Below are 57,024 nucleotides of genomic sequence, written 5' to 3'. Positions count from 1 at the left end.
GTGAGGGTGTGCGGGATTCCGGGCACCTCGATGATGTCGTCGGGGATGTGGCGCGGTGAGAGCTGCTCTCGGATGGTCTGCTTGATGCGGTTCACGAGGGTTTCGTCGAGGGTGGCTCCGGGGGCAAGGTGCACGAACAGGGGCATCCAGTAGCCGCCGTCGGGCTGTTCGATGCCGATGACGAGGGATTCCTTGATCTCGGGGAGGCGTTCCACGGCTTCGTAGATGTCGGCTGAGCCCATGCGCACGCCCTGCCGGTTGAGGGTGGAGTCGGAGCGGCCGTGGATGACCACGGAGCCTCGGGAGGTGACGGTGATCCAGTCGCCGTGGCGCCACACGCCGGGGTAGGTGTCGAAGTAGCTGTCGTGGTAGCGGCTGCCGTCCGGGTCGTTCCAGAAGCAGATCGGCATGGACGGCATGGGGTTGGTGACCACTAGCTCGCCGACCTCGTCGATCAGGGGTGTGCCGCTCGGGTCCCAGGACTGCAGGTCGGTGCCCAGGCCGGGTGCCTGGAGTTCACCGATGTACACGGGCAGGGTCGGTACGGCTCCTGCGAAGCAGGAGCACACATCCGTGCCGCCGCTGACGGAAGCGATCCACAGGTCGTCGCGGACCTCGTCGTGGAGCCAGCGGAATCCGTCGGGGGGCAGGGGCGATCCGGTGGTGGCGACACACTGTACTGCGGAGAGGTCGTAGTCCCGCGCGGGGTGCAGGTCTGCTTTGCGGCAGGCCATGACATACGCGGCCGAGGTGCCGTAGAGGGTGGCTGCCGTGCGTTCGGCGACGCGCCATTGGGCGCCTGTGTCGGGGTAGCCGGGGCTGCCGTCGTAGAGGACGATCGTGGTGCCGGTCAGGAGGCCGGAGACGAGGAAATTCCACATCATCCAGCCGGTCGACGTGTACCAGAAGAAGCGGTCCTCGGGGCCGAGGTCGCAGTGCAGGCCGAGCTGCTTGAGGTGTTCGACGAGGATGCCGCCCTGGGACTGGACGATGGCCTTGGGGAGGCCGGTCGTGCCGGAGGAATACAGCACCCACAGGGGGTGGTCGAAGGGGACCTGCTCGAAGTGCGGGTCGGTGTCCGCGCTCGTCAGGGTGGACCATTCCAGCGCTCCGTCGGGTGCTTCCGTGCCGAGGAGGGGGATGTGCACGACGGCGCGCAGGGTGGGCAGCTCGCGGCGCAGCTCGGCAACGGTGTCCCGGCGGTCGTGCTGCTTGCCGCCGTAGCGGTAGCCGTCGACGGTGAACAGGACCACCGGTTCGACCTGCTGGAAGCGGTCGAGGACGCTGCGGGCGCCGAAGTCGGGGGCGCAGGACGTCCAGACGCCGCCGACAGTGGCCGTGGCGAGGAGGGCGACGACGGCCTGCGGGATGTTCGGAAGGTAGCCGCTGACGCGGTCTCCTGGGCGGACGCCGAGGGCGCGCAGTTCAGCGGCCAGGGAGCCGACCTGGCGGCGCAGCTCGGACCACGTGACCGGGCGCGGCTCGTGGGTCTCGTCGACGCACAGGAGGGCCGGTTCGTCCGGCCGGGTCGTGGCTGCGCGCAGGGCGTGCTCGGCGTAGTTCAGGGTCGCGTCGGGGAACCACTGCGCGCCGGGCATCGATCGATCACCGAGCACGCGCGCGTAGGGGGTCGAGAACCGGACGTCGAACCATTCGGTGACGGCTTCCCAGAACGTCTCGAGTTCGTCGACGGACCAGCGGTGCAGCGCGGCGTAGCCGCCCTCGGACGGGGCACCGTGGTGCTCGGCTGCCCAGGCCTGGAACTTGGTGATCTGTGCCTGGGTGATGCGTTCCGGGTCTGGCTGCCAGAGCGGCTGGGGGTTCACGATCGACATGAGGCGGCTCCCGGGCTGTGCGCGTCGTGTGGCGTCGCTCGCGCACGGGCTGGGATGCGCGCGTGACGCGGCTGTCACGGACGATGCCATGTGATCGACTTGTACACCAGGGTGCCACCCACATAGTCCGCGTCGTGAAGATGTGGTCGTGGCACGGGTGAACGGCAGTTGAACGGCACCCGCGTATGGGCCGGTCAATGGCAGGCTGAGCAGCATGGACGGTCGTGACCTGGTGCGTTCGGTGAAGGCGGTGGGTTCCGTGCGGGCGGCCCAGGGATTGCGTACCGTTCGGGCGGCATGGCGCAGAAGGCGCGCCGACGCCGCTGGGCTGCCGCCGCGGGGTGCCGAGCGCGCGAGAGTGCCCGGACAGGTGCGAGATGTGGAACCGGGGCCGGGTGGTGGCACTCTGCGGTTCGACAGGTCCCGGCTGCGGATCGTCGTCGCGGTGAACGGGGCCGTCTTCTGGGGCTGGGACGGTGTGGGGCCGGAGCCCTCGTACGCGCTCGCCGGGCGCTGCCCGGAGCCCGACCCCCGCGCGGTGCTGGAGCCGGACAAGGACGGCGGCTGGCGCGTCGTGGCCGAGCGGGTGACCGTCGTGGTGTCGCGGAACGGTGCTGTCGAGGTGCGCACCCCAGGGGGCGTGACCCTGCGTCGCGCTCTGCCGCCGCGGTGGTGGGAGCCGGTCGGAGGAGGCCGGGCGCGTTGGTTGCAGCGGTCGGAGGTGCCGGCGGACGCGCGTTTCTTCGGGCTCGGCGGGCGCGCATCCGGGCCGCGGTTGCGGGACGGTACGTACCGGCTGTGGAACACCGATCCGGGCCGCGCGTTCGCGCCTGGGGACGATCCGCTGTACATCACGATGCCCGTGCAGTTCGTGGTGGCCGATGCGGGCTCGCATCTGGTGTTCCATGACAGCACGTGGGACGGCACCGTCACGCTGCGGGAGGGCGAGGAGGGGGCCGGTTCCGGACACGACCGGGCAGGGATGAGCGAACTGCGCATGGACGGCGGTCCGCTGCGGTGCTGGGTGATCGTGGGCACTCCCGCGCGCGTGCTGCTTGCCTGGGCCTCGCTCACCGGGGCGCCCGCGCTGCCGCCGGCATGGGCGCTGGGCCACCATCACGCGCGGTGGGGCTTCGGCAGTGAGCAGGAGGTACGGCGGATCGTCGCGGGGTATCGGGAGCACGGTCTGCCGCTCGACGCGGTCCATCTGGACATCGACCACTACGACGCCCACCAGGTGTTCACCGTGGACCACGAGCACTTTCCGAAGTTGCCGGAGCTTGCCGAGGAGCTGCGGCGGGACGGGATCCGGCTGGTGTCCATCGTCGATCCGGCGGTGAAGGCCGAGCCCGGCAACGACGTGTACGACAGCGGGTCGGCGGAGGACGCGTTTGTGCGGGACGGCTCGGGGGAGCTGGTGCGGGGCGTGGTGTGGCCGGGCGAGGTGGTGTACCCGGACTTCACGCACGCGCGCGTACGTGAGTGGTGGGGTGGCCTCTATGAGGAGCGGCTCGCTCAGGGGTTCTCCGGGTTCTGGCACGACATGAACGAGCCGACGTCGTTCGCGGCCTTCGGCGAACCGACCCTGCCGAGATCGTCCCGGCATGCCCTGGAGGGGCGGGGCGGCGACCATCGCGAGGCACACAACGTGTACGCGCTGTGTATGGCGATGGCGGGATACGAGGGGCTGCGCGAACTGGCGCCACAGCAGCGGCCGTTTGTGTTCTCGCGCTCTGGCTGGGTCGGCATGCAGCGCTACGGGGGCACCTGGTCCGGTGACGTGGCGACGGGCTGGCCGGGGCTGCGGGCGTCACTGTCGCTGGTCATGGGGCTGGGCCTGTGCGGAGTGCCGTATTCGGGGCCGGACGTGGGCGGCTTCGACGGAAGTCCGTCGCCCGAGCTGTATCTGCGCTGGTTCCAGTTCGGAGCGTACCTGCCGCTGTTCCGCACGCATGCGAGTCTGCGAGCGGGGCGCAGGGAGCCGTGGGAGTTCGGTGCCGAGGTGCTGGAGCATGCTCGCGTGGCGCTCGTCGAACGCCGGCGGCTCCTGCCGTACTTCATGACGCTGTCGCACCTGGCCCGCCGTACAGGGGCGCCCTATGTGCGGCCGCTGTGGTGGGGCGCGCCCGAGGACCGGGCTCTGCGGGACTGCGAGGACGCCTTCCTGCTGGGCGACTGCCTACTGGTGGCGCCCATGCTCGATCCCGGCGCGGACCGGCGTGCCGTGCAGCTGCCGCGGGGGCTCTGGTACGACACGGCCACGGAGCAGACGTACGAGGGGCCCGCGCAGGTTCTCGTCGAAGCCCCTTTGTCGCGGATTCCGGTGCTCGCGCGCGCGGGTTCCGTCCTCCCTGTGCGCGGGGATGACGGCGCACTGGAGCTGGAGGTGTGGGCTCCCGCTCCGGGAGGCGGTGGAGGCGGGCTGGTCGTCCCGGACGTCGGTGACGGGTGGGAGGAATCGGAGATCGAGCGGTATGCCGTGCGTTGGGAGGGCTCGCGGGTGGTCGTCGAGCGGGAGGATGCCGACCGCGTGGGCGAGCCGCCCCATCCGGTGCGTGTACGCGGGCTCGGGGACCGCTGACGTCAGACGTACCTGCCCTCGAACCAGGCTCGGACGGCGAGCGTGTGCAGGGGGAAGGCGAGTTCCTCGGGCCTGCGCAGGAGATGCCAGCCCTCCGTCTCGTCAGTGGCAGCCGGCTCCGGAAGGCTGTCGGCGGGACGTTCCGGAAGGACACCGAACAGCAGCAGATGGCCGTCGGGCGAGCTCATCGCGTCGACAAGCCGTACCTCGCGGCTCGCCGCCTCGATGCCCGTCTCCTCCTTGAGCTCTCGGACGACGGCGTGCCGCCAGTCCTCACGGTCGTCGATGTAACCGCCGGGCAATGCGATGCCCCCGCGCGCGGGGGCCACGGTTCGGGTGACGACGACCAGAGCGGTGCCCTTGGTGTCGTAGACCGGCTGGAGGGCGACCGCCACCGGGAGTGGATTGCGGTACGCGACGGTGCCGCAGGCCGGGCAGGTGCGGGGCCAGCCGGAGATGCCCTCTCCGTAGGGCGCTCCGCAGCTCGAACAGTGGGAGTTCGGCGCGGGGTTGGGGATGAGGTGTTGAGTCTCGGACACGCGGCGGACTGTAGCCGATCTTGGAGAGGGCGTCTTCCCCAGGCCGCTCAGTGGTCGTGGGCGAGCGACTTCGCCGACACGGGGAAGTCGAAGTAGGTGTCCGGGTAAGGCTCGGGCTTGTACGTGTAGTGCCACCATTCCTCGGCCAGGTTCACGAATCCGAGGTCTTCCAGGACGTTCTTGAGCAGGAGCCGGTTGGCCCGCTGCTCGCCCTGGATGCGTGGGTCGAGGGTGTGGGAGAGGGTGTCGAAGCAGTCGAATCCGGTGCCCATGTCGACGGTGTTGTCGGGGAAACGCTCGCTCTGGGGTGCGTAACAGGGCACGAGGGGTTCTCCGGGGGCGTAGGGCCGGGTCGGCCTGGCCGGGAGCTTCACGATCGTGAGATCCACGGTGGAGCCGCGGCTGTGGCCGGACTTCTCGGCGATGTAGCCGTCCGCGAACAGGCGGGTCTTGTCGACATTCGGATAGAACTCGTTCTTCATGGCCTGGTCGTCGAGATCCTGGGCCCAGCGGACGAAGTGGTTCACGGCTCGCTGTGGCCGGTAGCAGTCGTAGACCTTCAGTGTGTAGCCCTGGCGCAACAAGGTCTCCTGGGCCTCGTGGAGCGCCTCGGCGGCGGGGCGGGTGAGAATGCAGAGGGGCTGCCGGTAGCCGTCGATGCGCTCACCCACGAAATTGTGCGGGGTGAAGTAGCGCATCTCCTGAATGATCGTCCGGTCCACGGTGCGCAGTGCGACGAAGCCGTCGGGCGCCTTGGGCTCGGTCTTCGCCTGGGCGGTGGCGGAGGCGGTGGTCAGAGCCAGCGCGGCGGCGAATGAGGTGATCAGGCCGCGGACCACCAGGGAAAGTCGTGTCATGTCTCCTACATGTTGCCGGAGGGATCGGCATCCGGGAAGCGGTAGGGGCAGTGCGCGTCCGATCGGGTGACGGAACGAGCTTGCCGTGACAGACTCCTGACGGACCGTCAGTTCTGTTTGCCGTGCGGGAGGACCATTGCGTACACGCACACCCGTGGTGGCCGGATGGTTCACCGGTGACGGGGACGGCTTCCGTCTCCTGGGCACGCGCTGCTCGGCCTGCGCCGCAGTCTTCTTTCCGCGTGAGGACGCCCATTGCCGCAACCCCGGGTGTTCCGGCGGGGCTCTGCAGGAAGTGCCCCTCTCCCGCCGGGGCCGCATCTGGTCGTACACGGACAGCCGGTACCGGCCCCCGTCACCGTATGTGACCGATCCGGAACTTCCGTGGGAGCCGTACACGTTGATCGCTGTGGAGCTGGAGTCCGAGCGGATCGTGGTCCTGGGGCAGGCAGTTCCCGGAGTGACCGTCGCCGACCTGGCGGTGGGCATGGAGGTGGAGGTCGTTCCCGGCGTGCTGCACGAGGACGCGGAGACGATCTGGACGACATGGAACTGGCGGCCTACGGGGGTGACGAAGTGATGGGAGACGTGGCGGTGCTCGGGGCCGGCATGCACCCGTGGGGCAAGTGGGGGCGCAGCTTCGTCGAGTACGGAGCGACGGCGGCCCGCGCGGCGCTCGCCGACGCCGGGCTGGACTGGCGGCAGGTCGGCTCGATCGTCGGCGCGGACACCGTGCGCGGCGGCTATCCGGGGTATGTGGCCGGGGCGACGTTCGCCAGGGCGCTGGGCTGGCAGGGGGCGCGGGTGACCAGCGTGTACGCGGCGTGCGCATCAGGGGCACAGGCCGTGTACAGCGCGCGGGCCCAGATCCTCGCGGGGCTCGCGGACGTGGTGCTCGTGGTGGGCGCCGATGCCGCGCCCAAAGGGTTCTTCCGGCCGGCCGGCGGTGACCGGCCCGACGACCCCGACTGGCTTCGGTTCAGAGTGCTCGGAGCGACCAATCCGACGTACTTCGGGCTCTACGCGCGGCGAAGGATGGCCGTCCACGGGGACACCTTGGACGACTTCGCGCAGGTCAAGGTGAAGAACGCGGCGCTGGGTGCGCTGAATCCGAACGCGCGCTACCGCAAGAGGGTCACCGCGGAGGACGTTGCCGCCTCTCCGGTGGTCGCCGATCCGCTGCGGCTGCTCGACATCTGCGCGACCTCGGACGGCGGGGCGGCGCTGGTGCTGTCCAGCATGGAGTTCGCGCGGCGGCACGGGGTGGATCGGCCGGTGCGGATACGGGCGGTGTCCACGGTGACGCCGCGCTACCCCAACACGGTGCTGGACCTGCCGGACATCGCAACGGACCCCGCTGCGGCAGCGGCGAGCGCCACCGAGCCGTTCCGGGCGTCCATCGCGCGTGCGGCCTACGAGGAAGCAGGCACAGGCCCGGAGGACCTGTCCGTAGCCGAGGTGTACGACCTGTCCACGGCCCTGGAGTTGCAGTGGTACGAGGATCTGGGGCTGTGCGGCACGGGCGAGGGCGCGAAACTGTTGCGGGACGGCGCGACGGCACCGGGCGGGCGAATACCGGTGAACGTGAGCGGTGGGCTGGCCTCGTTCGGAGAGGCGGTTCCGGCCCAGGCGATCGCCCAGGTCTGTGAGGTCACCTGGCAGTTGAGGGGGCATGCCGGTGGCCGACAGGTCTCCGGGGCGCGCGTGGGGATCACGGCCAACCAGGGCCTGTTCGGGCACGGATCTGCGGTGATCGCGGTTCGGTGAGCAGCAGGCGTGCCCACGGTGCGACCGACCGCAGTACACACACCGACGGCTTGGCGCACGGAGGTCACCGAGTCGAACGTATGCGTGCGGCTTCAGCGGCTCGGCAAGGCTGGTGGCAGGTTTTTCGTACGCTGCGTGATCGGCCCGGAATCCTGCGTGAACGTCTCATGAACTGGGCCTCTGCCCGCTCCGGCAGCGCCATCATGCTCCCGTGCACTCCTGGTCGGATACGCTCCGCTTCGCTTTCCAACCGGTGGTCAACCTGTCCACCGGCGGGATCGCGGCCCTGGAGATCCTCGCCCGTCCGGAGACCGGCGATGTCCTGGCCGAGGCCCGTCGGGACCCCGAACTCGACGGTCAGTTGGCCGTGTTGGGGCTCCATGCGGCGGTTCGCAAGGAGACGCTGCTGCCGCTGCATGTGAACGTGTTCGCCGGCACCCTGGCCGACCTGGGCGGCCTCGCCTCGCTGCACGATGCCGTGCGCGCGGTGGGCCGGATGCCGTGGGAGGTGACGATCGACGTCTGCCCGCCGTACACGCATGTGCCACAACAGGCCCTGCTGGAGGCGGTCACCGCGCTGCGCGAGCAGGGCTTCCGGATCAGCGCGGACGGTGTCGGAGACGGCGACGTACCGCTGCGGCTGCTCACGGACATCGCCCCCGACCTGGTGAAGCTCGACGCGTCCCTGCTGGCGCGGGCGGCAGCGGTGAGGGCGATGCGGACGCTGTGCGACGAGATGGGGGCGCTGCTGTCCGTGGAGGGGGTGGAGACCGAATTCCAGTGCGCGGCGGCGCTGTCGGCCGGGGCGCAACTGGCCCAGGGTGAGCTGTTCGCACCGCCGGCCAGACTGCCCACAGTGGATGTATACGTTCCGCTCCGCTCCGCCGGGGTCGAGGCACCGGCGCGTTCGGGCCCCCTGGTGCGCGAGTTCGTCCGGCCTGCCGCGCTGCTGCCCGCGCACGCGTCCGCGGCCCAGGTGCGGGCACTGCTGACCGGCTCGCCGGAGGTGTCCGGCGTGTTGCTCGTGGACGGGAAGGGGGCGCCGGTGCGGTCCGTGCACCGTTCGCGCTTCCTGCTGTCGATGTCGGGCCGCTACGGACACGCCTTGTACGCCGACCGGCCCGCGGCGAAGCTGGGCGATCCGCCGCGGACGGTGGGGGTCGACGCCACCGCGTGGGAGGTGCTGGACGTGGTGGCAGACGGTGGCAGGGACCGCACCTCGGACGACGTGGCCGTCGTCGACGCGTACGGCCGGTGCGTGGGCGTCGTACGACTGGCGGACCTCGTGCGGGCGCTGGCCGAGACCCGCGTCGAGGAGGCGGCCGGGCTCAATCCGCTGACCCGGCTGCCCGGTTCGGATGCGATCACCGGTGAGGTGGACCGGCGGATCGCGGACGGGCGGACGTTCGCTCTCAGCTGGCTGGATGTCGACCACTTCAAGCAGGTGAACGACGGAGCAGGGTTCGCGGCCGGTGACGAGCTGATCCGGTCGGTGGGGCGGGCGCTGCAGCTCGCGGCGTCCGGCAGCACCCGCGTGGGACACATCGGCGGGGACGACTTCCTGGTGCTGGCCGACCCGGAAGGGCTGGATCCGCTCGCCGCCTCGGTCCTGGACACGCCCTGGTCGGCGGGCGGGCGCCCGGTGACGTTGTCCCTCGCCACGGTGCTGTGCGCGCCCGGAAGCGTGACGGATCACCGGCAGGCGGCCGCCTGGCTGGCGCCGCTCAAGAAGGCCGCGAAGTCGCTGAGCGGCGCGAGTTGGGTGCTGGGCCGCGCAGGGGCAGCCGGGCACGAGATCCGGCGCGGTTCGGAGTCGGCGGCGAGCCAGGCGGGGTGTGCGGTGGGGGACCCGGGGCGGGGGTGAGCGGTCGGCCCGGCGCGGGGCAGTTGCGGCACCGGTCCCGGGGTTCGCGCCGGTCGGTGCCGAGCCCTGCTGCACAGCGAGTCAGCGCGGACGGTGGGCCGGCGCGCGTACGCGGGCTCTGAACCGTTGCTGTCGGCGACCTTGACGCCCCTTGGGCGCCGGTGAACACTTCCCGGTGTCAGTCGACATCGCCGTACATTCTCGGCGTATTACGGCAATGCGCCGCATGGGCCCTCCGAGCCAAGGCCCGCTCCCCCACGGGTGATTCGGCTGCCACGGCACGCTCGTCACGGACGCCGGGCGGGGCGCGGAACCCTCCCTGCCTTCGGCTGACGTCGGCACGTGAGCAACGGGACACGCACCCTGCACGGAGGACCGGGGTCGATCACTCCGGGCCAGCGCCTAGGAGCCGCCATGAGCAACGGAGACATCTTCGTCGGCGAGATCATCGGTACCGCGATCCTCATCCTGTTCGGGGCCGGTGTCTGCGCCGCCGTCACCCTCAGATACTCCAAGGCACGGGCCTCGGGGTGGATCGTGATCGCCTTCGGCTGGGGTTTCGGCGTCCTGGCGGGCGCCTACACCGCCGCTCCCCTGTCGGGCGGGCATCTCAATCCGGCCGTCACCCTCGGCATCGCCGTCGACACCGGCGAGTGGGGCACGGTCTGGGTCTATCTGCTGGGCCAGATCATCGGTGCCATGCTCGGCGCCGTCCTCGCCTACCTGGTGTATCTCGCCCAGTTCCAGGCCAATGTCCGTGCGTCCGGCACGACCGAGGGCACGGCTGACGAACCGACTCCGACCCTCGGCATCTTCTCCACCATCCCGGAGATCCGGAATCCGCTCGCGAACCTGATCACAGAGATCATCGCGACGATTGCACTGGTCCTGCCGATCCTCGCCTTCGGCCTGACCGAGGGTCTCGGTGAATCCGGAACCACTGTGCTGATCGTCTCGCTGCTGGTCGTCGGCATAGGTCTCTCCCTCGGCGGGCCCACCGGCTATGCGATCAACCCCGCGCGCGATCTCGGCCCGCGCATCATGCACACCTTCCTGCCGATCCCGAACAAGGGCACCTCCGACTGGGGTTACGCCTGGATCCCGGTCGCCGGCCCGCTCGTCGGAGGAGCACTCGCGGGCCTCATCTACAACGCAGCCTTCTGAACCGAGCCCAAGGGGTAGCCATGACGGACAACGCCGAGAAGTACGTCGCCGCGATCGACCAGGGCACCACGTCGAGCCGCTGCATCATCTTCGACCGGAATGGCGCGATCGTCGCCGTCGACCAGCGCGAGCACCGGCAGATCTTCCCCAAACCGGGGTGGGTGGAGCACGACGCCACCGAGATCTGGTCCAAAGTGCAGGCCGTGGTCGCCGGGGCGATCGCCAAGGCCGGGCTGCGCGCCGACCAGCTCAGCGCGCTCGGGATCACCAACCAGCGCGAGACGACGGTGCTGTGGGACCGCGCCACGGGCAAGCCTGTGCACAACGCCATCGTGTGGCAGGACACCCGCACCGCCGCACTCTGCAACCAACTCGGCGGCCCGGACGGCCAGGACCGGTTCCGCGAGCAGACCGGCCTGCCGCTGGCCAGCTACTTCTCCGGCCCCAAGGCAGCCTGGCTGCTCGACAACGTGCCCGGCCTCAGGGCACGCGCCGAGCGGGGCGAGATCGCCTTCGGCACCATCGACTCCTGGCTCATCTGGAACCTCACCGGCGGCATCGACGGCGGCCGGCACGTCACCGATGTGACCAACGCCGGACGCACCATGCTCATGAACTTGGAGACACTCCAATGGGACCGGTCCATCCTCTCCGCGATGAACGTGCCCGAGTCCGTCCTGCCTGAGATCAGGTCATCGGCCGAGGTGTACGGGAAGGCCGTTGGCCAACTCGCCGGCGTCCCGGTCGCGTCGGCGCTCGGGGACCAGCAGGCGGCCGTGTTCGGGCAGGCCTGCTACGACGTGGGATCGGCGAAGAACACATACGGCACGGGCAGTTTCCTCCTGCTCAACACCGGCAACCGGCCGGTGCCGTCGAAGAGCGGGCTGTTGACGACGATGGGCTACAAGATCGGCAGTGAGGCTCCCGTCTACTGCCTGGAAGGCTCGATAGCCATAACGGGTGCGCTGGTGCAGTGGTTCCGCGACCAGCTCGGCATCATCCGTACCGCCGACGAGATCGAGACGCTGGCGGCAAGCGTCGAGGACAACGGCGGCGCTTACATCGTGCCCGCGTTCTCGGGCCTGTTCGCCCCGTACTGGCGCTCCGACGCGCGTGGCGTCGTCACCGGACTCACCCGGTACGTCACGAAGGCGCACCTCGCGCGCGCGGTGCTGGAGGCGACGAGCTGGCAGACGCGCGAGGTCGTGGATGCCATGTACCAGGACTCCGGGGTGCACATCACCACGCTGAAGGTGGATGGCGGCATGACGAAGAACAACCTCCTGATGCAGCACCAGGCGGACGTGCTCGGCGTGCCGGTGATCCGGCCCCGGGTGTCCGAGACGACCTGTCTGGGCGCCGCGTATGCGGCCGGACTCGCCACCGGCGTGTGGAACGACCTCGACGAGCTCAAGGCGCACTGGCAGCGGGACGTCGAGTGGACGCCGACCATGGAGGCGTCCGTGCGGGACCGCGAATACCACAACTGGCGCAAGGCCGTGGAGAAGAGCTTCGGCTGGGTGGAGGACGGCGAGGACTGAACCACGCGCGCGTGGCGCCGTTTTCGGACTGCGGCCCGTACCCCGGTCGGCGGGGGTACGGGCCGTACTCGTGCGTCAGGTGGTGACGGTCTGGCGGCGGTCCGCCGCCAGCGCCATCGCGTGCTGGACGACGCCGATGAGGACCTCCTTGACCAACTGGCGGTCGCGCGCATCGCACATCAGGAGGGGTACGTCGGCGTCGAGGTCGAGGGCCCGGCGGACGTCTTCGACCGGGTGACGGGCGGCTCCCTCGAAGCAGTTGACGCCGACCAGGAACGGCAGGGAACGCCGCTCGAAGTAGTCGACGGCGGCGAAGCAGTCCTGAAGGCGGCGGGTGTCGGCGAGTACGACAGCGCCGAGCGCGCCCTCGGAGAGCTCGTCCCACATGAACCAGAACCGCTCCTGGCCGGGCGTCCCGAAGAGGTACAGCACGAGGTCCTCGCGCAGCGTGATGCGGCCGAAGTCCATGGCCACTGTGGTGGTGTGCTTGCCTTCCACGCCGCTGGTGTCGTCGACCGGGCGCCCGGCTTCGGTGAGCAGTTCCTCGGTGCGCAGCGGCCTGATCTCGCTGACCGCGCCGACGAGGGTGGTCTTGCCGACACCGAAGCCGCCGGCCACCAGGATCTTGAGCGTGACGGGCTCGACCGGGGGCTTGCCGCGCTCAGAACGCCCGAAGATCATCGATCTCTTCTCCTGCTTGATGGGGGTCGGGCGGCGGTGGCCCGTAGCCTCCGCCGCCGGGGGTTTCGACAACGAGTACGTCACCGGGGCCGACGTCCGTCGCATCGCTTCCGCCGAGTGTGGTGACCGTGCCGTCCGCACGCTCGACGCGGTTGGCGCCGAGGGCGCCGGGCTCGCCGCCCGCCATGCCGTACGGGGGAACCCTGCGATGCTGGGAGAGCGTCGAGACGGTCATCGGCTCGTGGAACCGGATGCGGCGTACCGCACCGTCGCCGCCGCGCCACCGTCCCGCGCCTCCGCTGCCGCGCCGGACCGAGAACTCCTCGAGCTGGACGGGCAGGCGCCACTCCAGGACCTCGGGGTCGGTCAGCCTCGAGTTGGTCATATGGGTCTGGACGACGCTCGCGCCGTGGAAGCCGTCACCCGCGCCGGAGCCGGAGGCGACGGTCTCGTAGTACTGGTGGCGGGCGTTGCCGAAGGTGACGTTGTTCATGGTCCCCGAGCCCTCCGCCTGGACCCCGAGCGCGGCATACAGGGCGCCGGTGATGGCCTGGGAGGTCTCCACGTTGCCCGCGACGACGGCGGCGGGCGGCTCGGGCGCCAGCATGGAGCCGTGCGGTACGACGATGTCGATCGGGCGCAGGCAGCCGTCGTTGAGGGGGATGTCGTCGGCGACCAGGGTGCGGAAGACGTAGAGGACAGCCGCGTTGACGACGGAGTAGGGCGCGTTGAAGTTGGTGGTCAGCTGGGGTGACGTACCGGTGAAGTCGACCGTGGCGGAGCGGTTCTCGCGGTCCACGCGCACACGTACCCGGATGACGGCGCCCGAGTCCGTCTCATAGGCGTACTCGCCGTCGTCCAAGGCGTCGATGACGCGGCGCACGGCTTCCTCGGCATTGTCCTGGACATGCCGCATGTACGCCTGGACGACGTCGAGGCCGAAGTCCCGGATCATGCGGGCGACTTCGTCGACGCCCTTCTGGTTGGCGGCGATCTGGGCGCGCAGGTCGGCGAGGTTGGTCTTCGGGTTGCGGGACGGGTGGGGTGCCTCGGTGAGCAGGCGGTGGGTCTCCTCCTCGCGGAACCGGCCGTTCTCGGCGAGCAGCCAGTTGTCGAAGAGGACGCCTTCCTCCTCGATGGTGCGGCTGCCTGCGGGCATGGAGCCGGGGGCGATACCGCCGATCTCGGCGTGGTGGCCGCGCGAGGCGACGTAGAAGAGGATTCGGTCACTCTGCGTGTCCTCGGCGCTGTCGGTGTCGAAGACCGGGGTGATCACGGTGACGTCGGGGAGATGGGTGCCGCCGTGGTACGGGTCGTTCACCGCGTAGGTGTCCCCGGGCCGCATACTGCTGCCGCGGCGCCGGATGACCTCCTTCACGCTCGTGCCCATCGAGCCCAGGTGGACAGGGATGTGGGGGGCGTTGGCCACCAGGTTTCCGTCCGGGTCGAACAGGGCGCACGAGAAGTCCAGACGCTCCTTGATGTTGACGGACTGCGCCGTGGACTCGAGTCGGGCACCCATCTGTTCGGCGATGGACATGAAGAGGTTGTTGAAGACCTCAAGGAGAACCGGGTCGGCTTTCGTGTCGAGTTCGGAACTCTGTGTAACCGCCGCGCGTTCCATGACCAGATGCCCGTCGTCGGTCGCCGCGGCCTGCCAGCCGTCGTCGACGACGGTCGTCGCACTGGCCTCCGTGATGATCGCGGGGCCTGTGACGGTGTCGCCCGGGGGCAGGTCCTCGCGGCGATGGAGGGGTACGTCGCGCCAGGCGCCGCCGGTGTGGAGGCGGACGGCCTGCGGGGCGGTGGGGCGGCCCTCGTAGGGGGCGAGAACGGAGAGATCGGGGGGTTCGGTGATGCCGGTGGCTTCCACGGAGAGGGCTTCGACGACGATCGGGCGGTCGAGGGTGAAGGAGTACGTGGCGCGATGACGTTCTTCGAAAGCGTGCTGCATCGTGGCGGGATCGGTCAGCTCGACGGTGAGGGTGGTGTCGGTGCCGTCGTAGCGGAGCTGGGCGCGGCGGGTGACCTCGATACGGTCTTCGGGAACGTCCTCGGCGAGGAGCTCGGCGCGGGCGGCTGTCTCCAGGTCGTCCGCCGTCTTGAGGACGCCGGGCATGGCGGCGGGCTCCAGGGGGGCCTCGACGGACTGCTCGCGCATGGCGGTGGTATCGGCGAGGCCGATGCCGAGCGCGGAGAGGACTCCGGCCATGGGGGGTACGAGGACGGTGCGGATGCCGAGCGAGTCGGCGACCATGCAGGCGTGCTGGCCGCCCGCACCGCCGAATGTCGTGAGGGCGTAGCGGGTGACGTCGTGGCCCTTCTGGACGGAGATCCTCTTGACGGCGTTGGCGATGTTGGCGACAGCAATCTGCAGGTAGCCCTCGGCGACCTGTTCCGGGGTGCGGTCGTCGCCTGTCTTTTCACGGATCTCACGCGCGAGGGCGGCGAAGCGGTCGCGGACCAGGACCGCGTCGAGGGGCTGGTCGCCGTCGGGGCCGAACACGTGAGGGAAGTGGTCGGGTTGGATCCGGCCGAGCATCACGTTGGCGTCGGTGACGGCGAGCGGGCCGCCGCCCCGGTAACAGGCGGGCCCGGGGTCCGCGCCCGCCGAGTCCGGACCTACGCGGTAGCGGGAGCCGTCGAAGTGGAGGATCGAGCCGCCACCGGCTGCGACGGTGTGGATGTCCAGCATGGGGGCACGCAGTCGGACGCCGGCGATCTGTGTGGTGAAGACGCGTTCGTACTCACCGGCGAAGTGCGAGACGTCGGTGGAGGTGCCGCCCATGTCGAAGCCGATGACGCGGTCGAAGCCGGCGAGCTGCGACATGCGGGCCATGCCGACGATGCCACCCGCGGGGCCGGACAGGATGGCGTCCTTGCCGCGGAACTGGCCGGCTTCGGCAAGCCCGCCGTTCGACTGCATGAACATCAGGCGTACGCCTTCGAGCTCGTCGGCGACGTGCTGGACGTAGCGGCGCAGCACGGGCGACAGGTAGGCGTCGACGACGGCGGTGTCTCCCCGCGGCACGAGCTTCATCAGCGGGCTGACCTCGCTGGACAGCGAGATCTGCGGAAAGCCGATGCGCCCGGCGAGTTCCCCGACGGCCTGCTCGTGGGCGGGGTGGAGGTGGCTGTGCATGCAGACCACGGCAACGGCTCGGATTCCGTCGTCGTACGCCTGCCGGAGAGGGCCTGCGAGAGCGTCCAGGTCGGGGGCGCGCAGGGCGGTGCCGTCGGCGGCGAGGCGCTCGTCGGCCTCGATCACGCGTTCGTGGAGCAGCTCGGGGAGGTCGATGCGGCGGGCGAAGATGTGGGGGCGGTTCTGGTAGGCGATGCGCAGGGCGTCGCGGAAGCCACGCGTGGTGACCAGCAGGGTGCGCTCACCCTTGCGTTCCAGGAGGGCGTTGGTGGCGACCGTCGTCCCCATCCGTACTGCTTCGACGGGGTCCGGGGAGCCGGCCAGCAGTTCGCGGACGCCCGCCACGGCCGCGTCGGCGTATCGGGCCGGATTGTCGGACAGCAGCTTGTGTGTCAGCAGCCGACCGTCCGGGCGCCGCGCGACGATGTCGGTGAAGGTGCCGCCCCGGTCGACCCAGAACTGCCAGCCTGTCACGTCTCCACCTCGCTTCCGCGCTGCTCACAGCGCCCGGAGGCCGTTGATCACGTCGCGCAGAATGTTCTCGTCCGGCAGCTCGGCCGGAGGTACAGGGCGTGTCACATGGATCAGTTCCGCGTCCACGAGGTCCCCGATGAGGACCCGTACCACTCCGATGGGCAGGTTGAGTTCGGCTGCGAGTTCGGCGACCGACTGAGGGGCCTCGCGGCAGAGCGCGACGATGTCCACGTGCTCCGGGGACAGCGCCGGGTCCGCTTCCGGATCGTCCGCGTGGGGCTCCGTGACGACCACCGCGATCAGATCGAGGCGGTGCTGGGCCGCATGGCTGGTGCGGCCGCGCGTCATGGCGTAGGGGCGGACGACCGGTCCTGCTTCGTCGTCGAACCAGTGGCTTCTTGCCTGACCGTCTGCGCTCATGTCATCCCACTACCCGCCTGCGGGCAGATCGGTGCGCGGAGCAGTGGCCAGATGCGCGCCGACGCGCTTCACGAGGAGCGTCATCTCGTAGGCGACCTGACCGACGTCCGAGTCGGCGTCGGAGAGGACAGCGAGGCAGCTGCCGTCGCCGGCGGCCGTGACGAACAGGAAGGCATCGTCGAGCTCGACCATCGTCTGCCGCACGTTGCCCGCCTCGAAATGCCGGCCGACGCCCTTGGCGAGGCTGTGGAATCCGGAGGCGACGGCGGCCAGGTGCTCGCCGTCCTCCCGGGTGAGGTCCTTGGAGACACCAGTCGCCAGGCCGTCGCCGGAGAGCACGACGGCCTTGCGGATGCTCGCGACGCGGTCCACCAGGTCGTCGAGGAGCCAGTTGAGCTCGCCGGACTTGCCGTTCGCGGTGTGGCCGGTCGCCTTCGGTGCGGTCATCGACCGTCCCCCTTAGTCGTTCCTTGTGGTGCTGTGCCGCGCTGGGCGTCGTCGCCCGCGGCGTTCTGCTCGCGGCCGCGCTGCCAGCCGCGCTGGAGCGAGGCCATCCGGCTGCGGACCTCGTCGGCGTCCCGTTCCACGGGGTCCGTCCTGTCCTCGGTGCGGCGGCCGGGGTCCTGCCGGAGTTGCGGGGCCAGGCTGGCCTGGCGGACGCGCCGTGGGAGCGGACCGACGGCGGACCCGGGCTCGTCGGCCGTGGTGCGCTCGGCGGTGTCGTCGACTGCGCCGGACTCGATCGCAGAGGGCGCTGTGCGCCTTGGGAGGGCGGGAGGCGCCGCCTGTCCATCGAGGCTACGCCCGGGCCTTGCGGTGCGCCCGCCGAGGTCGCGTACCGGGGACTCGGTGCGCTCGGCGCGACTGCCCCCCGGGGAGTCGGAGCGCTCACCGCGGTCCTCGCCCCGGGAAGCTGGGCGCTCGCCGGCACGGCCGTTGGGGCTGGAGGACCGGCCGAGTGGCGAGCTGCCGCGGCGACGGGTCGGCAGGGGTGCTGTTCGCTCCGTCTCCGCTCGGCGTGCGGCGGGTCCGGTCGGGTTCTCCTCGTCGGCTTCCTGGCGACGGGACCGCTCCTCGGCGACCGGGCGTCCGTGGGAGCTGACCAGCTTCGGGGTCCGTCGGCGGGGCAAGGGCACCGGGGTGCCGAGGTGATCGTCCGTGTCGGCCCGACCGGATCCGTCGAGAGGGCCGGCGCCCGGCTCGTCGTCGGGGCTACTCGTCTTCTCGTCGTCCGCGCGGGTGAGGGAGCGGCGCGGACGGAACAAGCCGCCGCGCTCGGTCTCCTCGCCGTCGAGCCCGCCGGGGAAGTCCGCGATGGCGTCCAGGTCGACGGGGGCCTCCAGTTCGACCGGCCCGTCCAGGAGCGAGGTGGGCAGGCCGGGCAGTTGCACCGGCACCTGGGAGAGTGCGGTCCTGCGACTCTCCTCGAGTTCGGCCTCTTTGGAGGGCCGAGGGCGGTCGAGACGGAAGCCGATACCGTTCGTGTCCGGTACCTCATCCGTCAGCAGCGAGTCGGGGATGAAGACAACGGCCGTGGTGCCCCCGTAGGGGGACGGCTGCAGCGAGACCCGGACGTTCTGCCGCTGGGCGAGCCGGCTGACCACGAACAGCCCGAGCCGGTCGGTGTCGGACAGCTCGAACTCCGGGGTCTCCGCAAGCCGGAGGTTTGCGTCCAGCAGGGCCTCGGCCGCCATGCCGAGGCCACGGTCGTGGATCTCCAGCGTGAAGCCGTTGGCGACCCGCTCGCCGAGCACATGGACGGCCGTGTGCGGGGGCGAGAAGACCGTGGCGTTCTCCAGGAGTTCGGCCACGAGATGGGTGAGGTCCGCGACTGCCGGGCCGGTGACAGCGGTGCGCGGCAGGCGGCGGACCTCGATCCGCTCGTAGTCCTCGACCTCTGCGACGGCGGCGCGTACGACGTCCATGAGCTGGATGGGTTTGCGCCACTGCCGGGAAGGGGCGGCGCCGGAGAGGATCACCAGGCCCTCGGCGTGTCGGCGCATACGGGTGGTGAGGTGGTCGAGGCGGAACAGGTCGGCCAGTTCCTCGGTGTCCTCGGTCCTGCGTTCCATGGCGTCGAGGAGCGTGAGCTGCTTGTGGAGGAGAACCTGACTGCGGCGGGCGAGGTTCACGAAGACCTCGGAGACACCGGAGCGGAGTTGGGCCTGTTTGACGGCGGCTTCGACGGCAGCGCGCTGCAGGGTGTTGAGGGCCTGGCCGACCTCGCCGAGCTCGTTCCTGTCGTACTCCAGGCGCGGGACCTCGGTCTCCACGTCGACCTCTTCGCCCGCCGAGAGGCGGCGCATCACGCTGGGCAGCCGTACGCCGGACGCCTCGTGCGCCTCCAGGCGCAGTTGCCGCAGGTCTCGAATGTGGCCGCGGCCGATGCGGACGGACACGAAGAGCGAGACCAGCAGTGCGATCAGGCCGAGGACTCCGGCGACGACGGCCTTGACGATGATGCCGATCGCGATCGGGCGGACGCGGTCCTGATAGCGGTCCGCGGCCTCGTCGTCGAGGGTGCCGAGTTCGTCGAGGACGTTCCCGGCGGCGGTGTCCCAGCTCTGCGCGGTGACTCCGCCGGCATCGCCAGAGGGCTCGGAGACGGCGGATTCCTCGGCGGCGCGCAGGGGTGCGCTGGCGGCGTTCTTCCAGAATCTCTCGTAGCGGTCGCGCTCCGAGCTCGGCAGCAGCGGCAGGTTGGTGTCGTACATCAGTGTGCGCTGGGCCATGAGGTCGGTGATGTCGCGGATCTCGTCGCGGGAGAGCTTGCCGACGATCAGCGCGGAGCCGAGGAGAGCGTCCTCGCGGGAGAGCAGTTCGCGGGCTCGGGCGAGGTTGACGAGTGCCCGGTGCTGCGTGTCCATCTCCACATTGTCGACGACATGGAGGTCGGCGAGGAGGACGAAACAGGGGTCGACCAGGCGGTTGTACAGGTCGAGGGCCTGGGAGCGGTTGACGGTGCCGTCCTCCACGCTGCTGCGCAGGGATTCGATGCCCTCGAAGGCGTCCAGTACGGCGGTCAGGCGTTCGTTCGTGGCCTCGCCGAGGGCATCACGCACCTCGGTGTCGCGGGCGTTCTTGCGGACCTTGGCCAGGGCTTCGTCGGTGGCGGTCCGGCTGCGCCTGAGCGCGGCGAGTCCGTCCGAGGCACGAGGGTCGGCGAGATGGACGAGGGTCTGGCGGCGTTCCTGCTGGAGGACCCGGACGGTGTCCTCAATGGGGTAGCCGATGTTCTCGACCACGGACGAGACGCTGACCAGCCGACCTGCTTCGCGTCCCGTAAGTACCGTGGCAAAGGCCCAGATCGCGGTCAGGGACACCAACGGCACGAGCAGCAGCGCCACGATCTTCCTGCGGATGGACTTCCCGCGAAAGCGCATGGCCTCCCCCAGCTCGACCCCCACCGGCAGGGGGTACATGTGCATCAACAAACGGCGCGAGCCTACTACCGTCGCACAGTTAACTCGAAGGGCCTTCCGGAGGCCGAGCTTCCGTACGGGTCGCCGGGCGTGGGGAGTTGTCCGGTCATTGCGGGAGATTGCCCCCCGGATTCCGGCCGCGGCCCCGAGACCCGATCAGATCGGCACGACTGGGCGTTTGGCCGGAATTTTTCGCTCGTTGGGAATCTTCGGGGCGCACCGTTCGTCCTTCTCTACAGGAAATGGGGGCGGAATGGGCCACAGGAGCCGCATCCTGCACCCGGGCGGCGTAAAACAGCGCAAGCCGGGCAGCCACTGGGGAGTCGAGTCTTCGGACCGGGGCGAGCGGTCTACTGGCGGTGGGGAGTGACACGGTGATGGGCACGGCGGAGCTTCGTGAGGCACCCGCGGACGGCACGGCCGCGCGGGTGAGGGAGCGGCGGGACACCAGGGCACCGGATCGCGACATTCCGGCAGGCGGACCCGAGCCGGCGGGCCGACGCGCGGCCAGGCAGGGGCGGGATGCGGCCGACGCGGGCTTGTCGGGGGAAGGGCGTGACGCTCCGGCGGGTATGGGCACCGGAGCGACGGAACACGGCCGCGTCGCGGGGTCCGATGAGCCGGATGCAGGCCGAGGGCGGTCGTATTACCGACCGTTGTGGGTCGAGGAGCCCGCGAAGCGCCGTCGGCTGCCCGACCCGGTTCGGACGGCGGCCGTGCGGGCGGCGCTCATCATCGCCGTGACGTTGATCCAGGCGATGATCGCCTTTCTGTGCACGATGGCCGGATCCTGGCTGGCGTTCCCCATGGTGATCAGCAGCGTCGTCAGCACCGTGGTGGCGACCTGGAGTGTGCTCGACGTATGGGTGACGCGTCAGGTCTGGAATCAGCGCAACGGCGTGGTGTCGATGCCGAGCAGCACCGCACGCGCTTTGCGCCGCGAACGGCGCAGGGCTCGGCGCAGGGCACGGGCCACCGAGCGCACGCAGCAGCGAATACGCCGACGGGGCGGCACCGGACAGCTGTCGCACCCCTGAGGTACCTGTTCTCGGGGGCGGGAGCCGCGGCGTCGGGCTCCCGCCGGTGGCGGCGGTCAGTCTGTTCCGCCGAGGCCCTTCCGCTCAGAGTGCGGCCGACTCCGCTCTCCCTTCCCCGCCCACGAACTCGCGTCCTTCCTGGCACAGAGTGTGCGCCCCCAATTTGATCAAGGTGCCGGACGTCGATCACGTCGAGTACGGATTGATCAAGGTGGCGCTGCGCGAGTGGCTCCGCTACGCCTGGGGTGCGCCTCGCCGACGCCCCCCCTCCTTTGAGGAGACGGTGACGGGCGCGGCCGTCGAGCGGATCGGTGACGGGCCGCCATCGAGCGCTACGGCACGGAGAACCTCGTGCTCGGAAAACGCATCACTTATGACGTGAAGGCGGACTGGAAGCTGATCGTCGAGAGTTTCATGGAGTGCTGCCACTGCGCGACGTTCCATCCCGAACTCACCAATGTCCTCCCAGAGTTAGCCGACGGCTACGCAGCGGTCTTCATCAATCTCGTATCGGATCACGTCATCCTGCACCGGGGGTTCCCGTTTGCCGAGAGCCGCACGGAAGTCGACTGCGACCGACTGTACGCGCCGGAGGTGGTGGCGTCGGGGCGGACGTGTCGAAGTCGGTGGAGCTGTTTCACGGGGTGAACGTGCAGGACTTCGAGGCGTGTGAAAGGACCCAGTCGGCGACGGGTTCCCGCGCGTACCGCAAAAGCGGTGTGCTGTCCCCCACGAGCACCTCATCGGGACCTCCCACGAGTGGCTGGTCGAGAGGCTGGGAGGCGGCCATGCCGGACCTGTTCATCGACAGCGAGTGGCGCCGTCTCCTCGACGAGTGCACCCGTGAGATCCGCTGTCCGCAGACGGCTCGCCGGTCGGGGTCGTGGACGAGCGACGAGGGCCGGGCCCGCGGGTCGCGGCTGCGCCTGGGCACGGTCTGGATCAACGACTACCACCCGTACGTCCCGCAGGCGGAGTGGGGCGGCGTCAAGAAGTCCGGTTCGGGCGCGATGGCGGGTCGGCGGGGCTCTTCGAGTACCGCGAAATCAAGCGCATCTGGCGCAACACCGAGCCCTCCACCAGAGCTGGTTCAGTCCCGCCTCACTGATCCCGGCACCGCACGAGCCGCGTACTCCCCACCGTCCCCCTGCCCCACCAGGAGCCCGCCCATGACGACAACCCGGCAATCACCCGCCGGACAACCCGGCCGCGACGACGCCGAACTCGCCGAGTTCGGCTACAAACCCGAACTCAGGCGCACCCTCGGCAGCTTCCACACCTTCGCCGCCGGGATCAGCTACATCTCGATCCTGACCGGCACGTTCCAGCTGTTCTACTTCGGCTACGGCAGCGGCGGCCCCGCCTACTGGTGGTCGTGGCCGATGGTCTTCGCCGGCCAGTTCATGGTCGCCCTGTGTTTCGCGGAGCTGGCAGCGCGCTACCCGGTCGCGGGCTCGGTCTACAACTGGTCGAAGAAGATCGGTAATCCGCATCTGGGCTGGCTCGCGGGCTGGATGATGCTGGTCGCCTCCATCGTCTCGATCTCGGCCGTGGCGCTGGCCTACCAGCTGACGCTTCCCCAGATATCTGATGTGTTCCAGTTCGTGGGGGACGGCACCGGCACCTACGACGTGGCGACCAACGCGGTCATCCTGGCCGCGGTGTTGATCCTGTTCACCACCGTGGTGAACGCCTTCGGCGTCAAGCTGATGGCCCGGATCAACACGGCCGGCGTGTTCATCGAGCTGATCGCCACCGTCGTACTGATCGTGCTGCTCGCGGCGAACATCACGCGTGGCCCGCAGGTGGTCACGGACACCGCCGGCACCGGCGCGGGCCACTCGGCCGGCTACCTGGGCGCGTTCCTGGTGGCCTCGCTGGCGTCGGCCTACGTCATGTACGGCTTCGACACCGCCGCCTCCCTCGGCGAGGAGTCCCTCGACCCGTCCCGGAACGCGCCCCGCGCCATCATCCGGGCGATCGTCGCCTCCTTCGCCCTGGGCGGACTGGTCCTGCTGCTCGCGCTGATGAGCGTGTCCACTCTCAACGGGGACAAGCTGTCGACGGAGGGTCTGCAGTACATCGTGCTCGACGTGCTCGGCCCCACCGCCGGCAAGGCGATGCTGTGGTGCGTGCTGATCGCGGTCACGGTGTGCGCCCTGGCCGTCCACACGGCGGCGATCCGGCTGGCGTTCGCGATGGCCCGGGACAACAACCTGCCCGCGTCCTCCCTGATGGCCCGGGTCAGCCCGCGCTTCCAGACGCCGGTGCTGCCAGCCGTGATCATCGGGGTCCTCGCGCTCGCGATCCTCGTGGTCAACATCCGCCAGCCGCAGATCTTCACCGTCGTCACCAGCATCGGCATCATCATGATCTACCTCGCCTACCTCGGCGTCACCGCGCCCATGCTGGTGGCCCGGCTGCGGGGGAAGTGGCAGCCGGCGGAGGGCAGGTTCTCGCTGGGCCGCTGGGGACTGCCCGTCAACATCGGCGCGGTGGTGTGGGGCGCGGTCATGACGGTCAACCTGATCTGGCCGCGGGCCTCCGTCTACAACGCAACGGCCCCGTTCCACTGGTACCTGCAGTGGGGTGCCGTGCTGTTCGTCGCGATCATCGCGGGCGGCGGCTTCGCCTACTACTGGTTCGTCCAGCGCCACCGCACCGGCGTCCTCGCCGAGCACCAGCTGGAGACCGCCGCCCCGCTCACCGCCCCGCCGGCAGACTGAGATCCGGCCACAAGGAGGTCAACAGCTCGTACGCGGATGACTAGGCCGGTCGCTTGAACATCCTCGTCGCCGTGATCTCGCTGTGCCCGGCTTCGCCGGCGGGAGCCTCACGCGGAAGTCCCGGCCGGAGGTGTTCCTCCACACTGATGTACTTCAGGCCCGCGCGCAGGTCCGCGTCGTTGCGCAGCCGGATGACCAGCGGGAACTCGGCTAGTGCCGTGGTGTCGAACAGGCCGGTGGTGTAGAGGAGCTGGACGCCCAGCGCGTCCGACACGGCGCGCTGGAGTTCCAGCAGGTACGTGGCGTTGGCGCGGCCGATGGGATTGTCGAGGAACAGTGTGCCGGCATGCCGGTGCTTGTCGCGGCCCCGGTCGTTGGAGCGCAGCGCGGCCATCGTGCAGTACAGGGCGATGGCCGCGGTGAGCAGCTGGCCGCCGGAGAACACATCGCCCATCTGTCCGACCGGGACGCGCTCCGCGCGCAGGACGGCGTCCGGCTTGAGGATCTCGACGGCGACGCCCTTGGGCTGGAGTGCCGCGGCCACGCCCCGCAGCAGCAGGGACATACCGTCCCGCCGCAGGTCGGAGTTCTTCTTGACGGCGGCCCGGGTCGCCTCGTCGATGACCTCGCCGAGCCGCTCGGTGAGGGTGGCCTGGTCGGGTTCCTCGAAGCGGATGCGCAGGAACTCCTGCCCGGACCACTCGCCGAGCCCTTCGGGCAGCCGGGACAGCCGCTGCGCCGAGCGCAGGGTGGCCAGCGCCGAGTCGACCAGCCCGCGCAGCCGGTCCACGATCGAGTCCCGGTTGCGCTCCAGCTGCGCCAACTCGTCGGTGAGGACGCGCAGTCGGGGCGCGAAGGCATCGGCCCACTTCTGGGCGTGCTCGGGCAGCGCGGATGCGGGCAGCTCGCGGATCTGCTGCCGGGCGGGGGTGCGCACCTGCTCGTAGCGGGTGGAGTTGGCGTGCCGGACGAGGATGTCGCTCGCCTCTCGGACGGCGGCCTCGGCGGCCGACAGGTCAGCGGCGCAGCCGCGCAGGGACCGGCGTGCCTCGGCGGCGGACTGCCGGGCGTCCTCGAGGCCGCCCGGGTACGGCTCCGGCGCCTCCTGCTCCTCGTCCCCGGCGTGCTCGCGCAGCAGGTCGCGCAGCAGCGCGGCGATCTCGTCGAAGCCGCCGGCCGCGTCCTCCGCGGCGCGATGGGCGTCGAGGAGCTCGGCGTGCGCCTCCCGGGCCTGCGTCAACGCCTCGGTGCGCGAGGCCAGTTCGGAGGCCGCCGTGCGCAGCAGCGCCTGCGCGTGCTCGGCGTCGCGGGGCTGAAGGTCCTCGGGCAGCTCGGTGTGCGTGTCGCCGTCCTCGGGTGCGTGCCGCTCGGCTTCGCCGCGCAGCCGGCCGAGGTGCTCGCTGGCGCTGGACATCCGGGTCTCCAGGAGCTGTACGAGCTCCTCCGCGCGCGCGGCGGCGGACTGCCGGGACGGCCCGTCGGAACCGTCGGGGGACTCGAGCAGCTGCTCCGCGCGTGTGCGGACCTTGTTGCTCAGCCGGTCCAGCTCCGCGCGCGCCGCGCTCTCGTCGCTCTCCGCGCGCGCCTGCTCGGCCCGCAGGTCGGCGCCGACGCCGACCTTCTCGTACACCTGGGATGCTGCGCGATAGGCCTCGCGCAGAGCGGGCAGGGCCGCCTTCGGTGCGTCCGTGGCGTCTTCCGGTACGTCATCGGGGGCGCCGGCGATCTCGGAGCGCTCGGCGCGCAGCGCACGCGCGGTGCGGCGGGCGTCGTCGGCGGCCCGCTGGGCGGCACGCCGGTCCTCGTCGGCGGCGCGGGCACGCTCCAGGCAGGCCTGGGCGCGGGCCTCCGACTCGGTGGCTTCGTCGGCGAGTTCACGCAGCTTCACCTGCCAGCCGGCCCGCTCGCGCAGCCGGAAGGCCAGCCCGGCGAGGGCGTCGGCGGCGCGCCGGGCCTTCTGTGCGGCCTCCTGCCGCTCCTCGCGCACCTGCGCGGCCTCCGCGGCGGCCTCCTCGGCCTCGGCCCGCACGGTCCGCGCCTCGGTCAGCTCGGCCTCGGCCTCCTCGGCGAAGGCGCGCGCCTCCCGGGCGGCCTGCGCCAGTTCGACCAGCCGGCCGGCCGGACAGCCCGTACGCCACGAGGCAAGGCGTGCGGCCAGTTCACGATCCTTGCCGAGCCGCGCCGCGAGCGTGCGGATCCCCTGGTCCCGTTCGGTGGCCCGCGCGCGCAGCGCCTGCCGCTCCTCGTCGGCGGCGTGCTCGTCGTGCATGGCCGGGTTCGGCGGGACGAGGAACACGTCGCCGGGGGTCGAGTCGGCGGGCGGGGTGGGTGCGAGCAGGGCGGCGGCCGTGCCGACCGCCACGGCGGAGCGAGGCAGCAGCGCGGCGTCGCTCAGCGCCTCCCGGGCGCGTGCGTGCGACGCCGGGTCGGTGATGATCACGCCGTCGACCAGCTCCGGACGCGCGGCCAGCACGCGCGCGTGGTCGGCGGGATCGACGGCCTGGGCGAGATAGCGCCAGCCGGGCAGCGCGGGGATGCCGTGCTCACCGAGGTACTCCACCGTGGCCAGCACGTCCGGGCCGGGCGGCAGCAGCCCGCCGTCACCGAGCGCACCGAGGATCCGGGCGTCGTCGGCGGCGGCCGTCCTCAGCTCGAACAGTTGCCGCTCGGCCGAGGAGACCGCGTCGTCGAGCAGCTCGCGCAACTCGTCGGCGAATCGGTCCAGTTCCTCGGCCGTGAGGGCGCCCTCGGCGAGGGGGCGCGGAGCCCTGCGGGCGTCCTGGCGCGGGCGGCGCGACGGAGTGTCGGCCACGTCCGTGCCGTCGGCTGCGTCGGCAGCGGCCGCTGGAGCGCTGCCGGTGAGGCCGTCCGCGGCCTCCGACGGCGCACCGGGTACACCGTCTCCGGAACCCTGTCGCCCGGCCCCGCCCCCGGACGCCGCGCCGCCGGAGCCGGGCAGGCTGAGCAGCTCCGCCAGCCGCTCCTCCGCGGCCAGCCCCTCGGCGATACGGCGCTCCGCCTCGTACGACCGCTCGGCCGCCGAGGCCGCGTCCGCCGCGCGGGCCGCCGTCAGCTCGGCGCGGGACTCCGCCGAGGCGGCCTCACGCGCGTGCTCGCTCGCCCGGCGCGACACCTCACGCGCCGTGTCCCAGGCGGCCACCGCCGACTTCTCGGCATCGCTGGCCGCGAGGGCCGCGCGGGCCGGATCGGCGTCGGGCGCGCTGTCGTCGAGCCAGCCCGCGCGCACCGCCTCGGCGGTCTCCTGCTCGACCTCGGTGAGGCGCTGACGCAGGTGCCCGGTCTCGCTGCGGGCCCGCTGCGCCTCGGTGGCGGCGGCGGTGGAGTCCCGGTATGCGGACTCGCTGACCTCCTGCAACGCCGCGGACCGCTCCTCTTCCTCGTTGGCGAGGGCCTCGGCGCTCTCCGCGGCCATGTGCAGGGCCCGTACGAGGTCGACGGCGGCCTTGGTCCGGGCGGCCAGCGCGGGGGCGGCGTCCCGCTCGGCCTCCTGGATGGCGGCGGCCACGCGTGCGACCCGGTCGGCGGCGGCGCGGTGCCGCAGCACGGCTTCGGCGGCCTGCCAGGCCGTGTGCAACGTACGTGCGTCGGCGAGCTCGCGTTTCTGCGCGGCCGCCGACTTCTCGGCCGCGGCCAGCGCCAACGAGGCGTGCCGGTAGGCGAGTTCGGCGGTGATCAGCGCGCTGCGCTCGCGCCCCGACTCGGCGTGGGTGACCGCGTAGGCTGCGGCCGTGACCCGCTGGGCGAGGTCGGCGGCCCGCACCCTCTCCTGGGCGCCGCGCGCGGACAGCCGCCGGGCCAGCGTCCGCGTCCGCCGCTCGGCGCCGGCGTGGATGTCACGCGCGCGGGCACGCGCTTCGGCGGCCTCCACGATCCGCCCGAGCAGGTCGACCGACCCGGCGGTGAAGTCGCGCTCGGCGATCAGCTCGGCGCGCCGCCCCAGCTTGTTGCCGAAGCCGCTGACGAGGTCGGCGAGCCCGTCGGTGTCCCGGGTGTCGGTGACCGCGCGCAGCAGCAGGTCGGTGAAGTCGGAGTCCTTCTTGACCGCGAAGAGGCCGGCGGCCTCGCCCTCGTCGGCGTTCATCTCCCGCTGGTAGCGGAAGAGTTCGGGGTCGAGGCCGAGGTCACCGAGGTGCTCGATCCACCGGTCGTGGATCTCCTCCCAGTGGACTTCCAGGTGCGGGTACGCCTTGCCCGCCTCGGTGAGCGCGTCCCGGAAGCCCTTCATGGTGCGCCGACGGCCCTGCGCGCCGGACTGGCCCTCGGCGGGCGGCCGTATGGCGGTGGCCTCGGCCACGGGCAGGTTGTCCAGCGTGAGTCCGGGGCCGGGACGGAAGGAGTACCAGGCCTCGGCGAACTTCCGCGGGTCGTTGGAGACCTGACGGCCCCGCCATTCGCTCACCTTGCCGACGACGACGCACTCGCCGGTCTGCACATGCTGCCACTCCAGCGCCACGTGCCCGCAGTCGTCGGCGAGCAGGAACTTCCGCAGCACTCCGGAGCTGGCACCGCCCAGAGTGTTCCGGTGACCGGGCAGCATCACCGAGAAGATCAGCTTCAGCAGGACGGACTTGCCGCCGCCGTTCTCCAGGAAGAGCACACCGGCGGGCGCGGGCCGACGCGGCGGACCGACGGGCTCCTCCTCGAAGAACTCCGCCTGGGTGGGCGCGGGGTCGGGCACGGGCTCGCCCACACCGCGCAGGTCAAGCACGGTGTCGGCGTAGCGCGCACCGGCGGGCCCGATGGAGTAGAGGCGGACCCGGGACAGCTCGTACATGGCGGACTCTCGTAAGCCTTCGTCAGTCTTCGTCAGGAATTCGTCAGGGGAAAGGGAGTTCAGGCGGAGTGGAACGGCAGCCCGGCGTCGGCCACCAGCTCCAGGTCGTCGGTGTCCTCGGCGGGCAGCAGCGTCGGCGTGCCGTCGGTGACCGGGACGACGCCCAGGTCCAGCAGCTCGGCCATGGCGGCGCTGCCCGCCATGTCGCGCACCTGGAGCTGGTAGCGGGCGGTCGTCCGGTACGTCCCGCCGTTGTCGTCGCCGGTGCGCTGCAGGAACCCGGAGTCGGTGAGGAACGCCACGGCCTTGCCGACGATGCCGGTCGTGGAACCCGCGAGCCGGCGCGCGTCCTTCGTGGCACCCGTTGCACTGCGTCTGACCCAGATCCGCCACGCGGCCTCCAGCCCGGGCACGTCCGTGGCGGGGTCGGTGTTCTCCCCCTGCTCGGCCGCCCGCTCCTCCAGCCGCCGGCAGGCCTGGCGCACGAAGGCGTCGATACCGTTGACCGTCACGCGCCCGATGTAGCCGTCGTCGGCCAGGTCCTCGGGCCGCGGAAATGCCATGGCCGCCACGGCGAGATGTGCGAGCCCGTGCAAGAAACGGTCCCCGGAGTCGGCAGCGGTGCGCCGCGCGTAGTCGCCCATGCGAACGGCGAACACCGAGTCCTCTGCCGCGGTCACCGCCATCCCCGCTCGCGGCGACACCTCCAGCACGACCAGCCCGAGCCCGGTGGCGACGGCGTCCGCGAGCCGCGCGAACGCCGGATCCTCCCGGTACCGGCGCAGCAGATCCGCGTACTCCTGGTCCCGTGCGGGCAGCAGCTTCGGCTGCAGTCCGAACGCCACGAGCCGCGCCGCGTCGGCGGCGTCGGCAGGGGTGACGGCGGCGGAGGCGGGCAGGGCACCGGCCTCCGGCTCACTCCGGTCGACGTTCTCGCTCACGGTCGGTGCTCCTCGCTGCGCTGGTGCTCGTACGTACTCATGCCGCCTCTGTCCTGTCGGCCGCCATCCCTGCCGCATCCAGCAGAGCCGTACCGACGATGAGATCGGCCCCGCCGAACTCGGGGTCGTCCAGCTCGGTCCCGTCGTCCACGGCGAACAGCAGCTTCTCCTCCCCCTGCCGGTAGGCCGTGCCGACCGGCGGGCTGGCCGCGTGGACGGCCAGCAGGGCGACGAGATAGGGCAGGTCGGGATCGCGCCGCCGAGCCTGAGCCAACAGCCCCGACAACCGCCGCGGCGCATCCGCCGGCAGGTCCAGCAACTCCGTGGCCGCCGCCAACTGCTCCTCGCTGAACCGGCTGTCGTCCGGCGTCGCGATCAGGTCCGGCTCCGGCATCTCGGCCCCCAGATGCTCCCGCTCCAGCGGCGGAGTCAGCAGCAGGTCCACCAGGTCCCCCATCCGAACGGACACCGGCGTGCGCAGTCCGGTGCCCCGCGCGAAGAACGCGTCCGTGACGCGGATCGCCTGTTCCAGCGGCAACGGGAGCACCGGCGCGACGAGATGGCCGTACAGGTCTATGCCCGACGTCGCCATCGGCGCGGCGAAGGCCTGCCGGTCCTGCTCGGCCCGGAACAGCGGCCCGGCCTCCAGCAGCCGCGACTGCAACTGGGTGTGCCGACGGATGCAGTCCTTGACGATGTCGACCAGTTCGGCGGCCCGCCGCTTGTGCTCGGGGTCCTCCGACTCGTCGCGCGCCCTGCGGATGTTGGTGAGGATCGCGTTCTCGTGCCGATAGCGGTCTGCCACGTGGTCGAGCGCCTCCGCGATCATGTCGGGCACGGTGTTCAGCCAGTCCACCGCACGGACGTTGCGCCGGGTCGCCTCGAGCGCCCTGCGGAGGGTCTCCGAGTACTGCACGGTCCGGTAGCGGGCCTGCTCGGCCGCCAGCTGGGCGTCCGCGAGCCGACCGCGGTTGATCAGCACCTCCAGCTTGACCTCGGCGGCGATCTGCGCGCTGGTGACGTCGGTGTCGAGGGCGCCGACGAGGACGTTGACCGCCTCGTCCGTCGTACGGAGATAGACGCTGCCACCGGGGCCCGGCACCTCCTCGATCAGTTTGAAGTCGTAGTCACGCCGGACATACGTCCCATCCGGTGCGAATGTGCCGTACACCGCCCGGAATCCGCGGTCCACGCTGCCGACGTTGATCAGGTTCTCCAGCACCCAGCGGGCCACCCGCTCGTGCTCGGCGACGGGTCGCTGCGGGGCCTGCGCGGCGATGCGCGGCAGGAGCCGGGCGACGACCTGGTCGTGGTCGGCGCCGGTGTCGAAGTCCATGTTCAGCGTGACCAGGTCGATCGCCGCGAGGGCGACCTCCGCCATGCCGTACACCGCGTACTCACCGGCGAGGTTGGCTTTGCGCGCATCGAGATCGTGCAGCGGCGCAGTGCAGGCGAGCGCGCGCAGCCGCCGCGCCAGACCCTCGTCGGCGGCCGGACCCGGAGCGGGTCGCGGCCCCGCGCTGAACTGGGGCGGAACACTGTCCGTCGATGCAGGCAAAGTCACGGTGCACAGATTAGGTCCTCGGTCTGACAACGACCCAAACGACGCAGATGCGCCCCTGCGTCACGGTTGTCACACCGACGACGGTGAACGCTCTAGTCGTCCTCGCCCACCCGACGCCGGTACACCTCCACGACCCGCTCGAGCGAGTCGTCGAGGTAGGTCTCCAGCAGCCGCTCGGCCTCGACCCGGTCCCCCGCCTGCAGCGCCTGGAGGATCTGGCGGTTGCGCATGAGGTACGGCTCGTGCAGCCGGCGCGGGTCGTCCACGACGTGGAAGGCGAGGCGCAGTTCGGCGAAGACGCTGCGCATCAGCTCGTCGGTGCGCTCACTGCCGGCGAGCGCGACCAGCTCCCGGTGAAAGTGGATGTTGGCCGTACCCAGGCCTTTCCAGTCATTCTCGACGGCGGCCCGCTGCCCCTGCGTCACCGCCGACGCGAGGCCGTCGAGGCCGTACGGCGGCTCGCCCAGACCGCGGACGACCGCGCACTCGACGAGCCGTCGGGTGCGGTAGATGTCCTCGACGTCCTCCACGGCCAGGACCCGCACGAAGACGCCGCGGTTCAGCTCGTGGACCAGCAGACGTTCATGTGTGAGCAGCCGGAACGCCTCGCGCAGGGTGTTGCGGGAGACCCCGAGCGCTCCGCCGATGCTGTCCTCCGACAGCCGGGTTCCGGGCGGGAAGTACCCCTCGGCGATGCGGCTCCTGAGGATGTCCGAGACCCGTTCGGCAGTGCTGGTACGCCCCAGGAGGGCGCGGTCGTCGGCCAGTCCGGTCAGCTGCTCTGCCATGCCCGGAATTCAACCGCAGATACAAGAACGAAACAACATGAGTATTGAGGGATCGTTCAACGATCCTCTACCTTGCTACGAACGGCGCCGCCCATCCCCACCGCGGCACCGACCGCCTCCGCACGGCACGGCTCAGTCCTCAAGCACCCTTCGTCCTCCCACTGCGAGGTGCCCATGAGCACGACCCCTCCACCGCAGGCCCTGAGCACCGACACCCGCCCCGGGGCGGGTGAACACACCGCCGACGACGGCGCGTTCGCCTGGCTGCGCGCCCTCGGCCCGCGGGGCCGCCGCGCCTTCGCGGGCGCGTTCGGCGGCTATGCGCTGGACTCGTACGACTACTTCACGCTTCCGCTGAGCATGGTCGCGCTGGCCGCGTACTTCGGCCTGGACAGCGGCCAGACAGGCCTGTTCACCACCGTCACACTCGTCGTCTCCGCGGTCGGCGGCGCTCTGGCCGGCGTGCTGGCGGACCGGATCGGCCGGGTCAAGGCGCTGATGATCACGGTCATCACGTACGCCGTCTTCACCGTGGCCTGCGGCTTCGCGCCCAACTACGAGACTCTTCTGGTCTTCCGGGCCCTGCAGGGGCTCGGCTTCGGCGGCGAGTGGGCGGTCGGCGCGATCCTGGTCGCCGAGTATGCGAGCGCCAAGCACCGCGGCCGCACTCTCGGCGTGATCCAGAGCTCCTGGGCCGTCGGCTGGGCCCTGGCCGTGATCGTGTACACCCTGGTCTTCTCGTACCTCGGCGACGACCTGGCCTGGCGCGTGATGTTCTGGACCGGCGCGCTTCCGGCGGTGCTGGTCATCTGGATGCGACGCCGGGTGCACGACGCACCGGAGGCGACCGCAGCTCGGGAGAAGAACCCGCAAAAGGGTTCATTTGCGGCCATTTTCCGGCCGGGCACGGCCGAGGCGCCCGGTCTGCTGCGCACCACGTTCTTCGCGGTGCTGCTCTCCACCGGCGTCCAGGGCGGTTACTACACGCTCGCGACCTGGGTGCCGACCTATCTGAAGACGGAGCGCGATCTGTCGGTCGTCGGCACCGGCGGCTATCTCACGTTCCTCATCTCCGGCGCCTTCATCGGCTACCTGACGGGCGGTTACCTCACCGACCGGCTGGGCCGCCGACGCAACATCTGGCTGTTCGCCCTGCTGTCGGCCGTCTGCATCCTGGCGTACGCCAACATCCCCAGCGGGGCCAACACCCTTGTGCTGGTGCTGGGTTTCCCGCTCGGGTTCTGCATGTCGGCCATCTTCAGCGGCTTCGGCTCCTTCCTGAGCGAGCTGTACCCGACCGCGGTGCGGGGCACGGGGCAGGGGTTCACGTACAACACCGGGCGCGCGGTGGGCGCCGTCTTCCCCACGACGGTCGGCTTCCTGGCGGACAGCTGGGGCGTGGGCGGCGCGCTGGTCTTCGGTGCCATCGGCTACGGACTCGCGGCGCTGGCGCTGCTCGGGCTGCCTGAGACGCGCGGGAAGGAACTGGCGTGAACCGCACGGAGGACCGTCCGCTGACCCTTGTCGACGAGCACGCGCGCGCGTGGAGCCCGAAAACGGCCCGAGCCCGCTTCCGCGCGGGACTGACCGGTCCGACGGCCGGGGCCGCGGCCGGTTACACCCAGGTCAACCTGATCTCGGTGCCCGCGGACTGGGCGTACGACATGCTGCTGTTCTGCCAGCGCAACCCCAAGCCCTGCCCGGTGCTCGACGTCACGGACGCCGGCTCGTGGACGACGGTGCTGGCGGCCGGCGCGGACCTGCGCACCGACCTGCCGCGCTACCGGGTGTGGCGGGACGGCGAGTTGGTGGACGAGCCGACGGATGTGCTCGGCCACTGGCGGGAGGACCTGGTGTCGTTCCTGATCGGCTGCAGCTTCACCTTCGAGTGGGCGCTGACCGGCGCGGGCGTGCCGATCCGCCATATCGAGCAGGGGCGGAACGTCCCGATGTACGTCACGAGCCGTCAGTGCCGGCCGGCGGGACGGCTGCACGGCCCGCTGGTGGTGTCCATGCGCCCCGTGCCGCCCGAGCACCTGGCGGCGGCGATCCGGGAGAGCAGCCTGCTCCCGGCGGTGCACGGCAGCCCCGTGCACTGCGGCGATCCGTCGGGGCTCGGCATCGACGACCTGGCCCGCCCGGACTTCGGCGACCCGGTGGACGCCGAAGCGGACGACATCCCCGTGTTCTGGGCCTGCGGGGTGACTCCGCAGGCCGCGGTGATGGCGTCCCGACCGCCGTTCGCCATCACCCACGCACCGGGCCAGATGTTCCTGACCGACGCCCGCGACGAGCAGTACCGCGTGGCCTGACCACCAGAGGGGACCATGACCGCGATCGATCTGAACGCCGACCTCGGCGAGGGCTTCGGCCGCTGGCGGCTCACCGACGACGAGCAGCTGCTGTCCGTCGTCACCAGTGCCAACGTGGCCTGCGGCTTCCACGCCGGGGACGCGGCCACCATGCGCCGGGTGTGCGAGCTGGCCGCCGCGCGCGGGGTGACGATCGGCGCCCAGGTCTCCTACCGGGACCTGGCCGGGTTCGGGCGGCGCGCGATGGACGTCCCGTCCGCCGAGCTGGCGGCCGAAGTGGCGTACCAGATCGGCGCCCTGGAGGTCTTCGCCCGGGCGGCGGGTGCCCGCGTGGCCTACGTCAAGCCGCACGGTGCGCTGTACAACCGCGTGGTGCACGACGCGGAGCAGGCCGGCGCGGTCGTCGACGGCGTGCTCCTCGCGGACGTCACGCTGCCCGTGCTGGGGCTGCCCGGCTCGCGGCTGCTGGAGCTGGCCGCCAAGGCCGGGCTCCCGGCCGTCACGGAGGCCTTCGCGGACCGCGCGTACACCGACGAGGGCACCCTCGTGCCGCGCGGGCGGGAGGGCGCCGTGGTCACCGACCCGGAGGCCGTCGTGGAGCGCTCGGTCGGCCTGGCCCGCTCGGGCGTGGTCACCTCGCACTCCGGGTCACCCGTCGAGGTACGCGCGCGTTCCCTGTGCCTGCACGGGGACACGCCCGGCGCCGTCGAGCTGGCCCGCCGGGTGCGGGAGCGGCTGGAGGAGTCGGGTGTCCGGGTGGAGGCCTTCGCATGAGGGCGCTGCCCGTCGGCGACGACGCCCTGCTCGTCGAGGTGTCCTCGGGCGAGGAGGCGCAGGCGCTGCACGCGGAGCTGCTGCGCCGCCGCGCGGAGGGCGCGCTGTCGGTCCGTGAGATCGTCCCCGCGGCCCGCACCGTCCTCCTCGACGGCCTCGCCGACCCGGTGCGCCTGGCTGCCGAACTGGCCGCCGCCGATGTGCCGCCCGCTCCCCCACGCGCGCGTGAGGTCGTCGAACTCCCGGTGCGCTACGACGGCCCGGACCTGGCCGACGTCGCCGCACACTGGGGCGTCGACGAGCAGGAGGTGGCCCGCATCCACGCGGGCACCGAATTCCGCGTCGCCTTCTGCGGTTTCGCCCCCGGCTTCGGCTACCTCACCGGCCTGCCACAGCGCTACGACGTCCCGCGCCGGGCCACGCCGCGCACGGCCGTCCCGGCCGGTGCGGTGGCGCTGGCGGGCCCGTACACGGGTGTGTATCCGCGCTCGTCGCCGGGCGGCTGGCAGCTGATCGGCACCACGGACACCGTGCTGTGGGACCCCGCGCGCGTGCCGGCCGCGCTGCTGTCACCGGGCACACGCGTGCATTTCGTGCAGATGGGACCGGTGCGACGGACCGGAGCGGCGGGACCGGTCGGCGCGGCGGGACCGGCGGTGGCGGAATGACCGACCGCGCGCTCGCCATCGTACGGGCCGGGGCGCTGACCACCGTCCAGGACCTGGGCCGCCCGGGCCACGCCCACCTCGGAGTGCCCCGCTCCGGGGCGCTCGACGCACCCGCGGCGCTGCTCGTGAACCGGCTGGCCGGCAATCCGCCCGAGGCGGCCGTCCTGGAGACCACCCTCAACGGCTGTGCGCTACGGCCGCGTTCTGCGGTCACCGTGGCGGTCGGCGGCGCCCCGTGCCCGGTCACGGTGGGCGGACGGCCGGCCGCCTGGGGCGCGCCGGTGCGGGTGCCCGCCGGGGCGCTCCTGGACGTCGGCGCGGCCTTCTCCGGGGTGCGCAGTTATGTGGCCGTCTCCGGCGGTATCGCCGTCGAGCCGGTCCTCGGCAGCCGCTCCACCGACCTGCTGTCGGGGCTCGGCCCGCCACCGCTCACAGACGGTACGGTGCTCCCCCTGGGACACCCGGCCGGCCCCCACGCGCGCGTGGACGTCGCCCCGCAGCCGGCGCCCCCGGCCGAGCTCGTCCTGCACGTGACCCTCGGCCCCCGGGACGACTGGTTCACCCCGGCGGCCGTACGCACGTTCACGTCCCGCACGTACCGGGTGTCCGCCGCGAGCAACCGCATCGGGCTGCGCACGGAGGGACCCGCCCTGGAGCGGGCCCTCCCCGGTGAACTCCCCAGCGAGGGCGTGGTCCTGGGAGCGATCCAGGTCCCGCCCGACGGCCGGCCGGTCGTCTTCCTCGCCGACCACCCCACCACCGGCGGCTACCCGGTGATCGCGGTCGTCGGCGCGAGCGACCTCCCGGCAGCCGCACAGGCGGTGCCGGGCACGCCGGTCCGATTCGTTGCCGTACGCCGTCGCTGACTCCCGCAACCCCCTGCGTGCGCTACGCCGCCTCCGGCTCGGGCTGCTGCTCCGGTACCGAGTGCTGTCCCGGCACCGCCACCCCCTCCGACAGGGACCGCTGACCCGGCACAGCCCGATGTTCCGGCAACGGCATCGGCTCCGGCACCGACAGAGACAGCGAGGCCAGTGCCATGGACACCGCCTGTGCCGCCCGCACATCGAGCTGGCCGCTGGTGCCCCGCGCGCGGTGGCGCATTTCGTCGACCGCGAGGCGCAGCAACTGGGGCAGCAGGTCGTTGCACCGGCGCACCACCCAGGCGGTACCCGCCGTGGCAAGCCACAGCAGGCTCGCCGACTTGGTGGGCGGCGGGAACTCGGGCTCGGGCGCGGGCGCGGTCCCCGACGCGATCCCGGCGTCCACCAGCAGCCCGTGGAACCGTACGGCCAGCTGCCGGTGCCCCCGCTCCCCCGGGTGCAGCCGGTCCGAGCTCCACATCTCCCGGTCGTCGACCCAGTCGCCCTCGGCCGCGTGCACGTGCAGGGCCCCGTACCGCTCGGAGAGCGCATGCACCACGGTGTTGACCGCCCGCTGCCGCCGTGCCAGCGGGTGGCCCAGCACCCCCGGCAGCCCGAGCATCGAGCCGGGGTCGGGCAGGCACGCGGTGAGCAGGGCGGTGCCCTGCCGGGCGAAGGCCGCGTAGACCTTGTCGAGGCGTTCGGCGACGTGGTGGATGTCGAACGTGCGACGCAGTGTGTCGTTGACGCCGACGAGGACGGACGCGACGTCCGGGCGCAGAGCCAGTGCGGCGGGCAGCTGGGCCTCCAGCACGTCCCGCGTCTGCGCCCCGCTGACAGCGAGGTTGGTGAATGCGGCGGGCGGTTCGCACAGCCCGCGGGCGAGCAGCGCGGCCCAGCCGCGCCACCCATTCCCCACGGGATCGCCCACCCCCTCGGTCAGCGAGTCCCCGAGGGCGACGTAACGGACCGGTCTCATGCCGCGCCCTCCGCACGCACGAAGGGACGCGTCGGCACTGCCGCGTCGTGCGCGGTGAGGAAGGCGTCCACCGCCGTACCCCAGCCGAAACACTCCGCACGCGCGCGTGCGGCCTCCCGGCGCTCGCGCTCGGGACGGTCGAGGAGCATCTCCACGGCGTCCGCGAAGGCGTCCCCGGTGTCCGCCGCGGTGGCACCGGCGGATCCGATCACCTCCGGCAGCGCGGAGGACGCACTCGCCACGACGGGCGTGCCGCAGGCCATGGCCTCCAGCGCGGCGAGCCCGAACGTCTCGGCGGGCCCGGGAGCCAGGCAGATGTCGGCGGAGGCCTGAAGCGCGCCGAGCAGGCTGCGGTCGGCGACATGCCCGAGGAAGGTCACCGGCAGGTCGCGCTCCTGCGCCCGCTGTTCGAGCCGTGCGCGCAGCGGCCCGTTTCCGGCCACCACGAGCACCGCACGCACACCGCGCCCGCGCAGCGCCTCCAGGGCGTCCAGCGCGGTACCGGGCCGCTTCTCCACGGACAGCCGGGAGCACATCACGAGCAGCTTCTCGTCCGCACGCGCGTGAGTGTCGCGCAGCGCGGCGTCGCGCAGGGTGGGACGCCGGTTCATCAGGTCGACGCCGAGCGGGGCCCGTACGACGTTGCGGGCGCCGATCCGCACGAACTCCCGCTCGGCGAACTCGGTGGTGCACACGACCTTGGCGTACGTGTGGGCCGTACGGACGTTGAGGGCGTCGGCGGCGCGCCGGGACAGGTTCTCCGACAGACCCCAGGTGCGCAGCACGCCGTCGGCGGTCTCGTGGGAGACCATCACGGCGGGGATCCGGGCGCGGCGGGCCCACTTGCCGGTCCACCGCAGCGTCGTACGGTCGGAGACCTCGAGGCGGTCGGGGGCGAGCTCCTCCAGGAGGGCGGCGACCCGCCGCTTGTCGATGAGCACGCGGTAGCCGCCGGTGCCGGGCAGCACCGGGCCGGGCAGGGTGATCACCCGGCCCTGCTCGGTCTCGCAGTCGCTGTACTTCTCACCCGGCACGATGAGGACGGGATCGTGGCCCGCCACCTTGAAGCCCTTGCCCAGCTCCCGCAGCGCGGTGCGCAGCCCCCCGGAGGCGGGGGCGACGAAGTTCGCCAGCCGGACGATGCGGAGTGCGGTGTTCATGCCGCCACCGCCGGCCTGCGGGCCTGGAGCACGGCCTCGTAGTGGGCGATGAGCTGGTCGCCGATGGCGGCCCAGGTACGGCCCTCGACGGTGGCTCGTGCGGCGGCCCCGTAGGCGGTGCGCAGCTCCTGGTCGGCGGCCAGGGTCCGTACCGCCTCTGTGACGGCGTCCGCGTCGCGCGGCGGGACGAGCAGCCCGGTGCGGCCGTGGTCGACCAGGTCCAGCGGGCCGCCGGCGGCGGGCGCGACGACCGGGACACCGCTCGCCATGGCCTCCTGCACGGTCTGGCAGAAGGTCTCGAAGGGTCCGGTGTGGGCGAAGACGTCCAGCGAGGCGAAGATCCGGGCGAGGTCGTCGCCGCCGCGGCGGCCCAGGAAGACCGCGCCGGGCAGTGCCTCGGCCAGGCCGGGCCCGCTCGGCCCGTCGCCGACGATCACCACTCGTACGCCCGGCAGGCCGCAGACCCCGGAGAGCAGCTCGATGTGCTTCTCGGGTGCGAGCCGCCCGACATAGCCGACGATCAGCTCACCGTTCGGGGCGAGCTCGCGACGCAGTGCGTCGTCCCGGAGGTCGGGGCGGAAACGCACGGTGTCGACACCGCGCCGCCACAGGTGCACCCGGGGCACGCCGTGGGCTTCCAGGTCGGCCTGGGAGGCGCTGGAGGGGGCGAGGGTGCGGTCGGCGGCGGCGTGGACGGAGCGGATGCGCCGCCAGGCCGCGGCCTCGCCGGCGCCCACGTAGGTACGGGCGTAGCCGGCCAGGTCGGTCTGGTAGACGGCGACGGCCGGGAGGCCGAGCCGGGCGGCGGCGGCCATGCCGCGGACGCCGAGGATGAAGGGGCTGGCCAGATGCACGATGTCGGCCTGGTGTGCCAGGAGCGCGGCGGCGAGCCGCCGGCTGGGAAGGGCGACGCGGACCTGGGGATAGCCCGGGAGCGGTAGGGAGGGGACGTGGACGACAGGGCACGGCGCGAGAGCCGCGGCTGCCTTGCTGCCCGGAGCGGGGGCCGGTGCGACAACGAGGGGAGCGTGACCGCGATCGACGAGGTGTCGGGCGGTCTGGAGCGCGCAGTGGGCCACGCCGTTCACATCGGGGGGAAAGGATTCGGTCACGATGACGACACGCATACGGGTGTTGTCGCCGCGCTGGACGTGGCCGCGTCAACGTCGATCTTTCCGGACGGGGAACGATCCATGAGCGTTGCGCTGCGCACTCGAGCAGGTCAGGCTGCGTCCATGCCCCCCTGACCGGTGAGTCATCCCACGTTCACTTTGCGAGCCCGTCGCGTCCGAATTCAGCCGTCGGGCCCGGCAGGTCCGAGTTAACTCAGCAGGTGCGCCAGGTCCGGTCCGGCTGCCTGCCATCGCGTCGTTCACACAGCGGGTGCGTCGGGCCCGATCCGGCTGCGTACCGCCGTCTGGACCTCCGCCTCCTCGGCCGGGTCCGCGGCGAGCCGACGCAGTTGCTCGACGACCCGGGCGTCGCCTGTCTCGGCGTGTCGGGCGGCGAGCTCGCGGGTGGTCTCCTCGCAGTCCCAGAGGCACTCGACGGCGAAGCCCGCGGGGAAGGAGGGATCGGTGGCGGCGAGCGCGCGGGCGGCCCTGCCGCGGAGGTGGGACGATGCGGTCTCGCGGTAGATATGGCGCAGAACCGGTGCGGCACAGCCGATGCCGAGCCGTCCGGCGCCGTCCACGAGGGTCCACAGCGTCGGTGCGTCCGGCCCTTCGCCCCGTACGGCTTCGCGCAGGGCTCCGAGGACCAGGTCGCTGTCGTGGACTCCGCCCCGGCAGGCGAGCATGCGTCCGGCGGCGGCGCCCAGTGGATCGGGCCGTCGGGCCCAGCCGCGGGCCCGGTCGACGGCAGCGACGCTGCGCATCCGCTCGAAGGCGTCGAGGGCGGCCTCCACGACCGGCGCCGAGCCGGTGGCGACGGCAGCCTCGATCAGGTCGAGGGCGTCGGGATCGTTGCTGTCGGCGAGATAGCGCAGGGCGGTGCAGCGAGCGCCTTCGGTGCCGTCCTTGGCGGCCTGGACGATCTCGGGCCGGTCCTCGGGGCCGGCGACGGCCGTGAGGCAGCGGGCGGCGGGCACATGGAGCGAGGCGCCGCGTTCGAGGCCCTGCTGGGCCCATTCGAACACCGCCTGCACACTCCAGCCCGGACGGGGCCCTGTGGGCCGCATCTGCCGCTGCCATCGGTCGAAGCAGCCGGTTTCCTGTGCGGCACGCACGCGCGTGCCGATCGATTCGCGCGGATCCTCGGCCCACAGCCGCCACGGCCGGGGCTCGAAGGCGTCCCGCACGGCGGCGGCCAGCTCGGCCTCGCCCTCGGCGTCGGCCGGGAAGCGGGCCAGTACGGGGGCGGCCAGGGCGCGCAGACCGGCGTCGTCGTCGCGCAGGGCGAGTTCGTCCAGGGCCCAGGCCCAGTTGGAGCCGTGGGCGGCGTAGCGGCGCAGCAGGTCCAGCGCGTCGCGCCTGCCGTAGGAGGCGAGGTGGCCGAGGACGGCGAGGGCGAGCCCGGTTCGTGACTCGTCGGTGTCGACGATGTCCTCGGGGTCGAAAAGATGCGCCTCGATCGCGCCCAGGTCGCCGCCCAGGTCGAGGTAGAGGCGGGCGTAGTACAGGGAGCGGTTCTCCACCTGCCAGTCGTGGCGGGGGTCGCGCAGCACACAGTGGTCGAGGGCCGCGAGCGCCTCGGCCCGGGGGGCGGTGAGCGCGTGCAGTGTGCCGTCGCCGCGGCCCCGCTGGAGCAGGCCGAGCAGCGTTCCGCTGGGCGCTATGACCGGATCGAACATGGGAAACAGCCTCACATCAAGCGTCGACGCAACCGGGAAACGTGCTCTACCTGGCCGCGTGACAACACGTCGGGGCGCCCGTCGTCTCTTGCTTGCTGTAGACCATCTTCCTCTGCCTCTCGTCTGTGGCCCATGCGGACCGATCACGGCCCGCGCGGTGCGGCAACACCTGCCCAGCCATCGCGTCCGTGAATCACGACGTCATGATGACCCGGCTGTTCTCGATGCCGCGACCGAAATTTCCGGCGGCCCGGTACCGCCTCCCCCGTTTTCCGTGTCCTGCCTGATCAGGACGGCTCTTTTCGCTGGTCAGGGCGATGGTCTCAGTGTGCGCCGAACAGTTCCAGCAGTTCCGTCCTGCCGAACATCCGGGCGGTGTCGACGGCCGACGGGGTGCCGGCGGCCGGGTCGGCGCCGCCCTCCAGCAGGGCTTTGATCACTTCTTCCTCGCCCTTGAAGACCGCCCCTGCGAGCGGGGTCTGGCCTCGGTCGTTGACCCGGTCGGCCTCGGCGCCACGGTCGAGCAGCGCCCGCACGGTCCCGGCGTGCCCGTGATACGCGGCGAGCATCACGAGGGAGTCGCCCCGGTCGTTGGTGAGGTTGGCCGGAACGCCCGCGTCGACATAGACCACGAGTGCCTCGGTCTGCCCCCGCCTGGCCAGATCGAAGATCTTGGTCGCGAGCTCCACGACCTCGGGGTCGGGGGCTTCAGTCATCGGCCGGACCGCCTCTCACTACGCACGTCGAGGACCCTGGGACAAGCGTACGGCCGCGAGCGGTACGGCCGTACGGGTGAATCGCCAGCGTACTGGCTGCACAGAAACATGACCGGCCGCGACCGAGGCAAAGATCACCAATGCACCCGTCAGGTGCAAGCCCACCACCGGGCCATGCCGAGCCGAATCCTCCGAATGGGCGAAATTCACCAGATTTCACCCGGTTGCACCTTTTATCGTATGGATACATCCTGTGATCCTGGAAGTACTCATGGTGACTGTCCCCCTCGACACCAGGAGACCTCATGATTCTGTCCATCTCAGGCGTCGTCCTGCTCGGCGTCATCATCTTCATCTTCTGCCGCAAGTGCGATCTCAAGGTGTCCCACGCCCTGATCTCGGCCCTGTTCGGCTTCTACCTGGCGAGCACGGCCATCGCCCCGAGCATCAAGGCGGGCGGCGAGAGCCTGGCGAGCCTGCTGGGCGGCATCAAGTTCTGACGCCCCCACCGCCCGGACGCATCATCCCGCTCGTACGCACCTCCAGGAGACACCCGTGGCCCGGCGCCCCCTCCCCCGCATTCTGAGCAACGGCAGCGCGCAGCTCGCCCGGAGCCGGGAGCTGGCCCGGACGGCGGCCGACAGCGCCACCGACGTCCTCCACCCCCTGATCACGATCACCCGCGGTCTGCGCCGACTGGCATCGGCCGGGCGGCGCAAGTGGGCCGACACCCCCAAGGACCGGCGCGGCCCGCTGCTGTTCCTGATGGCCTCGGTGTTCCTGGCCGTGGCGCTCGTCCCGTACGGCCCGCTGCTCGCCGTCATCGCCCTGATGGCGGCGGCAGCCTGGCAGGGCCGCAACCGCACCGGACAGACCTCCGAGGGACCCGACGAGTCCCAGATCCAGCGCCTGCAGTCGCTGTACGAGGCGATGGTCCCGTACTTCTCGACCGCCGAGGACCCGGCACCCCTGTACACGCACGGCGGCGAGTGGGAGAAGGCCTTCCCGGAGTACGAGTTCGACGCCACCGGCCGCATCACGCACCTCGCGATCCGCTACCCGGCGTACTTCCCGGACGGCGAGGCCGAGGCGCGCGCCCGGATCGAGCACCTGCTCTCGACGAAGTCGGGCCGCGGCCGCGAGTACCGCTTCGCGTGGGACGAGGAGGGCAACCAGCTCACGGTCACGGTCCTCGCGCCCCTGCCCACCGACATCGCCGTCCAGCGCTTCGTGACGGCACCCGGCGAGACGGTCCTCGGTTTCACCGACCCCACCGAGGTCCAGCGCACGCTCCCGCTCGGCCACGGTGCGCAAGCGCGCGACGTTCCGCCCGTCGTGTGGCGCACCGGCATCCGCTCCACCGAACCGCACCTGCTGGCCGTCGGGCAGCCGGGCAGCGGCACGTCGACTCTGCTGCGCTGCATCGCCCTGCAGGCCCTGCAGTTCGGCGACATCGTCATCGTCGACGGCGGCGGCACCGGTGACTACGCCTGCCTGACCGGCCGGGACGGGGTCCTAGCGGTCGAGTGCGCCCTTGCCGGGGCGCTGGCGAGCCTGGAGTGGGCCACCACCGAGACCGAGCGACGGCTGATCGCCGTCAACCGCGCCCGGCAGGCGGGCCACCCGCCGCCCGAGGACACCAGGCGCCCCCTGTGGCTCCTCCTGGACCGCCCGACCGCGCTGGGCCAGGTGGCCGCCGCGGACGGCCACAAGGACCCCCAGTCCCTGCTCCAGGTGCCGCTCCGGCACGGCCGATCCGCCCATGTGACGGTGGTCGTGGCCGAGCAGTTCGACGGCCTGGACGCCCTCAGCGACCCCGTACGGCAGCACACGCGCGCGCGGGTCGTGCTCGGCACCGCCACCGCCGAGCAGCTCGAAGCGGTCCTGGGAGCGCCCCCGCACACCACGCCGGTCCCCCAGGTTCCGCCGGGCCGCGGCTACGCACGGCTGGGTGCGGGACCGGTCCTGCGCCTCCAGGTCCCGGCGACGCCCGACCCCTATGACGACGCGACGAGCGACGACCACCGCCAGGCGGTGCTGGACCTCCTGCCGCCGCGTACGACACCGGCGGACGCGGAGCCCGAGCGGGTACCCGCGGAGCCGGTGTCCGTGGAGGCCGTGGTGACGGAGAGGTCCAAGGCACGGACGTAGCCGGGGCTCTGCAGTCCCGTGCCGACAGGGCCTAGACCCCTCAAGCCACGAACGACCCCGGCGCCACCGCCCCCACGGTCCCCCCGCTCTCCACCAGCCGAGCCGCAGCCGCCAGCCGCACCGCCGCCTCCTCCGCCACCGCACCCCCCACGGTGAACGGCAGCCGCACATACCCCTCGAAGGCCCCGTCCACTCCGAAGCGCGGCCCGGACGGCACCCGCAGCCCGACCCGCTCGCCCGCCTCCGCCAGCCGCGAGCCCGACAGGCCACCCGCGCGCACCCACAGTGTGAGCCCGCCCCGCGGTACCTCGAACTCCCAGTCGGGCAGCTCCCGGCGCACCGCGGCGACCAGGGCGTCCCGGTTGTCCCTGGCCTGCTCCCGGCGCACCGCGACCGCCTGCTCCCAACCCCCGGTGCCGAACAGCCAATTCACCGCGAGCTGCTCCAGCACCGGCGTGCCCAGGTCGGCGTAGGCGCGCGCGGCCACCAGGCTGCGGATCACGTCCGGTGCCGCCCGCACCCAGCCGATGCGCATCCCGGCCCAGAAGGCCTTGCTGGCGGACCCGACGGTGACGACGGTGGACCCGGCCGGGTCGAAGGCGCAGACAGGCCGTGGCATCTCGACGTCGGGGTCCAGCCACAGCTCGCTCATCGTCTCGTCGGCGACAAGCACGGTGCCCGCCGAGCGGGCCGCCTCCACCAGCCGCCGCCGCTGGTCCTCCTCGGCGAGCGCCCCGGTCGGATTGTGGAAGTCGGCGACGACGTAGGCGATCCGCGGTGCGGCTTCCCGCAGCACCTGCCGCCAGCGGTCCAGGTCCCACCCGGCGAGCCCCTCGGCCATCGCGACGGGCACGAGCCGGGCGCCTGCCTCCCGCATCAGCTGCAGGATGTTCGCGTACGACGGCGACTCGACGGCGATGCGCTCACCACGCCCGCCGAAGAGATGGCAGATGGCGTCGATGGCGCCCATCGCGCCGGTCGTCACCATGATCTGCTCCGGCATGGTGGGAATCCCGCGCGCGGTGTAACGGTCGGCGATCATCGCGCGCAGTGCGGGCAGTCCGGCCGGGTAGTCGCCGTGCGTACGTGCGTAGGGCGGCAGCTCCTCCAGGGCGCCCTGGACGGCGCGGGTGAGCCAGGGTTCCGGCGCGGGCAGTGCCGCGCAGCCGAGGTCGATCATTGAACCGAGCGCCTCGGGCGGCAGCGGTTCCAGGCCGCGCGCGGGGATCGGATTTCCGGCCGGTACGGCGGTCCAGCTGCCGGCGCCGCGCCGCGACTCCAGGAATCCCTCGGTGCGCAGCGCCTCGTAGGCGGCGGCAACCGTCGTACGGCTGACGGACAGCGCGAGGGCGAGTTCCCGCTCGGCGGGCAGCCGGGCGGCCACCGGCACCCGCCCCTCGAGCACCAGCAGGCGGATGCCGTCGGCAAGCGCGCGATAGGCCGGCGGACGGCGCGACCCCGGGCCCGCCGGGCGGTCCTGCTGCGACTTGAGCAGCCGGGCGAGCTGCGCCGCCCCCACCGCCGAGGTCCACTGAGCCATGCGTACCAGTCCACCTTCCCCGAATTGGCCATGGATGGCGTTACTTCCCAAGCCACAGAGTGTCATGCATCAGGCCACTACCACCACCAGGGGGGCACGTCTTGTCCACGCAGGGGCATCTCATACGTCGGTTGACCCAGCTCTATGCCGGCCTCGCGCTGTACGGCGCGAGCTCCGCGCTCCTGGTGAAGTCGGGCCTCGGCCTGGAGCCCTGGAACGTGCTGCACCAGGGACTGGCCGAGCGCACGGGCCTGAGCATCGGGACCGTGCTGATCATCGTGGGGGCGGCCGTCCTCCTGTTGTGGATCCCGCTGCGCCAGCGTCCCGGCCTCGGCACGGTCTCCAACGTCTTCGTGATCGGCGTCGTCATGGACGGCACGCTGGCGGTGGTGCCCCAGGCGCACACCCTGGCCGTGCAGGTTCCGCTGATGCTGGCGGGCGTCGCTCTCAACGGCATCGCCACCGGCCTCTACATCGCCGCGCGGTTCGGTCCCGGTCCGCGCGACGGGCTCATGACGGGGCTGCACCGGCGCACCGGCCGCTCGATCCGGCTGATCCGGACCGCCGTCGAGGTCACGGTCGTGGTGACCGGCTTCGCACTGGGCGGCACCATCGGTGTCGGCACACTGCTGTACGCGGTGTCGATCGGCCCGCTCGCCCAGCTGTTCCTGCGGGTGTTCGCCGTCCCCTCGGCATCCGGCGTCAGTACCGTCGTTGCCACCGGTCAACCCCGGCGCGCGATACTGCGTCCGTGAGCACGCGCATACGCCACCCCTTCCTGGACCATCCCGGCCCGATCGCCTTCGCCCACCGGGGCGGGGCGGCGGACGGCCTGGAGAACACCGTGCTGCAGTTCCGCCGCGCGGTCGAGGCGGGCTACCGGTACATCGAGACCGACGTCCACACCACGCGGGACGGCCGGATCGTCGCCTTCCACGACGCGACGCTGGACCGGATGACCGACGGGGCGGGCCGGATCGCCGACCTGCCCTGGGACGACGTACGGCACGCGCGCGTGGCGGGCCGGGAACCGGTGCCGCTGTTCGAAGAGCTCCTGGAGACATTCCCCGACGTGCGCTGGAACGTCGACCTCAAGGCGGAGTCGAGCCTCCACCCCTTCCTGGAGCTGATCGAGCGCACCGACGCCTGGGACCGGATCTGCGTGGGCTCCTTCTCCGAGGCCCGCGTGGTCCGCGCCCAGCGCCTGGCCGGACCGCGCCTGGCGACCTCGTACGGCACGCGGGGCGTGCTCAATCTGCGGCTGCGCTCCTGGGGCGTGCCGGCCGTGCTGCGCCGCTCGGCGGTCGCCGCCCAGGTACCCGAGTCGCAGTCCGGCATCCAGGTCGTGGACCGCCGCTTCGTTCGGACCGCCCACGCGCACGGACTGCAGGTGCACGTGTGGACGATCAACGAACCGGAACAGATGCACCGGCTTCTGGACCTCGGCGTCGATGGCATCATGACCGATCACATCGACACGTTGCGCAAGGTCATGGAGGACCGGGGCGTCTGGGTCTGACACCCCGGCCGGCCCCCGCGCACGGCACCTTCTCGGGGAAGCGAGGGCACGGGTGGGCACCGAGACCGTGCGGACACCGGAGGCGGACGAGGCCGCCGGGCGACGGCGCGAGCAGCGTGGCTGGTACTTCTACGACTGGGCGTGCTCCGTCTACTCGACGAGCGTGCTCACCGTGTTCCTGGGTCCCTATCTGACCACGGTCGCCGAGTCCGCCGCGGACGCCGACGGCTTCGTCCATCCGCTGGGGATCCCGGTGCGTGCCGGTTCCTTCTTCGCCTACTCGGTGTCCCTGTCGGTGATCGTGGCCGTCGTGGTGATGCCCCTGGTGGGCGCGGCCGCCGACCGCACCGGACGCAAGAAGCCCCTGCTGGGTGCCGCCGCATATCTGGGGGCGGCGGCGACGGCGGGCATGTTCTTCCTGGACGGTGACCGTTATCTGCTGGGCGGCGCACTGCTGGTCGTCGCGAACGCGGCGCAGTCCGTGGCGATGATGCTCTACAACTCCTACCTGCCGCAGATCGCCCCGCCCGAGGAACGCGACGCGGTCTCCTCCCGGGGCTGGGCCTTCGGTTATGCCGCCGGAGCGCTGGTTCTGGTCGCGAACCTGGTCCTCTACCTCGCCCACGACACCTTCGGCGTCTCCGAAGCCATGGCCGTGCGCATCTGCCTGGCGTCGGCCGGCCTGTGGTGGGGCGCGTTCGCGCTCATTCCGCTCCGGCGTCTGCGCGATCGCCGCGGGGCGCGGCGGGAGGCGTCCGTGAACGGCTGGCGGCAGCTCGCCGCCACGGTCCGCGACATGCGCCGCCACCCGCTGACGCTGTCCTTCCTGCTGGCCTACCTCGTCTACAACGACGGCATCCAGACGGTGATCACCCAGGCGTCGGTCTACGGCTCCGAGGAGCTGGGCCTCGGACAGTCCACACTCATCGGCGCCATCCTGCTCGTGCAGGTGCTCGCGGTGTTCGGCGCGCTGGCGCTGGGCCGGCTGGCCCGTCGGTACGGCGCGAAGCGCACGATCCTCGGCTCGCTGATCGCCTGGACGCTGACCCTGGCCGCCGGCTACTTCCTGCCAGCCAGGGCGCCGGTCTGGTTCTTCGTGCTGGCGGCCGGGATCGGGCTCGTCCTCGGCGGCAGCCAGGCACTGTCCCGTTCGCTGTTCTCCCACCTGGTCCCGGCCGGCAAGGAGGCCGAGTACTTCTCGGCGTACGAGCTGAGCGACCGCGGAATGAGCTGGCTCGGTCCGCTGCTGTTCGGTCTGACCTACCAGCTGACCGGAAGCTATCGGGACGCGATCATCTCGCTGGTGGCCTTCTTCGTCCTCGGGTTCGTACTGCTCGCGAGGGTTCCGGTACGGCGTGCGATCGGCGAGGCCGGGAACCCGGTTCCGGACAGGATTTAGCGCTCACAGCGAAAGGGCTGTAGTGTACGCGTTTGGCCTGCCAGGCGTACCGTTACTGCGCGTCAAAGAAGCCAAAACGCTGGGTGACATCTACTGCCAGATGTGACAAACCGGGCGCTGGTGGGTACAACATGGGCGGCTACGACGGCGACGCATGACCCGGAACGGGACTCCGAACGGGAATCTTTACCGCCGACCGGACGTTGACCGGATGACGACGACAGCGACACCTGTCCTGTGGGCGACAAGCCCGGGAGGCACGATTCATGAGTGAGCGAGCTCTTCGCGGCACGCGCCTCGTGGTGACCAGCTACGAGACGGACCGCGGCATCGACCTGGCCCCGCGCCAGGCCGTGGAGTACGCATGCGAGAAGGGGCACCGCTTCGAGATGCCCTTCTCGGTCGAGGCGGAGATCCCGCCGGAGTGGGAGTGCAAGGTCTGCGGTGCCCAGGCACTCCTTGTGGACGGCGACGGTCCGGAGGAGAAGAAGGCCAAGCCGGCGCGTACGCATTGGGACATGCTGATGGAGCGGCGCACGCGTGAGGAGCTCGAAGAGGTCCTCGAAGAGCGCCTCGCCGTTCTGCGTTCCGGCGCAATGAACATCGCGGTGCACCCCCGAGACAGCCGCAAGTCCGCGTAGTCCCTGCGGGGCTCGGACGGGGGTTTCAGTGCGCCAATGACCGCGGGCGCCGTACGTGAGAAGTGGACGTACGGCGCCCGCGGTCTTGTGTGCGACGGTCACGTCCTGTACTCAGCGCGTCAGCGGAGGGCGAGGTTCCTGCGGGGTCTCCCCGGGCTCGTCCCTGACGACCTCACCCTGCACGACCTTGCCGTCCGGGCGGTGAATGCGGGCCTGCTGAAAGGCGTCGCCGAGGCTACCGGGTGCAGCCCGGCGGAGTCGGCGGTCCACGGTGCGCTCGGCGTACCGGCTGAGGGCCTTCTGGACCGGCGGAATCAGCAGGAGCAGGCCCACCCCGTCCGAGATCAGACCGGGGAGCATCAGAAGCAGGCCGCCCAGCATCATCAGGCCGTTGCCGCCGCCGCTCGACGGCGCACCGCCGCGCTGAAGTGCCTCGTTCAGGTTCTGGAAGGCGCGCCGGCCCGCCCGCTTGATGACCACCGTACCGAGCACCAACCCGGCGAGCAGCAGCAGGAAGACCGTGAACCCGCCCGCCCAGCCGGCGACCACGGTCAGCAGCCAGATCTCCAGCACCAGCCACGCGGCGATGCCCAGCGGCAGGAAGGTGCGCAGCCGTGAGCGCCGGGGCCGCGTGGAGTAGGGAGGGGTCGAAGCGCCAGTCGTCATGCATCCAGTGTGCCTGGGCCCGGCTCAGCGCGGGATAAACCCCTACGACTGCGGCGGCCGCCCCCGGCCCAGGATCTTGCCGACCCGCTCCCCCACGCCCCATGAGGTGACCCGCCACAGCGCCTCGACGAGGATGTCGCGGCTCATCTTGGAATCGCCCAGCTCGCGCTCGACAAAGGTGATCGGCACCTCGACGACGTGATAGCCGGCCTTCACGGCACGGCGGGCCAGATCGACCTGGAAGCAGTAGCCCTGGGAGGCGACGTCGTCGAGGCCGAGGCCCTCCAGGGTCTCGCGGCGGAAGGCGCGGTAGCCGCCGGTGACGTCGCGGATCGGCACATCCAGCAGGACGCGTGAGTAGAGGCTGCCGCCACGGGAGATGAACTCGCGGCTCCTGGGCCAGTTCACGACCCGGCCGCCGGGCACCCAGCGCGAGCCGAGCACCAGGTCGGCACCCTTGAGCGCGGTCAGCAGCCGGGGCAGCTCCTCGGGCTGGTGGGAGCCGTCGGCGTCCATTTCGATCAGTACGCCGTACCCGTTCTCCACACCCCAGCGGAAGCCCGCGAGGTAGGCGGCGCCGAGGCCCTCCTTGCCCTTGCGGTGCAGGACCCGGACGTGGTCGTCGCCGGCGGCCAGCTCGTCGGCGAGCTTTCCGGTGCCGTCGGGGCTGTTGTCGTCGGCCACGAGGACGTGCGCCTCGGGAACCGCGTTGCGCACCCGGCCGACGATGCTCTTGATGTTCTCCGCCTCGTTGTAGGTCGGAATGATCACCAAGGCGGTGCCGAGCGGGCCGAAGCGCCTCCCCCGGGCCTCTGCCGCGCGGGTCCCCTCGCCGTCGTTCACTGCTGCCCCTTCATGTCCGTCGCAGACGTCCACCATAGTGGCCGCAGCCTGCGCGGACATGAACAGGACGGCCGTAAGACGGTGTCGATTCCGCAGGAGCGGGGTAAGGATGGGTTTTTGGCCCTCTATGCGAGGCGCGCTGCGGATGGGGGCCCGGCGCCCTTCGGGCCGACCTGGGACCCGCCGGCTGCGGATCGACCTGAAGCCGTTGTCTACTGAGCTCCCGGGCCCCACCCTGGTCACACCCTTCCCCCCTCCGAGCTCTCGGCTTCGCTCAGGCAGGGACGGACCCCCGTCCGGCCGGACGTTCCCCAGCCGCGGCGCGGTCGCTGAGCCTGGCTCCCAGTGACGGTGCCCCGGTGCGGTACACCGTCCCTGACCCAGCGGTGCCGCGACGCGTACGCGGACGTTCGCCGGTCGGGCGTCCCGTGGTGGACCCGGCCGAACCTACCGGCCCCGGGCCGCGGCCTGTCAACATCCGTGTGAGCCAGGGGGTTTCCCACCATGCCCAGGTCGGCCCCCTGGACACGCAGGTCGCGCAACGGCGCAGCGAGCGGTGAGGTCCGCCGCGCCACCCCGGGAGATCACTCGCCTGGCCGTACGAACACCGTCCGTCCACCCACCACGGTGCGCAGGCAGACGGGCAGGTCGGAGCCCGGGGTCAGGTCGGGCAGGCCGGGGGTGCCGGAGCGAGGGTCGGTCGACCAGCGCGCGACCCGGTCGTCGGGCGCCTGGACGACCAGCTCACCGGTGCGCCACACGGCGTAGTCCGCGGGCGCGCCCGGCATCAGAACGCCCGCGTCGTCCCGTCCGGTCGCCCGCCAGCCGCCGCGCGTGTGCGCCGTGAACGCGGCGCGTACGGAGACCCGGTGCTCGGGCGTGCGATGGAAGGCGGCGGCCCGGACGGTGCCCCACGGGTCGAGGGGTGTGACCGGGCTGTCGGAGCCCAGGGCGAGCGGGACGCCGGCGCGCAGCAGCGCGGCGAAGGGGTTCAGCGTGCGGGCCCGCTCCACTCCGAGGCGCTGGGCGTACATGCCCTCGTCGCCGCCCCACAGCGCGTCGAAGGCCGGTTGCACGGACGCCGTCAGGCCGAGCTCGGCGAAGGCCGCGATGGTGTCGGGGGTGAGCATCTCGGCGTGTTCGACGCGGTGGCGGGCGGCACGGATCCGGGCGAGGCCGGCCTTCTCGGCGGCGGCGCGGACGCCCTCGACGACGGTGGTCAGGGCGGCGTCGCCGATCGCGTGGAAGCCCGCCTGGAGGCCCGCCTCGGTGCAGGCGACGACATGGGCGGCGACGGCTGCCGCGTCGAGGTAGGCGGTGCCGGTGTGGCCGGCGTCGGCGTACGGCTCGTGCAGGCAGGCCGTGTGGGAGCCGAGGGCGCCGTCGACGAACAGATCCCCGGCGGCGCCGGCCGCCCCCAGCTCGCGCGCCTTCTCGACGTCCCGCTCGGCCCAGTAGCCGACGACCCGCGGCCCCGGCTCCTCGGCGGCGAGCCGCAGCAGCCCCGTGAAGTCGTCCTCGGAGGAGATCTCCGGCCCGGCGCACTCGTGGACCGAGCCGATGCCGAGGGACGCGGCGTGGGCGAGGGCGGCGCGCTGGGCCTCGGTGCGCTGGGCCGGGGTGACGGCGGCGAACGCGGCGGCGCGTACGGCGTGATGGGCGTCGCGGGTGAGGGGGCCGTCCTCCCGGCCGAGGCCCGGAACGAGGTCGAGCAGGGCGGTGGTGACGACCGCCGAGTGCACGTCGATCCGGCTCAGGTAGAGGGGACGGCCGCCGGTCGCCTCGTCGAGCTCCGCGCGGGTCGGGGGACGGCCGCCCGGCCAGCGCGCGGCGTCCCAGCCGTGTCCGAGCAGGACACGGTCCCTCGGCCGGGCCTCGGCGAAGTCCCGGACCAGCGTGAGGGCCGCCTCCAGCGAGGGCGCGCCGGACAGGTCGAGGCCGGTGAGCGCGAGGCCGGTGGACGTGATGTGCACGTGCGCGTCGGTGAACGCCGGGGTGACCAGGGCGCCATCGAGGTCGATCACCTCGTCCACGCCGTCCGCGAAGGCGTCGGCCGCGCCCTCGGAGCCGACCCAGGCGACCTGGCCGCGCTCGACGACCATCGCGGTCGCGAACGGGTCGGCGGGGCTGTGGACCTCTCCGCGGCGGAGCAGGACGGTCTTCGGCGGGGCGGTGCGTTCACTCATGACCGACAGTTTCCCGCCCTGCGCCGGTTGTGCTGCACCCGGGGCCCGGCGGTCGGGGTCGGCAGCCCCACTCGGCCCGTTCAGATGCGCGGTGGCCGTGCCTCGTACGGCGTGGACAGCACCACCGTCGTCCGCGTCGACACCCCCGCCAGCGACCGCAGCCGCGCCAGCAGCTCCTCCAGCTCGTGGGGGGTGGCGACCCGCACCTTGAGGATGTAGTTCTCGTCGCCGGCCACGCTGTGGCAGGCCTCGATCTCGGGAACGCCCGCCAGGCGGTCCGCGATGTCGTCGGGGGCGCTGGGGTCGAACGGTTTCACCGAGATGAAAGCGGTCAGCGGCAGCCCGACGGCCTCCGGGTCGACGACCGCGGCGTACCCGCGGATGACGCCACGCTGCTCCAGTCGGCGCACCCGCTGGTGCACGGCCGACGTGGACAGGCCCGTGGCCTTGCCCAGGTCGGTGTAGCTCATCCGCCCGTCCTTGACGAGCAGCTGCACGATCTGTCGGTCCAGCTCCTCCATGGCGCTAGAACCTACAGTGCGCTTGATCTCCTCGGATACCTCAGCAGCGCAGGTCATACCCGGTTCGTGATGTGCCCGAGAGCCGGCCGTGAGCCGGCTGGGGGACGAACGTGCCGCGCCGGGCACCTGCGAGCGGCATGTGACGAACACCACAGGCCTCGAACAGTCTCCGTGATGAAGTCGTGATTACCCCGGAGAGCGGACGGGAAGTGCTTGCTGTGGTCGAGGCCGCAGCGCCTTCACGGCCCAGCCCGAGGGGGAGAACATGCAGAGTCTTAAGCGCCCTGGTCGTACCGCACCCAAGCGCCAGCAGCCGGTTGTCGAGCCCGAGCCGGAGGGTGTCGAACCCGATGCCTTCGAAGCCGACGAGCTCGACGCGTACGACACCTTCGAGATGTACCGGGTGATCTGCCCGGACTGCGCACAGCCCATCGCCTTGCTGGTGGACGAGGATTTCCTGCCGGAGCACGCACTGTGCGCCTCGCCGTGGAACCCGTTCGGACTCACGGTCTGCGCCGGCACCGGCCGCAGGGCCGCCGACGCCCGGCCCGCGGACGAGTCCATCGAGCCCCAGGAGCAGGACACCGCCCTCCTGCTGACGCTCCCTCAGGGGCTCGACTGGCGGATGCAGCCCTTCTCGCACGTCGGAGGCCCGGGCTCACGCCCGATGCGCGTCCCGTCGATGCGTCGCCACGCCGCCTGAGCGACCTCGCTCGACCCCAGTAGCTGCCCTGCACCATGGCCCGCAGACTGCCGTGGTGCAGGATCAGTGCGCCCCGGGCCGGCGGGAGGCGAACGTCGGCCACCCAAACCACCCTGGGCGCAATCCAGTTGACGGTACGTCAGAGGAATGTCGGCGGCCGGACGCAGTTCCGGACCGTTTCGTGAACGCACGCTCGATTCCGGAGATCGGTGACCTGCCCGCGCTTGGTCGCGTTGCCCAGGCATGACCCCCACCTACTCCACGACCGGGCGTCAGCACCGAGCGTTCGTTCCCGCCCCGGCGGACTCGGTTCCGCGGACCCCTCCGCCGCCCGTGCCGCCGCTCCAGGACCCGCCCATCTACAGCGATCTGATGCGCACCTGGGCCACCCGCGGCCGCACACTGCCGGGGCGCCACGATCCGGAGTGGATCCGGCTGGCGGCGCCCCTGGTCAGGCGGGGTCAGTTCAGCGGGTCTCCGGACCCGCGAGGTGACGGGCGATGACCATCCGCTGGATCTGGTTGGTGCCCTCGACGATCTGCAGGACCTTGGCCTCGCGCATGTACCGCTCGACCGGGAAGTCCGCGGTGTAGCCGTATCCGCCGAGGATCTGCACGGCGTCCATGGTGACCTTCATCGCGGTGTCGGTGCAGTGCAGCTTGGCCATGGCCGCCTGCTTGGCGAAGGGCCGGCCGGCGTCCCGCAGCCGTGCGGCGGCCAGGTACAGGGCGCGGCCCGCCTCGATCTGCGTGGCCATGTCGGCGAGCATGAAGCGCAGCCCCTGGAAGTCGGCGATCGGCCGCCCGAACTGCCGCCGCCCGGTCGCGTACGCGACGGCCTCGTCGAGCGCCGCCTGGGCCAGGCCGATCGCGCAGGCCGCGATGCCGAGCCGTCCGGAGTCGAGGGCGGACAGGGCGATCGCGAAGCCCTGGCCCTCGTCGCCGATGCGCCGGGCGTCGGGGACCCGTACGCCGTCGAAGTTGACCTGGGCGGTGGGCGAGCCCTTCATGCCCATCTTCTTCTCCGGCGCCGCCGCGCTCAGCCCCTCGGTGTCGCCGGGCACCAGGAACGCGGTGATCCCGCGCGGGCCCTCCTCGCCGGTGCGGGCCATGACGGTGTAGAAGTCGGCGACCCCGCCGTGCGTGATCCAGGCCTTGGTGCCCGTGATCACCCAGTGGTCGCCGTCCCGGACGGCCTTCGTGCGCAGCGAGGCCGCGTCGGAGCCGGAGGAGGGCTCGGAGAGGCAGTACGCGCCGAGGAGGCCGCCGCCGAGGATCGCGGGCAGGTGCTCGACCTGCTGCTCCTTGGTGCCGTAGGCGGCGAGAGCGTAGGAGGCGAGGGTGTGGACGCTGACGCCGAGGCCGACGGTCAGGCGGGCCCCGGCGAGCTCCTCGAGCACCTGCAGGTAGACCTCGTACGGCTGGTCACCGCCGCCGTACTCGGAGTCGTACGGCAGGCCGAGCAGTCCCGACTCGGACAGCAGGGTGAAGAGCTCGCGCGGGAAGAGTCCGGCGTCCTCCTCCTCGGCCGCGTGCGGGGCGATCTCGCGCTGCGCGATGTCGCGGACGAGCGAGATCAGATCCCGGGCCTCGTCCGTGGGCAGTTGACGGTCCACCGGCTGCGGGGCGCGGTCGGGCATGGCGACGCTCTCCTCCCTTTCGGGCGCTGCGGCGGAGGTGCCGTGGGTGTGGCGGCTCCGCCGGGTCTCACGGGTGCCCAGCCGACGCTCCGGCTCCCGGGTCACGGAAGGCGCTGACCAGCGACTGTGCGCTGTGAGTATGCCCGATCGGAGGCATCGAGTCACCGGTTAACGGTCGCTTACTTCAGGAAACCTCCGACCGTTCAAATTGGTCCGCACCATTGACCGACTGGTCTAGTCCTCCTACTGTGACGGACCGACCGACGTTTCATCGCGTTCATGCCAATCGGCGCCCGTCCCCCTCTCCCCCACGAGGAGACACCCGATGCGAACCTCCCACCGTCCCCGCGCCCGGTTCCGGGCGCTTCTCGCCGCCGTGTGTTCCGCCGTCCTCGGCGCCGGACTGCTCGCCGGCGTCGGCACTGCCACCGCCGCCCCCACAGCGGAACGCGCAGCCGGCTCCAAGGTCGTCGGCTACTTCACGGAGTGGGGCACCTACGACCGCAAGTACCTGGTCAAGAACATCGAGACCTCCGGCTCCGGAGCCAAGCTCACCCACATCAACTACGCCTTCGGCAATGTCACCGGCGGCAAGTGCGCCATCGGTGACGCCTATGCGGCGACCGACCGGGCCTACACCGCCGCCGAGTCGGTGGACGGCGTCGCGGACACCTGGGACCAGCCGCTGCGTGGCACCTTCAACCAGCTGCGCAAGCTGAAGCAGAAACACCCGGACCTCAAGGTCCTGTGGTCGTTCGGCGGCTGGACCTGGTCCGGCGGCTTCGGCGAGGCCGCCCGCAACCCGGCCGCGTTCG

At 71.6% G+C, this 57,024-nt stretch carries 45 protein-coding genes and 2 pseudogenes (2 of these 47 running past the window's edge); 24 read left to right on the top strand and 23 right to left on the bottom strand.

The window, feature by feature from the left end; all coding sequences use genetic code 11:
• On the bottom strand, nucleotides 1-1,835 hold the 5' portion of the coding sequence (locus ACFV7R_RS34180; RefSeq protein WP_385270395.1) for an acetoacetate--CoA ligase. It extends 133 nt beyond the left edge of the window; 1,835 of the gene's 1,968 nt are visible here — the first part of the coding sequence; the start codon lies at nucleotides 1,833-1,835; its stop codon lies off the left edge, out of view.
• A 214-nt stretch (nucleotides 1,836-2,049) separates the two neighbouring features.
• Between ACFV7R_RS34180 and ACFV7R_RS34175 the strand changes: the two genes are divergently transcribed.
• Nucleotides 2,050-4,416: a TIM-barrel domain-containing protein gene (locus tag ACFV7R_RS34175; RefSeq protein ID WP_385270393.1), complete on the top strand. Its 2,367-nt coding sequence runs from the start codon at nucleotides 2,050-2,052 to the stop codon at nucleotides 4,414-4,416.
• 2 nt (nucleotides 4,417-4,418) lie between these two features.
• Here ACFV7R_RS34175 and ACFV7R_RS34170 read toward each other — a convergent pair whose 3' ends face one another.
• On the bottom strand, nucleotides 4,419-4,955 hold the full coding sequence (locus tag ACFV7R_RS34170; RefSeq protein WP_385270392.1) for an NUDIX domain-containing protein: 537 nt from the start codon (nucleotides 4,953-4,955) through the stop codon (nucleotides 4,419-4,421).
• A gap of 47 nt (nucleotides 4,956-5,002) precedes the next feature.
• Nucleotides 5,003-5,812, bottom strand: a complete 810-nt coding sequence (locus tag ACFV7R_RS34165; RefSeq protein WP_385270391.1) for a M15 family metallopeptidase — start codon at nucleotides 5,810-5,812, stop codon at nucleotides 5,003-5,005.
• Nucleotides 5,813-5,966: 154 nt separating this feature from the next.
• Between ACFV7R_RS34165 and ACFV7R_RS34160 the strand changes: the two genes are divergently transcribed.
• The 5 genes from ACFV7R_RS34160 (at nucleotide 5,967) to glpK (ending at nucleotide 12,148) form a co-directional block, all read left to right on the top strand.
• Entirely contained in the window at nucleotides 5,967-6,392 is a 426-nt protein-coding gene (locus ACFV7R_RS34160; RefSeq protein ID WP_385270422.1) for a Zn-ribbon domain-containing OB-fold protein, read from the top strand.
• Nucleotides 6,389-7,579 (top strand): lipid-transfer protein, encoded by a 1,191-nt coding sequence (locus ACFV7R_RS34155; RefSeq protein ID WP_385270419.1) that lies wholly within the window; start codon nucleotides 6,389-6,391, stop codon nucleotides 7,577-7,579. The genes ACFV7R_RS34160 and ACFV7R_RS34155 overlap by 4 nt, the downstream gene beginning before the upstream one ends.
• A 211-nt stretch (nucleotides 7,580-7,790) precedes the next feature.
• Complete coding sequence (locus ACFV7R_RS34150) at nucleotides 7,791-9,443, top strand: EAL domain-containing protein (protein WP_385270389.1); 1,653 nt, start codon at nucleotides 7,791-7,793, stop codon at nucleotides 9,441-9,443.
• Between the two features lie 414 nt (nucleotides 9,444-9,857).
• The gene (locus ACFV7R_RS34145) at nucleotides 9,858-10,607 is read left to right on the top strand and encodes an MIP/aquaporin family protein (protein ID WP_385270387.1); all 750 of its coding nucleotides are present in this window, start codon (nucleotides 9,858-9,860) and stop codon (nucleotides 10,605-10,607) included.
• A gap of 20 nt (nucleotides 10,608-10,627) precedes the next feature.
• Nucleotides 10,628-12,148 (top strand): glycerol kinase GlpK, encoded by a 1,521-nt coding sequence (glpK, locus tag ACFV7R_RS34140; RefSeq protein ID WP_385270385.1) that lies wholly within the window; start codon nucleotides 10,628-10,630, stop codon nucleotides 12,146-12,148.
• Nucleotides 12,149-12,223: 75 nt separating this feature from the next.
• On the opposite strand, the gene ACFV7R_RS34135 is transcribed toward glpK, so the two are convergent.
• From ACFV7R_RS34135 to ACFV7R_RS34115, 5 genes are read right to left on the bottom strand one after another with little or no spacing between them, the layout of a single operon-like run.
• Nucleotides 12,224-12,829, bottom strand: coding sequence for an ATP/GTP-binding protein (locus ACFV7R_RS34135; RefSeq protein ID WP_385270383.1), 606 nt, complete (start codon nucleotides 12,827-12,829; stop codon nucleotides 12,224-12,226).
• Nucleotides 12,810-16,445, bottom strand: a complete 3,636-nt coding sequence (locus tag ACFV7R_RS34130; protein WP_385270381.1) for a hydantoinase B/oxoprolinase family protein — start codon at nucleotides 16,443-16,445, stop codon at nucleotides 12,810-12,812. The genes ACFV7R_RS34135 and ACFV7R_RS34130 overlap by 20 nt, the downstream gene beginning before the upstream one ends.
• Before the next feature lie 24 nt (nucleotides 16,446-16,469).
• Complete coding sequence (locus ACFV7R_RS34125; RefSeq protein ID WP_385270379.1) at nucleotides 16,470-16,865, bottom strand: DUF742 domain-containing protein; 396 nt, start codon at nucleotides 16,863-16,865, stop codon at nucleotides 16,470-16,472.
• 9 nt (nucleotides 16,866-16,874) lie between these two features.
• Nucleotides 16,875-17,312: a roadblock/LC7 domain-containing protein gene (locus ACFV7R_RS34120; RefSeq protein WP_224735485.1), complete on the bottom strand. Its 438-nt coding sequence runs from the start codon at nucleotides 17,310-17,312 to the stop codon at nucleotides 16,875-16,877.
• Nucleotides 17,309-20,248 carry a nitrate- and nitrite sensing domain-containing protein gene (locus ACFV7R_RS34115; RefSeq protein ID WP_385270416.1) on the bottom strand — a complete coding sequence of 980 codons (2,940 nt, stop codon included), beginning with the start codon at nucleotides 20,246-20,248 and terminating at the stop codon, nucleotides 17,309-17,311. The genes ACFV7R_RS34120 and ACFV7R_RS34115 overlap by 4 nt, the downstream gene beginning before the upstream one ends.
• A gap of 416 nt (nucleotides 20,249-20,664) precedes the next feature.
• On the opposite strand from ACFV7R_RS34115, the gene ACFV7R_RS34110 reads away from it, so the two are divergent.
• The 4 genes and pseudogenes from ACFV7R_RS34110 to ACFV7R_RS34095 all read left to right on the top strand — a co-directional run bounded on the left by ACFV7R_RS34110 (nucleotide 20,665) and on the right by ACFV7R_RS34095 (nucleotide 24,050).
• Entirely contained in the window at nucleotides 20,665-21,324 is a 660-nt protein-coding gene (locus tag ACFV7R_RS34110) for a hypothetical protein (protein WP_385270377.1), read from the top strand.
• Nucleotides 21,325-21,472: 148 nt separating this feature from the next.
• Nucleotides 21,473-22,171 (top strand): annotated as a pseudogene (locus tag ACFV7R_RS34105) (SRPBCC family protein); the annotation flags it as partial.
• A pseudogene (locus ACFV7R_RS34100) lies at nucleotides 22,113-22,292 on the top strand (hypothetical protein); the annotation flags it as partial. The pseudogenes ACFV7R_RS34105 and ACFV7R_RS34100, both read left to right, overlap by 59 nt.
• Before the next feature lie 201 nt (nucleotides 22,293-22,493).
• Nucleotides 22,494-24,050, top strand: coding sequence for an APC family permease (locus ACFV7R_RS34095; RefSeq protein WP_385270413.1), 1,557 nt, complete (start codon nucleotides 22,494-22,496; stop codon nucleotides 24,048-24,050).
• Between the two features lie 40 nt (nucleotides 24,051-24,090).
• Here ACFV7R_RS34095 and ACFV7R_RS34090 read toward each other — a convergent pair whose 3' ends face one another.
• The 4 genes from ACFV7R_RS34090 to ACFV7R_RS34075 all read right to left on the bottom strand — a co-directional run bounded on the left by ACFV7R_RS34090 (nucleotide 24,091) and on the right by ACFV7R_RS34075 (nucleotide 32,138).
• A complete protein-coding gene (locus tag ACFV7R_RS34090) occupies nucleotides 24,091-28,845 on the bottom strand; it encodes a hypothetical protein (protein WP_385270375.1) in 4,755 nt (1,584 codons plus the stop codon).
• 59 nt (nucleotides 28,846-28,904) lie between these two features.
• Complete coding sequence (locus ACFV7R_RS34085) at nucleotides 28,905-29,786, bottom strand: hypothetical protein (protein WP_385270373.1); 882 nt, start codon at nucleotides 29,784-29,786, stop codon at nucleotides 28,905-28,907.
• 37 nt (nucleotides 29,787-29,823) lie between these two features.
• Nucleotides 29,824-31,350 carry a hypothetical protein gene (locus tag ACFV7R_RS34080; RefSeq protein ID WP_385270371.1) on the bottom strand — a complete coding sequence of 509 codons (1,527 nt, stop codon included), beginning with the start codon at nucleotides 31,348-31,350 and terminating at the stop codon, nucleotides 29,824-29,826.
• Nucleotides 31,351-31,442: 92 nt separating this feature from the next.
• On the bottom strand, nucleotides 31,443-32,138 hold the full coding sequence (locus tag ACFV7R_RS34075; protein ID WP_224737362.1) for a GntR family transcriptional regulator: 696 nt from the start codon (nucleotides 32,136-32,138) through the stop codon (nucleotides 31,443-31,445).
• Nucleotides 32,139-32,312: 174 nt separating this feature from the next.
• Here ACFV7R_RS34075 and ACFV7R_RS34070 point away from each other — a divergent pair, with 174 nt between their 5' ends.
• Genes ACFV7R_RS34070 through ACFV7R_RS34050 form a run of 5 tightly spaced genes read left to right on the top strand, consistent with a single transcriptional unit; the run spans nucleotide 32,313 to nucleotide 36,758 of the window.
• Nucleotides 32,313-33,632: an MFS transporter gene (locus ACFV7R_RS34070; RefSeq protein ID WP_385270369.1), complete on the top strand. Its 1,320-nt coding sequence runs from the start codon at nucleotides 32,313-32,315 to the stop codon at nucleotides 33,630-33,632.
• Nucleotides 33,629-34,450 carry a putative hydro-lyase gene (locus ACFV7R_RS34065; protein ID WP_385270367.1) on the top strand — a complete coding sequence of 274 codons (822 nt, stop codon included), beginning with the start codon at nucleotides 33,629-33,631 and terminating at the stop codon, nucleotides 34,448-34,450. The genes ACFV7R_RS34070 and ACFV7R_RS34065 overlap by 4 nt, the downstream gene beginning before the upstream one ends.
• 15 nt (nucleotides 34,451-34,465) lie before the next feature.
• On the top strand, nucleotides 34,466-35,224 hold the full coding sequence (locus ACFV7R_RS34060; protein ID WP_385270365.1) for a LamB/YcsF family protein: 759 nt from the start codon (nucleotides 34,466-34,468) through the stop codon (nucleotides 35,222-35,224).
• Nucleotides 35,221-35,892 carry an allophanate hydrolase subunit 1 gene (locus tag ACFV7R_RS34055; protein WP_385270363.1) on the top strand — a complete coding sequence of 224 codons (672 nt, stop codon included), beginning with the start codon at nucleotides 35,221-35,223 and terminating at the stop codon, nucleotides 35,890-35,892. Before ACFV7R_RS34060 ends, ACFV7R_RS34055 begins: the two co-directional genes overlap by 4 nt.
• Nucleotides 35,889-36,758: a biotin-dependent carboxyltransferase family protein gene (locus tag ACFV7R_RS34050; RefSeq protein WP_385270361.1), complete on the top strand. Its 870-nt coding sequence runs from the start codon at nucleotides 35,889-35,891 to the stop codon at nucleotides 36,756-36,758. Before ACFV7R_RS34055 ends, ACFV7R_RS34050 begins: the two co-directional genes overlap by 4 nt.
• Nucleotides 36,759-36,780: 22 nt before the next feature.
• Here the strand turns inward: ACFV7R_RS34050 and ACFV7R_RS34045 are convergent, their stop codons facing one another.
• The 5 genes from ACFV7R_RS34045 to ACFV7R_RS34025 form a co-directional block, all read right to left on the bottom strand.
• Nucleotides 36,781-37,734 carry an SGNH/GDSL hydrolase family protein gene (locus ACFV7R_RS34045; RefSeq protein WP_385270359.1) on the bottom strand — a complete coding sequence of 318 codons (954 nt, stop codon included), beginning with the start codon at nucleotides 37,732-37,734 and terminating at the stop codon, nucleotides 36,781-36,783.
• The gene (locus ACFV7R_RS34040; RefSeq protein ID WP_385270357.1) at nucleotides 37,731-38,894 is read right to left on the bottom strand and encodes a glycosyltransferase; all 1,164 of its coding nucleotides are present in this window, start codon (nucleotides 38,892-38,894) and stop codon (nucleotides 37,731-37,733) included. The genes ACFV7R_RS34045 and ACFV7R_RS34040 overlap by 4 nt, the downstream gene beginning before the upstream one ends.
• Entirely contained in the window at nucleotides 38,891-40,021 is a 1,131-nt protein-coding gene (locus ACFV7R_RS34035; protein WP_385270355.1) for a glycosyltransferase family 4 protein, read from the bottom strand. The genes ACFV7R_RS34040 and ACFV7R_RS34035 overlap by 4 nt, the downstream gene beginning before the upstream one ends.
• Before the next feature lie 245 nt (nucleotides 40,022-40,266).
• Nucleotides 40,267-41,685 carry a HEAT repeat domain-containing protein gene (locus tag ACFV7R_RS34030; RefSeq protein WP_385270353.1) on the bottom strand — a complete coding sequence of 473 codons (1,419 nt, stop codon included), beginning with the start codon at nucleotides 41,683-41,685 and terminating at the stop codon, nucleotides 40,267-40,269.
• Between the two features lie 323 nt (nucleotides 41,686-42,008).
• The gene (locus tag ACFV7R_RS34025; RefSeq protein WP_385270351.1) at nucleotides 42,009-42,401 is read right to left on the bottom strand and encodes an ankyrin repeat domain-containing protein; all 393 of its coding nucleotides are present in this window, start codon (nucleotides 42,399-42,401) and stop codon (nucleotides 42,009-42,011) included.
• 305 nt (nucleotides 42,402-42,706) lie between these two features.
• Here ACFV7R_RS34025 and ACFV7R_RS34020 point away from each other — a divergent pair, with 305 nt between their 5' ends.
• Nucleotides 42,707-42,901: a hypothetical protein gene (locus tag ACFV7R_RS34020; protein WP_224737373.1), complete on the top strand. Its 195-nt coding sequence runs from the start codon at nucleotides 42,707-42,709 to the stop codon at nucleotides 42,899-42,901.
• A 55-nt stretch (nucleotides 42,902-42,956) separates the two neighbouring features.
• Nucleotides 42,957-44,552, top strand: a complete 1,596-nt coding sequence (locus tag ACFV7R_RS34015) for a hypothetical protein (RefSeq protein ID WP_385270349.1) — start codon at nucleotides 42,957-42,959, stop codon at nucleotides 44,550-44,552.
• 40 nt (nucleotides 44,553-44,592) lie between these two features.
• Here the strand turns inward: ACFV7R_RS34015 and ACFV7R_RS34010 are convergent, their stop codons facing one another.
• Nucleotides 44,593-46,092 (bottom strand): PLP-dependent aminotransferase family protein, encoded by a 1,500-nt coding sequence (locus ACFV7R_RS34010; protein WP_385270347.1) that lies wholly within the window; start codon nucleotides 46,090-46,092, stop codon nucleotides 44,593-44,595.
• A gap of 131 nt (nucleotides 46,093-46,223) precedes the next feature.
• On the opposite strand from ACFV7R_RS34010, the gene ACFV7R_RS34005 reads away from it, so the two are divergent.
• The 4 genes from ACFV7R_RS34005 to ACFV7R_RS33990 all read left to right on the top strand — a co-directional run bounded on the left by ACFV7R_RS34005 (nucleotide 46,224) and on the right by ACFV7R_RS33990 (nucleotide 49,651).
• Complete coding sequence (locus tag ACFV7R_RS34005; protein WP_240797273.1) at nucleotides 46,224-46,847, top strand: hypothetical protein; 624 nt, start codon at nucleotides 46,224-46,226, stop codon at nucleotides 46,845-46,847.
• A complete protein-coding gene (locus ACFV7R_RS34000) occupies nucleotides 46,844-47,611 on the top strand; it encodes a glycerophosphodiester phosphodiesterase (RefSeq protein WP_385270345.1) in 768 nt (255 codons plus the stop codon). Before ACFV7R_RS34005 ends, ACFV7R_RS34000 begins: the two co-directional genes overlap by 4 nt.
• A 52-nt stretch (nucleotides 47,612-47,663) precedes the next feature.
• Entirely contained in the window at nucleotides 47,664-49,010 is a 1,347-nt protein-coding gene (locus ACFV7R_RS33995; protein ID WP_385270343.1) for an MFS transporter, read from the top strand.
• A 266-nt stretch (nucleotides 49,011-49,276) separates the two neighbouring features.
• Nucleotides 49,277-49,651, top strand: a complete 375-nt coding sequence (locus ACFV7R_RS33990) for an RNA polymerase-binding protein RbpA (RefSeq protein ID WP_003977404.1) — start codon at nucleotides 49,277-49,279, stop codon at nucleotides 49,649-49,651.
• 111 nt (nucleotides 49,652-49,762) lie between these two features.
• On the opposite strand, the gene fxsA is transcribed toward ACFV7R_RS33990, so the two are convergent.
• The 4 genes from fxsA to ACFV7R_RS33970 form a co-directional block, all read right to left on the bottom strand.
• Entirely contained in the window at nucleotides 49,763-50,317 is a 555-nt protein-coding gene (fxsA, locus tag ACFV7R_RS33985) for an FxsA family membrane protein (RefSeq protein WP_385270342.1), read from the bottom strand.
• Nucleotides 50,318-50,359: 42 nt separating this feature from the next.
• Entirely contained in the window at nucleotides 50,360-51,160 is an 801-nt protein-coding gene (locus ACFV7R_RS33980; protein ID WP_129796767.1) for a polyprenol monophosphomannose synthase, read from the bottom strand.
• Between the two features lie 584 nt (nucleotides 51,161-51,744).
• Entirely contained in the window at nucleotides 51,745-53,346 is a 1,602-nt protein-coding gene (locus tag ACFV7R_RS33975; protein WP_385270340.1) for an amidohydrolase, read from the bottom strand.
• Nucleotides 53,347-53,426: 80 nt separating this feature from the next.
• Nucleotides 53,427-53,867 (bottom strand): Lrp/AsnC family transcriptional regulator, encoded by a 441-nt coding sequence (locus ACFV7R_RS33970; RefSeq protein ID WP_018548954.1) that lies wholly within the window; start codon nucleotides 53,865-53,867, stop codon nucleotides 53,427-53,429.
• 265 nt (nucleotides 53,868-54,132) lie between these two features.
• Here ACFV7R_RS33970 and ACFV7R_RS33965 point away from each other — a divergent pair, with 265 nt between their 5' ends.
• Both ACFV7R_RS33965 and ACFV7R_RS33960 read left to right on the top strand, forming a co-directional pair.
• Entirely contained in the window at nucleotides 54,133-54,570 is a 438-nt protein-coding gene (locus ACFV7R_RS33965; RefSeq protein WP_385270338.1) for a hypothetical protein, read from the top strand.
• Nucleotides 54,571-54,813: 243 nt separating this feature from the next.
• Entirely contained in the window at nucleotides 54,814-55,074 is a 261-nt protein-coding gene (locus tag ACFV7R_RS33960) for a hypothetical protein (protein WP_385270336.1), read from the top strand.
• On the opposite strand, the gene ACFV7R_RS33955 is transcribed toward ACFV7R_RS33960, so the two are convergent.
• A complete protein-coding gene (locus ACFV7R_RS33955; protein WP_385270334.1) occupies nucleotides 55,037-56,209 on the bottom strand; it encodes an acyl-CoA dehydrogenase family protein in 1,173 nt (390 codons plus the stop codon). The genes ACFV7R_RS33960 and ACFV7R_RS33955 overlap by 38 nt on opposite strands.
• Before the next feature lie 325 nt (nucleotides 56,210-56,534).
• Here ACFV7R_RS33955 and ACFV7R_RS33950 point away from each other — a divergent pair, with 325 nt between their 5' ends.
• A protein-coding gene (locus tag ACFV7R_RS33950) for a glycoside hydrolase family 18 protein (protein ID WP_385270332.1) crosses the window boundary here: on the top strand, nucleotides 56,535-57,024 show its 5' portion. It continues 743 nt past the right edge of the window; the window shows 490 of its 1,233 coding nt (coding positions 1-490); it begins with the start codon at nucleotides 56,535-56,537; its stop codon lies beyond the right edge, outside the window.

The organism is Streptomyces sp. NPDC059866, from assembly GCF_042731325.1.
In the GTDB taxonomy this organism is placed as follows: domain Bacteria; phylum Actinomycetota; class Actinomycetes; order Streptomycetales; family Streptomycetaceae; genus Streptomyces; species Streptomyces flavusporus.
This window is presented reverse-complemented; position numbering and strand designations above follow the sequence as displayed.

Excerpts from the sequence above, each read along its gene's own strand:
- ACFV7R_RS33955 (WP_385270334.1), bottom strand. The coding sequence starts at position 56,209 with ATGCCCGACCGCGCCCCGCAGCCGGTGGACCGTCAACTGCCCACGGAC.
- ACFV7R_RS34025 (WP_385270351.1), bottom strand. The coding sequence starts at position 42,401 with ATGACTGAAGCCCCCGACCCCGAGGTCGTGGAGCTCGCGACCAAGATC.
- ACFV7R_RS34075 (WP_224737362.1), bottom strand. The coding sequence starts at position 32,138 with ATGGCAGAGCAGCTGACCGGACTGGCCGACGACCGCGCCCTCCTGGGG.
- ACFV7R_RS34070 (WP_385270369.1), top strand. The coding sequence starts at position 32,313 with ATGAGCACGACCCCTCCACCGCAGGCCCTGAGCACCGACACCCGCCCC.
- ACFV7R_RS34040 (WP_385270357.1), bottom strand. The coding sequence starts at position 38,894 with ATGAACACCGCACTCCGCATCGTCCGGCTGGCGAACTTCGTCGCCCCC.
- ACFV7R_RS34145 (WP_385270387.1), top strand. The coding sequence starts at position 9,858 with ATGAGCAACGGAGACATCTTCGTCGGCGAGATCATCGGTACCGCGATC.
- ACFV7R_RS34010 (WP_385270347.1), bottom strand. The coding sequence starts at position 46,092 with ATGGCTCAGTGGACCTCGGCGGTGGGGGCGGCGCAGCTCGCCCGGCTG.
- ACFV7R_RS33965 (WP_385270338.1), top strand. The coding sequence starts at position 54,133 with ATGCAGAGTCTTAAGCGCCCTGGTCGTACCGCACCCAAGCGCCAGCAG.
- ACFV7R_RS33975 (WP_385270340.1), bottom strand. The coding sequence starts at position 53,346 with ATGAGTGAACGCACCGCCCCGCCGAAGACCGTCCTGCTCCGCCGCGGA.
- ACFV7R_RS33990 (WP_003977404.1), top strand. The coding sequence starts at position 49,277 with ATGAGTGAGCGAGCTCTTCGCGGCACGCGCCTCGTGGTGACCAGCTAC.
- ACFV7R_RS34110 (WP_385270377.1), top strand. The coding sequence starts at position 20,665 with ATGGGCACGGCGGAGCTTCGTGAGGCACCCGCGGACGGCACGGCCGCG.
- ACFV7R_RS33970 (WP_018548954.1), bottom strand. The coding sequence starts at position 53,867 with ATGGAGGAGCTGGACCGACAGATCGTGCAGCTGCTCGTCAAGGACGGG.
- ACFV7R_RS34165 (WP_385270391.1), bottom strand. The coding sequence starts at position 5,812 with ATGACACGACTTTCCCTGGTGGTCCGCGGCCTGATCACCTCATTCGCC.
- ACFV7R_RS34030 (WP_385270353.1), bottom strand. The coding sequence starts at position 41,685 with ATGTTCGATCCGGTCATAGCGCCCAGCGGAACGCTGCTCGGCCTGCTC.
- ACFV7R_RS34120 (WP_224735485.1), bottom strand. The coding sequence starts at position 17,312 with ATGACCGCACCGAAGGCGACCGGCCACACCGCGAACGGCAAGTCCGGC.
- ACFV7R_RS34090 (WP_385270375.1), bottom strand. The coding sequence starts at position 28,845 with ATGTACGAGCTGTCCCGGGTCCGCCTCTACTCCATCGGGCCCGCCGGT.
- ACFV7R_RS34135 (WP_385270383.1), bottom strand. The coding sequence starts at position 12,829 with ATGATCTTCGGGCGTTCTGAGCGCGGCAAGCCCCCGGTCGAGCCCGTC.
- ACFV7R_RS34095 (WP_385270413.1), top strand. The coding sequence starts at position 22,494 with ATGACGACAACCCGGCAATCACCCGCCGGACAACCCGGCCGCGACGAC.
- ACFV7R_RS34060 (WP_385270365.1), top strand. The coding sequence starts at position 34,466 with ATGACCGCGATCGATCTGAACGCCGACCTCGGCGAGGGCTTCGGCCGC.
- fxsA (WP_385270342.1), bottom strand. The coding sequence starts at position 50,317 with ATGACGACTGGCGCTTCGACCCCTCCCTACTCCACGCGGCCCCGGCGC.
- ACFV7R_RS34035 (WP_385270355.1), bottom strand. The coding sequence starts at position 40,021 with ATGCGTGTCGTCATCGTGACCGAATCCTTTCCCCCCGATGTGAACGGC.
- ACFV7R_RS34045 (WP_385270359.1), bottom strand. The coding sequence starts at position 37,734 with ATGAGACCGGTCCGTTACGTCGCCCTCGGGGACTCGCTGACCGAGGGG.
- ACFV7R_RS34115 (WP_385270416.1), bottom strand. The coding sequence starts at position 20,248 with ATGCGCTTTCGCGGGAAGTCCATCCGCAGGAAGATCGTGGCGCTGCTG.
- ACFV7R_RS34125 (WP_385270379.1), bottom strand. The coding sequence starts at position 16,865 with ATGAGCGCAGACGGTCAGGCAAGAAGCCACTGGTTCGACGACGAAGCA.
- ACFV7R_RS34020 (WP_224737373.1), top strand. The coding sequence starts at position 42,707 with ATGATTCTGTCCATCTCAGGCGTCGTCCTGCTCGGCGTCATCATCTTC.
- ACFV7R_RS33960 (WP_385270336.1), top strand. The coding sequence starts at position 54,814 with ATGACCCCCACCTACTCCACGACCGGGCGTCAGCACCGAGCGTTCGTT.
- ACFV7R_RS34175 (WP_385270393.1), top strand. The coding sequence starts at position 2,050 with ATGGACGGTCGTGACCTGGTGCGTTCGGTGAAGGCGGTGGGTTCCGTG.
- ACFV7R_RS34050 (WP_385270361.1), top strand. The coding sequence starts at position 35,889 with ATGACCGACCGCGCGCTCGCCATCGTACGGGCCGGGGCGCTGACCACC.
- glpK (WP_385270385.1), top strand. The coding sequence starts at position 10,628 with ATGACGGACAACGCCGAGAAGTACGTCGCCGCGATCGACCAGGGCACC.
- ACFV7R_RS34055 (WP_385270363.1), top strand. The coding sequence starts at position 35,221 with ATGAGGGCGCTGCCCGTCGGCGACGACGCCCTGCTCGTCGAGGTGTCC.